Source organism: Nocardioides szechwanensis, from assembly GCF_900103935.1.
Taxonomy (GTDB): Bacteria; Actinomycetota; Actinomycetes; order Propionibacteriales; family Nocardioidaceae; genus Nocardioides; species Nocardioides szechwanensis.
Genome location: NZ_FNIC01000001.1, coordinates 271194 through 326058 on the forward strand (window position 1 = coordinate 271194; position 54865 = coordinate 326058).

General features: G+C 70.7%; 60 protein-coding genes and 1 riboswitch (2 of these 61 only partly in view). Of the genes, 31 read left to right on the forward strand and 29 right to left on the reverse strand.

Features of this window, described 5'->3' with window-relative positions; translation table 11 throughout:
* Positions 1–396 carry the start of a cysteine desulfurase family protein gene (locus BLR90_RS01320; protein WP_091021852.1) on the reverse strand. It extends 750 nt beyond the left edge of the window, so 396 of the gene's 1146 nt are visible here — the first part of the coding sequence; it begins with the start codon at positions 394–396; the stop codon falls past the left edge of the window.
* A 93-nt stretch (positions 397–489) separates the two neighbouring features.
* Here BLR90_RS01320 and ctaC point away from each other — a divergent pair, with 93 nt between their 5' ends.
* The 5 genes from ctaC to BLR90_RS01345 all read left to right on the forward strand — a co-directional run bounded on the left by ctaC (position 490) and on the right by BLR90_RS01345 (position 5895).
* Positions 490–1353, forward strand: a complete 864-nt coding sequence (gene ctaC / locus BLR90_RS01325; RefSeq protein WP_245715090.1) for an aa3-type cytochrome oxidase subunit II — start codon at positions 490–492, stop codon at positions 1351–1353.
* Entirely contained in the window at positions 1350–3116 is a 1767-nt protein-coding gene (ctaD, locus tag BLR90_RS01330) for an aa3-type cytochrome oxidase subunit I (RefSeq protein WP_091021856.1), read from the forward strand. The genes ctaC and ctaD overlap by 4 nt, the downstream gene beginning before the upstream one ends.
* Positions 3113–3529 (forward strand): cytochrome c oxidase subunit 4, encoded by a 417-nt coding sequence (locus BLR90_RS01335; RefSeq protein ID WP_091021858.1) that lies wholly within the window; start codon positions 3113–3115, stop codon positions 3527–3529. Before ctaD ends, BLR90_RS01335 begins: the two co-directional genes overlap by 4 nt.
* A 111-nt stretch (positions 3530–3640) precedes the next feature.
* Positions 3641–4837: a L,D-transpeptidase gene (locus BLR90_RS01340; protein WP_091021860.1), complete on the forward strand. Its 1197-nt coding sequence runs from the start codon at positions 3641–3643 to the stop codon at positions 4835–4837.
* 107 nt (positions 4838–4944) lie between these two features.
* Entirely contained in the window at positions 4945–5895 is a 951-nt protein-coding gene (locus BLR90_RS01345) for a type IV toxin-antitoxin system AbiEi family antitoxin domain-containing protein (RefSeq protein WP_091021861.1), read from the forward strand.
* Between the two features lie 73 nt (positions 5896–5968).
* Here BLR90_RS01345 and qcrB read toward each other — a convergent pair whose 3' ends face one another.
* The 4 genes from qcrB to ctaE are packed head-to-tail and all read right to left on the reverse strand — an operon-like array spanning position 5969 to position 10299.
* Positions 5969–7720: a cytochrome bc1 complex cytochrome b subunit gene (gene qcrB, locus BLR90_RS01350; protein WP_091021863.1), complete on the reverse strand. Its 1752-nt coding sequence runs from the start codon at positions 7718–7720 to the stop codon at positions 5969–5971.
* Positions 7721–7722: 2 nt separating this feature from the next.
* The gene (qcrA, locus tag BLR90_RS01355) at positions 7723–8763 is read right to left on the reverse strand and encodes a cytochrome bc1 complex Rieske iron-sulfur subunit (RefSeq protein ID WP_091021867.1); all 1041 of its coding nucleotides are present in this window, start codon (positions 8761–8763) and stop codon (positions 7723–7725) included.
* A complete protein-coding gene (qcrC, locus tag BLR90_RS01360; RefSeq protein WP_443093838.1) occupies positions 8760–9638 on the reverse strand; it encodes a cytochrome bc1 complex diheme cytochrome c subunit in 879 nt (292 codons plus the stop codon). Before qcrC ends, qcrA begins: the two co-directional genes overlap by 4 nt.
* Positions 9639–9654: 16 nt before the next feature.
* The gene (gene ctaE / locus BLR90_RS01365) at positions 9655–10299 is read right to left on the reverse strand and encodes an aa3-type cytochrome oxidase subunit III (protein WP_091021869.1); all 645 of its coding nucleotides are present in this window, start codon (positions 10297–10299) and stop codon (positions 9655–9657) included.
* Positions 10300–10373: 74 nt separating this feature from the next.
* Between ctaE and BLR90_RS01370 the strand changes: the two genes are divergently transcribed.
* Genes BLR90_RS01370 through trpD form a run of 3 tightly spaced genes read left to right on the forward strand, consistent with a single transcriptional unit; the run spans position 10374 to position 12782 of the window.
* A complete protein-coding gene (locus BLR90_RS01370) occupies positions 10374–11339 on the forward strand; it encodes a cytochrome c oxidase assembly protein (RefSeq protein ID WP_245715092.1) in 966 nt (321 codons plus the stop codon).
* Positions 11340–11349: 10 nt separating this feature from the next.
* On the forward strand, positions 11350–11763 hold the full coding sequence (locus BLR90_RS01375; RefSeq protein WP_174812353.1) for an Rv3143 family two-component system response regulator: 414 nt from the start codon (positions 11350–11352) through the stop codon (positions 11761–11763).
* Entirely contained in the window at positions 11760–12782 is a 1023-nt protein-coding gene (gene trpD / locus BLR90_RS01380; protein ID WP_091021871.1) for an anthranilate phosphoribosyltransferase, read from the forward strand. The genes BLR90_RS01375 and trpD overlap by 4 nt, the downstream gene beginning before the upstream one ends.
* Here trpD and BLR90_RS01385 read toward each other — a convergent pair.
* Genes BLR90_RS01385 through BLR90_RS01395 form a run of 3 tightly spaced genes read right to left on the reverse strand, consistent with a single transcriptional unit; the run spans position 12779 to position 14439 of the window.
* A complete protein-coding gene (locus tag BLR90_RS01385; RefSeq protein ID WP_091021873.1) occupies positions 12779–13402 on the reverse strand; it encodes a hypothetical protein in 624 nt (207 codons plus the stop codon). The two genes, trpD and BLR90_RS01385, sit on opposite strands and share 4 nt — an antisense overlap.
* Before the next feature lie 12 nt (positions 13403–13414).
* Complete coding sequence (locus BLR90_RS01390) at positions 13415–13786, reverse strand: DUF2304 domain-containing protein (protein WP_091021875.1); 372 nt, start codon at positions 13784–13786, stop codon at positions 13415–13417.
* A complete protein-coding gene (locus BLR90_RS01395; protein ID WP_091023149.1) occupies positions 13783–14439 on the reverse strand; it encodes a glycosyltransferase family 2 protein in 657 nt (218 codons plus the stop codon). Before BLR90_RS01395 ends, BLR90_RS01390 begins: the two co-directional genes overlap by 4 nt.
* Positions 14440–14673: 234 nt before the next feature.
* Here BLR90_RS01395 and BLR90_RS01400 point away from each other — a divergent pair, with 234 nt between their 5' ends.
* On the forward strand, positions 14674–16164 hold the full coding sequence (locus BLR90_RS01400) for a DUF2142 domain-containing protein (protein WP_091021877.1): 1491 nt from the start codon (positions 14674–14676) through the stop codon (positions 16162–16164).
* Here BLR90_RS01400 and BLR90_RS01405 read toward each other — a convergent pair.
* Genes BLR90_RS01405 through BLR90_RS01415 form a run of 3 tightly spaced genes read right to left on the reverse strand, consistent with a single transcriptional unit; the run spans position 16146 to position 19086 of the window.
* Positions 16146–17024, reverse strand: coding sequence for a glycosyltransferase family 2 protein (locus BLR90_RS01405; RefSeq protein WP_091021879.1), 879 nt, complete (start codon positions 17022–17024; stop codon positions 16146–16148). The genes BLR90_RS01400 and BLR90_RS01405 overlap by 19 nt on opposite strands.
* A 56-nt stretch (positions 17025–17080) precedes the next feature.
* Positions 17081–17359 (reverse strand): Lrp/AsnC family transcriptional regulator, encoded by a 279-nt coding sequence (locus BLR90_RS01410; protein ID WP_091021881.1) that lies wholly within the window; start codon positions 17357–17359, stop codon positions 17081–17083.
* The gene (locus BLR90_RS01415; RefSeq protein WP_091021882.1) at positions 17356–19086 is read right to left on the reverse strand and encodes a DEDD exonuclease domain-containing protein; all 1731 of its coding nucleotides are present in this window, start codon (positions 19084–19086) and stop codon (positions 17356–17358) included. Before BLR90_RS01415 ends, BLR90_RS01410 begins: the two co-directional genes overlap by 4 nt.
* 62 nt (positions 19087–19148) lie before the next feature.
* Here BLR90_RS01415 and BLR90_RS01420 point away from each other — a divergent pair, with 62 nt between their 5' ends.
* Positions 19149–19430 carry a hypothetical protein gene (locus tag BLR90_RS01420; RefSeq protein ID WP_091021884.1) on the forward strand — a complete coding sequence of 94 codons (282 nt, stop codon included), beginning with the start codon at positions 19149–19151 and terminating at the stop codon, positions 19428–19430.
* A 5-nt stretch (positions 19431–19435) separates the two neighbouring features.
* On the opposite strand, the gene BLR90_RS01425 is transcribed toward BLR90_RS01420, so the two are convergent.
* Positions 19436–20035 (reverse strand): class I SAM-dependent methyltransferase, encoded by a 600-nt coding sequence (locus tag BLR90_RS01425; protein WP_218029317.1) that lies wholly within the window; start codon positions 20033–20035, stop codon positions 19436–19438.
* Between the two features lie 89 nt (positions 20036–20124).
* Here BLR90_RS01425 and BLR90_RS01430 point away from each other — a divergent pair, with 89 nt between their 5' ends.
* From BLR90_RS01430 to BLR90_RS01445, 4 genes are all read left to right on the forward strand, one after another.
* Positions 20125–20331: a hypothetical protein gene (locus BLR90_RS01430; RefSeq protein WP_091021888.1), complete on the forward strand. Its 207-nt coding sequence runs from the start codon at positions 20125–20127 to the stop codon at positions 20329–20331.
* A 104-nt stretch (positions 20332–20435) separates the two neighbouring features.
* A riboswitch (cyclic di-AMP (ydaO/yuaA leader) is annotated at positions 20436–20593 on the forward strand.
* Between the two features lie 46 nt (positions 20594–20639).
* Positions 20640–21581, forward strand: a complete 942-nt coding sequence (locus BLR90_RS01435; protein ID WP_245715093.1) for a C40 family peptidase — start codon at positions 20640–20642, stop codon at positions 21579–21581.
* A 37-nt stretch (positions 21582–21618) separates the two neighbouring features.
* Complete coding sequence (locus BLR90_RS01440; RefSeq protein ID WP_143016069.1) at positions 21619–22845, forward strand: hypothetical protein; 1227 nt, start codon at positions 21619–21621, stop codon at positions 22843–22845.
* Positions 22842–24083, forward strand: coding sequence for a M48 family metallopeptidase (locus BLR90_RS01445; protein ID WP_091021894.1), 1242 nt, complete (start codon positions 22842–22844; stop codon positions 24081–24083). The genes BLR90_RS01440 and BLR90_RS01445 overlap by 4 nt, the downstream gene beginning before the upstream one ends.
* A gap of 56 nt (positions 24084–24139) precedes the next feature.
* Here the strand turns inward: BLR90_RS01445 and BLR90_RS01450 are convergent, their stop codons facing one another.
* The 9 genes from BLR90_RS01450 to BLR90_RS01490 all read right to left on the reverse strand — a co-directional run bounded on the left by BLR90_RS01450 (position 24140) and on the right by BLR90_RS01490 (position 35010).
* Complete coding sequence (locus tag BLR90_RS01450) at positions 24140–24343, reverse strand: Flp family type IVb pilin (protein WP_091021895.1); 204 nt, start codon at positions 24341–24343, stop codon at positions 24140–24142.
* 159 nt (positions 24344–24502) lie between these two features.
* Entirely contained in the window at positions 24503–25156 is a 654-nt protein-coding gene (locus BLR90_RS01455; RefSeq protein ID WP_091021897.1) for a response regulator transcription factor, read from the reverse strand.
* The gene (locus BLR90_RS01460) at positions 25153–26706 is read right to left on the reverse strand and encodes a sensor histidine kinase (protein WP_170254220.1); all 1554 of its coding nucleotides are present in this window, start codon (positions 26704–26706) and stop codon (positions 25153–25155) included. Before BLR90_RS01460 ends, BLR90_RS01455 begins: the two co-directional genes overlap by 4 nt.
* A gap of 5 nt (positions 26707–26711) precedes the next feature.
* Positions 26712–27632, reverse strand: coding sequence for a type II secretion system F family protein (locus tag BLR90_RS01465; RefSeq protein ID WP_091021901.1), 921 nt, complete (start codon positions 27630–27632; stop codon positions 26712–26714).
* A 1-nt stretch (position 27633) separates the two neighbouring features.
* Positions 27634–29523 carry a type II secretion system F family protein gene (locus tag BLR90_RS01470; RefSeq protein WP_091021903.1) on the reverse strand — a complete coding sequence of 630 codons (1890 nt, stop codon included), beginning with the start codon at positions 29521–29523 and terminating at the stop codon, positions 27634–27636.
* 4 nt (positions 29524–29527) lie between these two features.
* Positions 29528–31054 (reverse strand): TadA family conjugal transfer-associated ATPase, encoded by a 1527-nt coding sequence (locus BLR90_RS01475; RefSeq protein WP_091021905.1) that lies wholly within the window; start codon positions 31052–31054, stop codon positions 29528–29530.
* Between the two features lie 4 nt (positions 31055–31058).
* Positions 31059–32243, reverse strand: a complete 1185-nt coding sequence (locus tag BLR90_RS01480; RefSeq protein WP_091021906.1) for a CpaE/TadZ family protein — start codon at positions 32241–32243, stop codon at positions 31059–31061.
* 7 nt (positions 32244–32250) lie between these two features.
* The gene (gene cpaB / locus BLR90_RS01485) at positions 32251–32994 is read right to left on the reverse strand and encodes a Flp pilus assembly protein CpaB (protein ID WP_091021908.1); all 744 of its coding nucleotides are present in this window, start codon (positions 32992–32994) and stop codon (positions 32251–32253) included.
* A gap of 222 nt (positions 32995–33216) precedes the next feature.
* Entirely contained in the window at positions 33217–35010 is a 1794-nt protein-coding gene (locus BLR90_RS01490; protein WP_174812352.1) for an AMP-dependent synthetase/ligase, read from the reverse strand.
* Between the two features lie 127 nt (positions 35011–35137).
* On the opposite strand from BLR90_RS01490, the gene BLR90_RS01495 reads away from it, so the two are divergent.
* From BLR90_RS01495 to BLR90_RS21380, 5 genes are read left to right on the forward strand one after another with little or no spacing between them, the layout of a single operon-like run.
* Positions 35138–35584 carry an SRPBCC family protein gene (locus tag BLR90_RS01495; RefSeq protein ID WP_091021910.1) on the forward strand — a complete coding sequence of 149 codons (447 nt, stop codon included), beginning with the start codon at positions 35138–35140 and terminating at the stop codon, positions 35582–35584.
* A 3-nt stretch (positions 35585–35587) separates the two neighbouring features.
* Positions 35588–36781, forward strand: a complete 1194-nt coding sequence (locus BLR90_RS01500) for an ArsA family ATPase (RefSeq protein ID WP_091021912.1) — start codon at positions 35588–35590, stop codon at positions 36779–36781.
* Positions 36778–37206, forward strand: coding sequence for a hypothetical protein (locus tag BLR90_RS01505; RefSeq protein ID WP_091021914.1), 429 nt, complete (start codon positions 36778–36780; stop codon positions 37204–37206). Before BLR90_RS01500 ends, BLR90_RS01505 begins: the two co-directional genes overlap by 4 nt.
* On the forward strand, positions 37203–38144 hold the full coding sequence (locus tag BLR90_RS01510; RefSeq protein ID WP_091021916.1) for an ROK family glucokinase: 942 nt from the start codon (positions 37203–37205) through the stop codon (positions 38142–38144). The genes BLR90_RS01505 and BLR90_RS01510 overlap by 4 nt, the downstream gene beginning before the upstream one ends.
* Positions 38141–39043, forward strand: coding sequence for an ROK family protein (locus BLR90_RS21380; RefSeq protein ID WP_091021918.1), 903 nt, complete (start codon positions 38141–38143; stop codon positions 39041–39043). Before BLR90_RS01510 ends, BLR90_RS21380 begins: the two co-directional genes overlap by 4 nt.
* A gap of 1 nt (position 39044) precedes the next feature.
* Here BLR90_RS21380 and BLR90_RS21385 read toward each other — a convergent pair whose 3' ends face one another.
* Positions 39045–39482: a hypothetical protein gene (locus BLR90_RS21385; RefSeq protein WP_091021920.1), complete on the reverse strand. Its 438-nt coding sequence runs from the start codon at positions 39480–39482 to the stop codon at positions 39045–39047.
* A gap of 10 nt (positions 39483–39492) precedes the next feature.
* A complete protein-coding gene (locus tag BLR90_RS01525; RefSeq protein WP_091021922.1) occupies positions 39493–40263 on the reverse strand; it encodes an alpha/beta hydrolase in 771 nt (256 codons plus the stop codon).
* An 88-nt stretch (positions 40264–40351) separates the two neighbouring features.
* Between BLR90_RS01525 and BLR90_RS01530 the strand changes: the two genes are divergently transcribed.
* From BLR90_RS01530 to BLR90_RS01540, 3 genes are read left to right on the forward strand one after another with little or no spacing between them, the layout of a single operon-like run.
* Entirely contained in the window at positions 40352–41143 is a 792-nt protein-coding gene (locus BLR90_RS01530; RefSeq protein ID WP_218029316.1) for a lysophospholipid acyltransferase family protein, read from the forward strand.
* 11 nt (positions 41144–41154) lie between these two features.
* On the forward strand, positions 41155–42270 hold the full coding sequence (gene macS, locus BLR90_RS01535; RefSeq protein ID WP_281245372.1) for a MacS family sensor histidine kinase: 1116 nt from the start codon (positions 41155–41157) through the stop codon (positions 42268–42270).
* A 55-nt stretch (positions 42271–42325) separates the two neighbouring features.
* A complete protein-coding gene (locus BLR90_RS01540) occupies positions 42326–42832 on the forward strand; it encodes a flavin reductase family protein (protein ID WP_091021927.1) in 507 nt (168 codons plus the stop codon).
* A gap of 2 nt (positions 42833–42834) precedes the next feature.
* On the opposite strand, the gene BLR90_RS01545 is transcribed toward BLR90_RS01540, so the two are convergent.
* Genes BLR90_RS01545 through BLR90_RS01555 form a run of 3 tightly spaced genes read right to left on the reverse strand, consistent with a single transcriptional unit; the run spans position 42835 to position 44530 of the window.
* Positions 42835–43485, reverse strand: a complete 651-nt coding sequence (locus BLR90_RS01545; protein ID WP_091021928.1) for a hypothetical protein — start codon at positions 43483–43485, stop codon at positions 42835–42837.
* A gap of 8 nt (positions 43486–43493) precedes the next feature.
* Positions 43494–44024 (reverse strand): CsbD family protein, encoded by a 531-nt coding sequence (locus BLR90_RS01550; protein ID WP_143016070.1) that lies wholly within the window; start codon positions 44022–44024, stop codon positions 43494–43496.
* Entirely contained in the window at positions 44021–44530 is a 510-nt protein-coding gene (locus BLR90_RS01555) for a hypothetical protein (protein WP_091021931.1), read from the reverse strand. Before BLR90_RS01555 ends, BLR90_RS01550 begins: the two co-directional genes overlap by 4 nt.
* Between BLR90_RS01555 and BLR90_RS01560 the strand changes: the two genes are divergently transcribed.
* Positions 44529–44783, forward strand: coding sequence for a hypothetical protein (locus BLR90_RS01560; RefSeq protein ID WP_091021933.1), 255 nt, complete (start codon positions 44529–44531; stop codon positions 44781–44783). The two genes, BLR90_RS01555 and BLR90_RS01560, sit on opposite strands and share 2 nt — an antisense overlap.
* The gene (locus BLR90_RS01565; RefSeq protein ID WP_091021935.1) at positions 44780–45451 is read left to right on the forward strand and encodes a response regulator; all 672 of its coding nucleotides are present in this window, start codon (positions 44780–44782) and stop codon (positions 45449–45451) included. Before BLR90_RS01560 ends, BLR90_RS01565 begins: the two co-directional genes overlap by 4 nt.
* A gap of 21 nt (positions 45452–45472) precedes the next feature.
* On the opposite strand, the gene BLR90_RS01570 is transcribed toward BLR90_RS01565, so the two are convergent.
* Positions 45473–46684: an oxygenase MpaB family protein gene (locus BLR90_RS01570; protein ID WP_170254219.1), complete on the reverse strand. Its 1212-nt coding sequence runs from the start codon at positions 46682–46684 to the stop codon at positions 45473–45475.
* Between the two features lie 129 nt (positions 46685–46813).
* Between BLR90_RS01570 and BLR90_RS01575 the strand changes: the two genes are divergently transcribed.
* The 3 genes from BLR90_RS01575 to BLR90_RS01585 are packed head-to-tail and all read left to right on the forward strand — an operon-like array spanning position 46814 to position 49164.
* Complete coding sequence (locus tag BLR90_RS01575; RefSeq protein WP_091021939.1) at positions 46814–47374, forward strand: TetR/AcrR family transcriptional regulator; 561 nt, start codon at positions 46814–46816, stop codon at positions 47372–47374.
* Positions 47375–47394: 20 nt separating this feature from the next.
* A complete protein-coding gene (locus tag BLR90_RS01580) occupies positions 47395–48243 on the forward strand; it encodes an arylamine N-acetyltransferase family protein (RefSeq protein WP_091021941.1) in 849 nt (282 codons plus the stop codon).
* A gap of 33 nt (positions 48244–48276) precedes the next feature.
* Positions 48277–49164, forward strand: a complete 888-nt coding sequence (locus tag BLR90_RS01585) for a hypothetical protein (protein WP_091021943.1) — start codon at positions 48277–48279, stop codon at positions 49162–49164.
* 65 nt (positions 49165–49229) lie between these two features.
* Here BLR90_RS01585 and glpK read toward each other — a convergent pair whose 3' ends face one another.
* Positions 49230–50702: a glycerol kinase GlpK gene (glpK, locus tag BLR90_RS01590; protein ID WP_091021945.1), complete on the reverse strand. Its 1473-nt coding sequence runs from the start codon at positions 50700–50702 to the stop codon at positions 49230–49232.
* 10 nt (positions 50703–50712) lie between these two features.
* On the reverse strand, positions 50713–51531 hold the full coding sequence (locus BLR90_RS01595; RefSeq protein ID WP_091021947.1) for a DUF1028 domain-containing protein: 819 nt from the start codon (positions 51529–51531) through the stop codon (positions 50713–50715).
* Between the two features lie 96 nt (positions 51532–51627).
* On the opposite strand from BLR90_RS01595, the gene BLR90_RS01600 reads away from it, so the two are divergent.
* The 4 genes from BLR90_RS01600 to BLR90_RS01615 form a co-directional block, all read left to right on the forward strand.
* Positions 51628–52875: an MFS transporter gene (locus BLR90_RS01600; RefSeq protein WP_245715095.1), complete on the forward strand. Its 1248-nt coding sequence runs from the start codon at positions 51628–51630 to the stop codon at positions 52873–52875.
* 44 nt (positions 52876–52919) lie between these two features.
* A complete protein-coding gene (locus BLR90_RS01605; RefSeq protein ID WP_091021948.1) occupies positions 52920–53588 on the forward strand; it encodes a hypothetical protein in 669 nt (222 codons plus the stop codon).
* Between the two features lie 81 nt (positions 53589–53669).
* A complete protein-coding gene (locus tag BLR90_RS01610; protein WP_091021950.1) occupies positions 53670–54698 on the forward strand; it encodes a 6-phosphofructokinase in 1029 nt (342 codons plus the stop codon).
* Positions 54699–54734: 36 nt separating this feature from the next.
* On the forward strand, positions 54735–54865 hold the 5' portion of the coding sequence (locus BLR90_RS01615; RefSeq protein WP_245715097.1) for an APC family permease. It continues 1327 nt past the right edge of the window; only the first 131 of its 1458 coding nucleotides appear in the window; its start codon is at positions 54735–54737; its stop codon lies beyond the right edge, outside the window.

Sequence of the window (54865 nt, forward strand, 5' to 3'; positions counted from 1 at the left end):
CCCCGCCGCGTCGACCGGCACCGAGCGGTGCTCGCCGGGCGCCCACGCCGCGGCGTGGAGGACCGAGGAGTGCTCGACCGCGGTGTGGACGATCGCGTCGCCCACCCGGGCGCGAGCCCGGTGCAGCCCGAGCAGTCCGCGGTGGACCGCGTCGGTGCCGGAGGACGTGAACGTCACCTCGTCGGCACGCACGCCCAGGGCCTCGGCCACGACGGCGCGGGCGTTGTCGAGCAGCAGCCGCGCGCTGCGGCCGGGGCCGTGGAGCCGCCGCGGGTCGGCGTACCCCTGGTCGAGGGCGGCGAGCAGCGTGGCGCGGGCGGCCGGGTGGAGCGGCTCGGACGACGCGGAGTCGAGGTAGGTGGGGCCGGGCGTCGTGGCATCCGCGGCATTTGTCACACCTGGAGGCTACCGGCGACCCGGTCCCTCACCGGGGCCCCGATTCGGATAGTGTTCGGCTTTGTCGTGACCGTCTTAGAGGAAGGCTCGTTCGTGGGTCTGCAACTCCCCGAGCGCAGGGCAGGATCTGGTGCCGTACGGCGCCGGATGTCGCTCCTCGCCCTGTCTGGCATCAGCCTCGTGGCCCTCGCCGGCTGCTCGTCCGACGGCTCCAGTGACCTGGAGCGTCTGGCGATGCCGGATCCCGGCACCGTCGAGGGCGAGTCGATCCTCTCGCTGTGGCAGGGCGCCTGGATCGCGGCCCTGATCACCGGAGTGATCGTGTGGGGCCTGATCTTCTACTCCGTGTGGCGGTTCCGCCGCCGCAGCGACGACGAGATCCCGGTGCAGACGCGCTACAACCTGCCGCTGGAGATCTTCTACACGATCTTCCCGATCATCATGGTCGTGGTGTTCTTCTCCCACACCGTGCGGGTCCAGAACGAAGTCCTCGACGACGCCACGCCCGACAACACGATCACCGTGGTCGGCCAGCAGTGGACCTGGACGTTCAACCACCCCTACGACGGGGAGAACGTCTGGGAGGGCGGCGACGGCAACCGGATCCCCACCCTGGTCCTGCCGGTCGACGAGACCACCCGCTTCGAGCTGCGCACGCCCGACGTGATCCACAGCTTCGGCATCCCCGGCTTCGTCATGAAGATGGACGTGATGCCGGGCCAGCAGAACCACTTCCAGGTCACGCCCAAGGAGATCGGCGACTACCGCGGCAACTGCTACGAGCTCTGCGGCGTCTACCACTCACGGATGCTGTTCAACGTCGAGGTCGTGTCCCGCGCCGACTACGACGCCTACCTCCAGGGCCTCGAGGAGGCCGGACAGGTGAGCGACGAGCCGATCATCGGTGGTTCCTACGCTGACGAACAGGTCGGCATCGAAGAGGGAGAGGCCGAATGACCACCACCGCCGCGCGCGCCGACGTCACCGTCGGCCGCAAGCCGCTGGGCCAGCAGCTAGTCCGGATCATGACCACGACCGACCACAAGCTGATCGGCAAGATGTACCTCGTCACGTCGTTCGCGTGGTTCATGGTCGGCGGCCTGATGGCCATGCTGATCCGCTCCGAGCTCGCCTACCCGGGACAGCAGGTCGTCAACGAGGAGGTCTACAACCAGCTCTTCACGATGCACGGCACGATCATGCTGCTGCTGTTCGCGACGCCCCTGTTCTTCGGGTTCGCCAACGTGATCATGCCGATCCAGATCGGCTCGCCCGACGTGGCGTTCCCCAGGCTCAACATGTTCAGCTACTGGCTGTTCCTCTTCGGCGGCCTGATCGCCGCCTCCGGCTTCCTGACGCCCTCGGGCGCGGCCGACTTCGGCTGGTTCGCCTACACGCCGCTGTCCGACTCCGTCCGCTCACCGGGCGTCGGCGGTGACCTGTGGATCATGGGTCTGTGGATGGCCGGTCTCGGCACGATCCTGGGTGCCGTCAACTTCATCACCACGATCATCTGCATGCGCGCACCTGGCATGACGATGTTCCGGATGCCGATCTTCGTGTGGAACACGCTGGTCACCAGCCTGCTCGTGCTGATCGCGTTCCCCGTGCTCGCCGGTGCGCTGCTCTCGCTCGAGGCCGACCGGATGATCGGCGCCCACGTCTTCGACACCGCCCACGGCGGCGCGATCCTGTGGCAGCACCTGTTCTGGTTCTTCGGGCACCCCGAGGTCTACATCATCGCGTTGCCGTTCTTCGGCATCGTCAGCGAGATCCTGCCGGTCTTCAGCCGCAAGCCGCTCTTCGGCTACGTCGGCCTGGTCGGCGCCACGCTCGGCATCGCGATCCTCTCGGTCGCCGTGTGGGCCCACCACATGTTCGTCACGGGTGCGGTCAACCTGCCGTTCTTCTCCGGCATGACATTCCTGATCGCCGTACCAACGGGCGTGAAGTTCTTCAACTGGATCGGCACGATGTGGGGCGGGTCGGTGTCGCTCGACACCCCGATGCTCTGGTCGATCGGCTTCCTCACGACGTTCCTGTTCGGTGGCCTGACCGGCATCATCCTGGCCTCGCCGCCGCTGGACTTCCACGTCTCCGACTCCTACTTCGTGGTCGCGCACTTCCACTACGTCGTCTTCGGCACCGTGGTGTTCGCGATGTTCGCCGGCTTCTACTTCTGGTGGCCCAAGATGACCGGCCGGATGCTCGACGAGCGCCTCGGCAAGATCCACTTCTGGCTGCTTTTCGTCGGCTTCCACCTGACCTTCCTGGTCCAGCACTGGCTGGGTGTCGAGGGCATGCCGCGGCGCATCGCCGACTACCTCGGCACCGACGGGTTCACCACCCTCAACCAGGTCTCGACGATCGGTGCGTTCCTGCTGGGCGCCTCGACGCTCCCGTTCCTCTACAACGTCTACATCTCCCGGCGCTCGCCGCTGGTCGGCGTGGACGACCCGTGGGGCTGGGGCCGCTCGCTGGAGTGGGCCACGTCCAGTCCGCCGCCGCGCCACAACTTCACCAGCATCCCGCGCATCCGCTCGGAGTCGCCGGCCTTCGACCTGCACCACCCGGAGATCGCGGCGATCGAGCTCGACGACAACCCCGCGGCCCGCGACGGCGGCTTCGCCGACGCCCCCGACATGGAGGGTCGCGAGGAGCTGATCGAGGAGCGCCTCGACGAGCACACCGACGAGGCCCCGAAGGGTGATGAGCAGTGAAGGCAGAGACCTGGATTTTCGTGATCTGCACGGTCTTCTTCGTGCTGGTCACCCCGGCCTACTGGTTCGTCACCGACGGCACCGACAAGGGCGGTGACTGGACCGGTACGTCGGCCCTCACGATGACCGCCCTGCTCACCGCGATGGTCGCCCTCTACCTCGGCTTCCACGCCAAGAAGATGGACGCACGCCCCGAGGACCGCAAGGACGGCGAGATCGCCGACGGCGCGGGGGAGCTCGGCTTCTTCCCGCCCTACTCCTGGTGGCCCCTGTGGTGCGCGGCGACGCTCGGTGTGATCGTGTCCGGGATCGCGGCCGGCGCCTGGTGGCTGGCCATCATCGGCGCGGTCCTGGGGGCCGTCGCCCTGAGCGGTCTGGTGTTCGAGTACTACCGGGGTGAGCACGCTCACTAGGCCCCACCCCAACGGGTGTGCGACGCGATCCTCCTGGGTCGCGCGGGTTACCCTGGTGTCGGCCGAGCGGTCTTGCCGCTGAGTCCAGCGACAATCACGGGGAGTCCCACCATGTCCAGCCGCCGCCTGGTCGGCGCGTCCGCGCTCGTCCTAGCCAGCCTCGCCCTCGCCGCGTGCGACGCCGGCTCAGCGATGCCCGGAAGCTCCGACGAACCCTCCGCGTCCGCCTCGTCACCCGAGGCTGACGTCGCCGAGGCGTCGGTGAGGACCAACCTCCCGGGTGGCACCGCCCCGCTCCCGGTCGACAAGGTGGTCAAGGTCAGCGCCAGTGAGGCCCGACTGACCACGGTGGAGGTCACCTCGGCCGGCGGCCCCCTCGACGGCACTCTCAGCAACGACGGCTCCACCTGGACCGCCGGCGACCGGCTCGAGCCCGGCACCGACTACACCCTGCGCGCGGTCGCCGAGACCGCCGAGGGCGACCCTGTCCGCCGTACGGCCAAGTTCACGACGCAGGCCCTGACCCTCGACGAGCAGACCTACCCGTCCGTGGCGCCGCTCGCGGGCGAGACCGTCGGGGTCGGGATGCCCGTCATCGTCAGCTTCGACCTGCCGGTGACCGACCGGGCGGCGTTCGAGCGCCACATGACCGTCACCTCCAGCCCGCAGCAGCGCGGCAGCTGGCACTGGCTCAGCGACAACGAGGCCCACTGGCGCCCGGCGAAGTACTGGAAGCCCGGCACCGAGGTCTCCGTCGACGTCGACATCAACGGCGTCGCCGCCGGCAACGGCATCTACGGCCAGGAGGACCGCGTCGTCGACTTCGAGGTCGGTGACGCCCACGTCTACAAGGTCAACATGAAGACCTACCAGATGAAGGTGCTCAGCAACGGCAAACTCCTGCGGACCATCCCGATCACCACCGGCGAGCAGCCGGCGTTCACCACCCGCACCGGCACCAAGGTGATCATCGAGAAGTTCGACAGCAAGACCATGAACTCCGAGACCGTCGGCATCACCGGCGAGGACGCCTACAACATCGACAACGTGCAGTGGGCGATGCGGTTGACCTACTCCGGCGAGTTCATCCACGCCGCCCCCTGGTCGACCGGCTCCCAGGGCTACGCCAACGTCTCGCACGGCTGCACCGGCATGAGCACCGCCGACGCCGGCTGGCTTTACGACATGACCCGCCGCGGCGACGTGGTCGAGTACACCGGAAGCGACAAGCCGATGACCCTCGACAACGGGTACGGCGACTGGAACGCTTCCTTCGCCGACTACGCCAAGGGCTCCGCTCTCCGCTGACCCGCCCTTCACGTTGACCCGCCCGAAACTTTCGGGCGGGTCAACGTTTTCCACAGACGGAGAATGGCCAGGCGTGGGCAGGGACACACCTGGGGAGACCTCAGGGCATGTCACTCCCGCAGCTCCTCGTCGACCTCCTCGAAGCTCGCTCCAGGCTGCCTCACCATCGTCCCTTCCTCACGGCAGAGGCCCTCGGGACGGGACTGACCTACCGCCAGCTCAGGCAGCTCGTGGCGGAAGGCCTGCTCAGCCACCCGATCCGAGGCGTGTACGCGATGCCCCAGCTGACCGATGATCTCGAGCTGCGCCTGGCGATGCTGCGGCTCGTCGTACCGTCCGAGTGCGTGGTGACGGACCGGACGGCCGCCTGGCTCTGGGGCGCGGAGTACGCGCTGGCTCCTAACGACCACCTTCAGACACCGCAGGTCTCGGTCTTCTCGCCACCTGGCCACCGGCTGCGCAACGGCTTGGTCGACAGTGGCGAGCGCCGCTTCGCGCCCGGGGACGTGGTAGCCCTCGGTGGGCTGCTGGTGACCAGCCCGCTCCGCACGGCCTGCGACCTAGGCCGGCTGCTCCACCGCGACCAGGCTTTCGCCGCGATGGACGCGCTGGCGGCGTTGCGTCACTTCTCGCTCATGGAGCTCCAGCTGGAGGTGCGCAGATTCCGGCGCTACCGGGGAGTCGTCCAGCTCCGCTCGCTGGCGCCGAAGGTCCACTGGGGTGCTCAGTCAGGACCTGAGAGCATCGTGCGGCTGCGGTGGCACGACGAGGCGCTGCCCGCGCCCGAGTGTCAGGTCGAGGTCGAGGGGCCGGACTCGTCGTACTTCCTCGATATCGGCAACCGTGAGCATCGAGTGGCGGCCGAGTACGACGGCGTGGAGTTCCACGGGGCCGATCGCGCCGCGCACGATGCGAGGCGCCGAGCATGGATGACCGAGCAGCTTGGATGGGTCATCGTCGTGATCCGCAAGGAGAACCTGTTCGGGCGACGCCAAGACGTCCATCTGCTGCTCCGTGCCGGGTACGACGAGGCCCGGCGTCGGTCCCCTCGAGGTTGACCCGCCCGAAACTGACCGCAAATGCCGTTGACCCGCCCGAAAGTTTCGGGCGGGTCAACGTTAGAGCGGTGGGTCAGTGGTCTCCGCGCAGGGACTCGCCGTCGACAGCGTGATGACCGTCGAACTGGTGACCGTCGGCGGAATGACCCTCGAGGGGAGCCTGGAGCTCGTGCTCGTGGTCGGCGTGGTGGTGCGCCGCCTCGAGCTCCTCGGCGGTCGGCTTCTGCACGTTGTCGGCGTACATCAGGGCCGAGAGCTTGGAGCGGACGCCGTCGAGACGACCGCCCTTCGCGGGGATCCCGTTGCTGTCGGTCTCGGTGGTCGGGGTCCACACCTCGTCGCGGTCACGTGCGGTCAGCTTGTAGGCGGCCTCGTCGCTGATCGGCAGGTGTCGCTCGGAGTAGCCGCCCTCGGCGGAGCGCATGATGATCCCGGTCTCGTAGCCGTGGAGCAGCTTCTGCTCGTCGTGACGCTGCAACGAGATGCACCAACGCCTGGTGATGAAGAACGCGATCACCGGGCCGATGAACACCGCCGCACGCATGAAGTACGTGATCTGGTTGATGCTCAGGTGCAGCTTGATGGCGATGATGTCGTTGCCACCAGCCGCCCACATCAGACCGTAGAACGTCATCAGCGCGACCATGGTCGCCGTACGCGTGGGGGCGTTGCGCGGCCGCTGGAGCAGGTGGTGGTCGCGCTTGTCGCCGGTGATCCAGGCCTCGATGAACGGCAGCATCATCAAGATCGTGAACATCAGTCCAGGCAGGACGATGATCGGCAGGAAGACGTTCCACGACAGGGTCACGCCCAGGAAGTGCGACTCCCAGCCAGGCATGATCCGCAGCGCACCGTCGGGCCAACCCATGTACCAGTCGGGTTGAGAACCTGCGGTGACTTTGGTCGGGTCGTAGGGCCCGAACTTCCAGATGGGGTTGATGGACAACAGCCCACCCATGAGGGCCGCCACACCGAAGACGATGAAGAAGAAGCCGCCGGCCTTGGCCGCGTAGACAGGCAGCATCGGGAAACCGACGACGTTCTCCTCGGTGCGGCCGGGGCCTGGCCACTGGGTGTGCTTGTGGTAGACGAGCAGCAGCATGTGGGCTGCGATCAAGGCCAGCAGGATGCCGGGGATCAGCAGCACGTGGACGGTGTAGAGGCGCGGGATGATCGACTCGCCCGGGAACTCGCCACCGAACAGGAAGAAGGACATGTAGGTGCCGACGACCGGCATCGACTTCATGAAGCCGTCGGCTGCTCGGATGCCGGTGCCGGAGAGCAGGTCGTCGGGCAGCGAGTAGCCGGTGAAGCCCTCGAGGGTGCCGAGCAGCAGCAGCAGGCTGCCGATCACCCAGTTGAGCTCACGCGGCTTGCGGAACGCGCCGGTGAAGTAGACGCGGAGCAGATGGATCATCATCGAGGCGATGAAGATCAACGCGGCCCAGTGGTGCATCTGCCGCATGAGCAGGCCGCCACGGACGTCGAACGAGAGCTTGAGCGTCGAGGCCATCGCTTCGGACATCTCGACGCCGCGCAGCGGGCTGTAGGAGCCTTGGTACTCGACCTCGCCCATGCTCGGGGTGAACCACAGCGTCAGGAACACACCGCTGAGCAGCAGGACGACGAAGCTCCACAGCGCGATCTCGCCGAGCATGAAGGACCAGTGGTCCGGGAAGACCTTGCGCAGGTTCTTCTTCATCACCGTGCCGAGGCCGAGGCGCTCGTCGGCCCAGTTGGCTACGACTCCGGCCTTGCTCGGCTTCTTGGGGGTGGCGGCGGTCGTGGAGTTGGTGTCCGCGACCTTGCTGGTGTCGATACTCATCGTCAGCCACGCTCCCAAAAGCTAGGTCCCACGGGTTCGTTGAAGTCGTCCTGCGCCATGAGGAAGCCCTCGTCGTCGACCATCAGCGGCAGCTGGGGGAGTGCCCGCGCCGCGGGCCCGAACACGACCTTGCCCGAGTCGGCCAGGTCGAAGGTCGACTGGTGGCACGGGCACAGCAGATGGTGCGTCTTGCGCTCGTTGAGCGAGATCGGGCAACCGACGTGGGTGCAGATCTTGGAGTAGCAGACGATGCCGTCAACGGCCCAGTTGTCGCGGCCCTTGCCAGGAGTCAGGTCTTGGGGATCCATGCGCAGCAGGATGACCGCAGCCTTGGACTTGGCGGTCTGAAGCTCGGCGCCGCGGAGGACGTGCTCGCCGTCCTCGTCGACGGCGAAGATGATCTCCGGCTCCGCGTTGACCAGGTCGCCGATCTCGAGGTCGGCGATGTTGATGGGGGTGCCGACGACGTCGCGTACGACGCGCATCCGGGGCTTCCAGACCGTGTGGTAGAGCTTGTCGCCGGGGAGCGGGCCCAGGTCGCGCAGCATCACGATGGCCGGCAGCCCGAGCAGCGCCACGGATCCGAGCAGCGAGTTGCGCACGAGCGGGCGACGGCCGATGCCGGACTCCTCGAGGCCCAGCGCGAGCGCGTCCAGGGTGCCCTGGCGGTCCTCGTCGGAGGAGCGGGCCGGGTGGCGCATCTCGACGATCTCGTGGTCGCCCATGAGCTTGCGGGCCCACTGGATGATCCCGATGCCGATGAGGAGCAGCGCCGCGCCGAGGGTCGAGCCGAGGGCGATCGTGGAGGCGCCGAAGCCGGCGAACGTCGTGTGGTTGTCGCCGACCTTCAGCGTGAAGTAGGAGACCAGGAACAGGATCACGCAGATCGAGGACAGGCCGAACAGCCCGGCCACCTGGCGCTCGGCGCGCTTGGCGAGCCGTTCGTCGACGTCGGTCGGTCGCCAGGTGTGGGGCGGCAGCCCCGGGTTGGCGATCGGCTCCTCCTGCGTGGTGGCCGGGAGGTGGTCGTGGTTGTCGCTCACGCGTCCGTTCCCTTCATGGGCGCCTTGGTGGTGCGCGTGCTGTGGGCTGCGATCCAGATCGCGAAGCCGACCAGTCCGCCGATGCCCACGAGCCAGCCGAACAGACCCTCGCTCACGGGGCCGAGCCCGCCGAGGCCGAACCCGCCGTACTCGGGCTGGTCACGCATGGTCTCGATGTAGGCGATCACGTCGCGCTTCTCCTCCGGCGTCAGGTTGCCGTTGGAGAACACGTCCATGTTGCCGGGGCCGGTGAGCATGGCCTCGTAGATGTGCTCGGGCGAGGTGTTGAGGATGCTGGGGGCCTGGCCGCCACGGGGCATGGCGCCGCCGTTGCCGCTGAAGTTGTGGCAGGCCGTGCAGTTGGTGAGGAAGATCTGCCCGCCGCGGGAGATGGCCTCCTCGCGCTCCTCGTCGTCGAGGCTCTCGATGCTGTAGTCGCCCTCGTCGGGGATCGCCGGGCCGGGGCCGAGCGAACCGACGTACGCGGACAGCGCGGCGATCTCGTCCTCGTTGAAGACAGGGGCCTTCGCGGCGCCCTGCGCACCGGGCTGCACGAGAGGCATCCTGCCCGTGCCGAGCTGGAAGTCGGCGGCAGCCGCTCCCACGCCGGCCAGCGACGGGCCGTACTGGGTGCCACCCTCGGTGAGCACGCCCTCGCCGTTCTGGCCGTGGCAGAAGACGCAGCTGATCAGGAAGAGCTCGCGGCCCTCGGCGATCAGCTCGGTGTCGGACTCGGCCGACTCGGCCTGGGCAGGCGCGAAGGCGGCGTACAGGCTGCCGGTCATCACCAGGCCCAGCATCAGCATCGCGAGGCCGGCGAGTCGGCCACGGCGGTGCCGTGACAGGCGTCCGGCAGTTCGGTTCAGGAGGCGCACATTGAGTCCTTGCGGGTCACTGGATGAGGTAGATCGTGGCGAACAGCCCGATCCACACGACGTCGACGAAGTGCCAGTAGTAGGAGACGACGATCGCGCTGACCGCCTGCTCGTGGGTGAACTTGCGCGCGATGTAGGTGCGGCCGAGGACGAAGAGGAACGCGATGAGGCCGCCGGTCACGTGGATGCCGTGGAAGCCGGTGGTGAGGTAGAACATCGTGCCGTACGCCGAGTCGGGGATCGTGATCCCTTCCTGGATCAGCGTGGCGTACTCGATGGCCTGCCCGGCGATGAAGATCGCGCCCATGATGTAGGTGAGGATGAACCACTCACGCAGGCCCCAGCCCTTGACGCCCAGCACCGAGCCGGTGCGGCCCACCTGGCCGCGCTCGGCGGCGAACACGCCGAGCTGGCAGGTCAGCGAGGACAGCACCAGGATCGTGGTGTTGACCGCCGCGAACGGCACGTCGAGCATCGCGGTGTTCTGTGCCCAGAGGTCGGTGCTCACCGCCCGGATCGTGAAGTACGAGGCAAAGAGGGCGGCGAAGAACATCAGCTCACTGGAGAGCCAGATGATGGTCCCCACCGCCACCATGCTCGGACGGTCATGGTGCCCGTGCAGTCGGGATGCCGGAATCGCTGCTGGAGCTGTCGTCGCCACGCGGTCATTATGTCGGTGAACCGGTCCTGAGGGCGACCCGACCCCCTTTCTGAGTAAGTCATAAAGTTCACACCGTGCCCGGACCTTCCCTCATCAGCGCCTTCCCGGCGGTCCTCGACCTCCCGAGGCCGTCTTTCGGGGCGTTCCTCGGAGAGTGGTCGCTGGCGCCGCTGCCCCTGGTGCTCACGGTGTGGGCGGTCGGGCTCTACCTGCTCGGCGTGTGGACGCTCCGGCGGCGGGGTGACCGGTGGCCGGTCGGCCGCACGCTCGCCTTCGTGGTGCTCGGGATGGGCTCGTTCTACGTCGCCACCTCGTCGGGCCTCGCCGCCTACGACACCGTGCTGCTGAGCGTCCACATGGTCCAGCACATGGCGCTGTCGATGGTGGTGCCCCTCGCGCTCGCGCTCGGCGCGCCGGTCACCCTGGCCCTGCGCACGCTCCCCGCCGCCCCGCGGCGCTGGCTGCTCGTCGTACTGCACTCGCGGGTGGCGAAGGTGCTGTCCTTCCCGCCGTTGGCGTTCCTGCTCTACGTCATCTCGCCGTGGGCGCTCTACTTCTCCGGCTGGTACGACGCGTCGCTCAGCTCGGCGTACGTCCACGAGATGATGCACGTCCACCTGGTGCTGGTCGGCACGCTCTTCTTCTGGCCGCTGATGGGTGTTGACCCGCTGCCCGGACGGGTCGGCTACCCGTTCCGGGTGCTGCTGACGGTGCTCACGCTGCCGTTCCACGCCTTCCTCGGCGTCACGATCATGGGTCAGGACACGCTGCTGGGCGGCGACCACTACCCGGCCCTGTCCAACGGGCCGATGGGGTCCTGGCTGCCCGACCCGGCCGCGGACCAGGAGCTGGCCGGCGGGATCCTGTGGGGCGCGGGCGACCTGGTCGGGATCGTCTTCTTCGCCGTGCTGTTCACCCAGTGGGTGCGCTCGTCGATGAAGGAGGCCAAGCGCGAGGACCGGCGGCTGGACCTGGAGGAGGCGCGGGCGGCCCGTGCTGGTCGTCTGGGCCGCGACGCCGCCGCGACCCGCGAGCGGTAGCATCACGCCTGTGAGCGACTCCACCACGCGCAAGCTGAAGGTCCTCGTCTACAGCGACGACGTCAACACCCGCCAGCAGGTGATCCTCGCCCTCGGCCGCCGGCCGCACCCCGACCTGCCCGAGCTCGAGTACATCGAGGTGGCGACCGAGCCGGTCGTCATCCAGAACATGGACGCCGGCCACGTCGACCTGGCCATCCTCGACGGCGAGGCGGTGCCCGCGGGCGGCCTCGGGATCGCCAAGCAGCTCAAGGACGAGATCTACGAGTGCCCGCCGGTCCTGGTGCTCACGGGCCGGCCGCAGGACGCCTGGCTCGCGACCTGGTCGCGTGCCGAGGCCGCCGTACCCCACCCGATCGACCCGATCCAGCTGGCCGACTCCGTCGTGGCCCTGCTGCGGGCGCGGGTCCCCGCGCAGGCGTGACCTGGCCCGACGTCCTCAGCGCCCTCGTCGCGGGCTCCGACCTGTCGTCGGAGCAGGCCACCTGGGCGATGGGGGAGATCCTCTCCGGTGAGGCGACCCCGGCCCAGATCGCCGGTTTCGCGGTGGCGCTGCGCGCCAAGGGCGAGACCATCGACGAGGTCACCGGCCTGGTCGACGCGATGTACGCCCGCCGTACGCCGATCTCGGTGCCCGGCCGCCTGCTCGACGTGGTCGGCACCGGGGGTGACCGCTCGATGTCGGTCAACATCTCCACCATGGCCGCCATCGTCGCTGCCGGCGCCGGTGCGAAGGTCGTCAAGCACGGCAGCCGCTCGGCGTCCTCCCAGTCCGGCAGCGCCGACGTGCTCGAGGCTCTCGGCATCCGGCTCGACCTACCAGCCGCGCGCGTCGCCGAGGTGGCGGAGGCGGCGGGCATCACCTTCTGCTTCGCAGCGGCGTTCAACCCCGCCATGCGCCACACGGCGGCGCCCCGCCGGGAGCTGGGGATCGGCACCACGTTCAACATCCTCGGCCCGCTGGCCAACCCCGCGCGGCCGCAGGCCCAGGCGATCGGCTGCGCCGACGCCCGGATGGCGCCGGTGATGGCCGGAGTCTTCGCCCGCAGGGGCTCCGACGCGTGGGTGGTCCGTGGCGACGACGGCCTCGACGAGCTCACCACCACGACCACCTCCTCGGTGTGGCACGTCCACGACGGCCAGGTGACCACGGCGACCGTCGACCCCGCCGCGCACGGTCTGGCGCCGGCCACCACCGCGGACCTCCGCGGCGGCGACGCGGCCCACAACGCCGACGTCGTACGACGGGTGCTCGCCGCCGAGGCCGGCCCGGTTCTCGACGCCGTACTCCTCAACGCGGGAGCGGCGCTGGCCGTCTACGACGCCCCCGACGCCTCCGTGGACGAGGCGCTCACCGCCGGCATCGCGAAGGCGCGCGCAGCGGTCGAGTCGGGCGCAGCGCAGACGACACTGGACCGCTGGATCGCTGCTTCCGCAGGCTAGAGGTCGAGCACGAACTCCCGGCCGTTGTGGCGGAAGCCGACGTGCTCGTAGTAGGGGCTCACCATCTGCGGTGAGGTCATGACATGGTTGAAGCCGAGGTCCTTGAGCACGCCACTGCGGCGCCAGACGAACTCACCGACGGAGAAGTCGCGGTACTTCGGGGTGACGTAGTCGAGCTCCACCCGGGCCACGTCGCCGTCGTGACGCAGCAGGACCATCCCGACCGTCTCGTCCCGCTTGACGATCACGAACGCGACCTGGCCCTCGTCGGGGCGGGTGCCGTAGTCGGGCTGGAAGGCACGGATGTCCAGCTCGTGGGTCTTGAGGATGTGGCGGAAGTACTCGTCGTCGAGCTTGACCTCCACCACCTCGAAGACCTCGTCGTCGTGGCGCTCCCGGGACAGGGCGACGAGGAACCACACGTTGATGGCGGCCAGCACGGCGTTCATCCCGACCATCGGCCAGACCTCGATCAGGGCGTTGAACACCAGCAGGATCAGGCACGCCACCAGGTTGAGCGCGCGGAAGCGCAGCACCCGGCTCTGCAGCAGTGAGAGCACCAGCAAGGTGCTCCCGCCCCACCCGAGCACGTCCAGCCAGTAGTCCTCGATCCAGGTCATCCCAGGATGGTCTCAGCGGCGCTCGTGATCGCGCGAATCCAGGTGTGTGTCATGCGCCTGGGGGTCGGCCTCGTGCAGGGCGAGCTGCCTGGCGAGCTCGACGTAGCGGTCGTGCATCTCGTTGAGGCGCAGGTAGAGAGCGATGGTGACGAAGAGGAACGTGACGCAGAGGAGGTAGAGGACGAGGTCCGTGCCGCGACCGACACCGACCGCCTGGGCGACCTCGGTGACCGCGCCGGGGAAGAGGACCGCGACACCGCCGACGACGATGACGACCAGGGTCAGCGAACGGCGCAGCAGCAGGCTGAGTGCGGAGCGCTTGCCGCGGATCAGGACCAGGGCCGCCCCAGCCAGGCAGACCAGCAGGATCAGCTTGATGATCACGCGGCAGCCCTCAGTCGGTGCAGCGCGAGGTCGTAGAGGATGTTGAGCGCGTTGTAGCCGCGCTGGCCCTTGGCCTGGGAGTAGCTCGTGTAGGTCACCGTGACCGGGTGCTCGCCGTAGCTGAAGGACTCGCGTGCGATCACGTTGAGGATCTCGCTGGCATGCGACATCCCATGAAGCCGCAGCCGGATCCGCTCCGCCGCGTCCCGGCGCAGCACGCGCAGCCCGTTGTGGGCGTCAGTGACGTCCAGACCGGTCGTGGATCGGGTGAATCGGACGGCGGCTCGCAGCACGGCCCGCCGGTGGGCGGGGACTGTGCCGGTCGGCTCGAGGAACCGCGAGCCGAGGACCACCTGAAGGTCGAGGTCCTGGGCCATCCGTACCATCGACGCCGCGTCGCGCACGTCGTGCTGGCCGTCGGCGTCGAACGTCACGACGTACTCGATGTCGCGCAGGCGGAGCGCGTGACGAATGCCGGTCTCGAGGGCGGCCCCTTGGCCAAGGTTGGTCGGATGACGAACGACGATTGCGCCTGCCTCGCGCGCCAGCGCGGCGCAGTCGTCGGCGCTGCCGTCGTCAACGCAGATGATTGTCGCGAAGTGGGCGCGGGCGGCGGCGATCACACCGCTGATCACCGAGGCCTCGTTATGCATCGGGATCACCAGAGCGGTCGGGGCGGTAGGACGGTCGTGGCGCACGTAACCCCTCTCTTAGGTATGTCCACCGTAGGCGGGCGATGAGGTGTCAGATAGGTGTGCCCGTGAGTTGTGGCTAACCGACATTTCCCAGTAGTCCGAAATGACTAGACGTTCTTGCCGAGCGAGGAGGATGGGGTGTCGAGCCACCCTCATTTCTGGGCGGCCGACTACCGTACGCAGGTGCACGCAATGGGCCGGCGAGGTGTTGCCCTCGTGATCAGCGGGTTCCTGCTTCTACAGGTAGCGTGGATGATCACCATCCCGCCGTTCCGGGGGATCGACGAGATCGACCACGCCTACCGCGCGGCCGCCGTGGCCCACGGCGACTGGGTCGCGGGGGAGTGGGCGCCCGACGGGCGCGGCTGGCTCGTCGAGGTGCCAGCCTCCCTGGTCGCGGCCGCAGAGCCCCAGTGTCGGGAGCTGAAGTACTACGGACCCGACAACTGTGAGGCCGTCGCCACCTCGGCCGACGGAGACGTGCTGATCGCCTCCTCCGCGGCTGGCTACCACCCCGCCTTCTACTGGGTGATCGGGACGGCTGCCCGGCCGTTCGACGGCACCGCGGCCCTCTACGCCATGCGTATCGCGGCGGCCCTGATGTGCCTGCTCTTCCTGGGCCTCGCGGTGTGGGCCACCGGCCGGCTGTCCACCCGATGGCCGACGGCCGCGCTCCTGCTCGCGGCGTCGCCGGTGCTCGTCTACTCCACCACCGTGGCGGCTCCCAACGGGCTCGAGATGAGCGCCGGGCTGAGCCTGTGGTGCTCGCTCCTGGCGTTCGCGCAGGCACCGGACCGGGCCGACAGAGTGGCCGAGGACCAGGCGGCGGAACGCCGGCTGCTGGGGGTCGCCATCGCGTCGGCCGTAGTCCTGGGCACCTTGCGCCTGCTCGGCCCGCTCTTCATCGTCCTGATCGTTGCCTCGGTGGCGGCACTGCAGTGGCGCCCCTTCTGGGCGGCTATCCGCCAGACCCTCGGACTCTTCTGCGTCGGTGCCGCGCTCGTCGGTGCCTCCGTCGCCGCCTTCGCGTGGTGGACCTTCGGTCCCTACGTGCTGGACACCAGTGAGGCGGGACGCGAGGGGCCGGACACTTTCGACCTCGGCAACCTGGCCCTGTGGCCGCTCCAGTCGATCGCGGCCTTCCCCTACCGGGACCAGATGGGGTCACTCATCGTCTATCCGGTCGTGGGCGCCCTGGTGATCGCCCTGGTGATCGTCGCTTTGCGCGCCGGCACCCGCCACGAGGGCCTGGTCTTGCTCGCCTCGCTGCTGACCGCACTCGCTGTCCCGGTGGTGCTCAGCCTCCTGACGCTGAAGAGCACGGGAGTCATCTGGCAGGGCCGCTACGGCCTTCCGTACGCCGTCGGGTTCGTGCTGCTGGGCGGAGTGATCATGGGCAGGCGCCCCTCCCGGGCCACCCTCCCGTGGAGCCTGACCGTCCCCGCGCTGCTCGCCTACGCGGTGGCGATCGTGGCCTGCCTGCTCAAGGTGCTCGACGCGGAGATGCGTGACAACGCGGCCTCCGCGGCAGACCCGGTGTGGCAAGAGCCCGGGGCGGTCCTGCTGAGCGCACTGGTCGCGCTGGCAGTGGCATGCTTCGCGGCTGCGCTTTCGGGTCAGGCCCGTGACCGGGCGGACGGACCGGCCGAGACAGCTACCCACCCTCACCTCCGGAACGTGTGACGCGCCAGCACCCGTGACATCGCGCCGTCCCGTCGGCGCAGTGCTCGCGGGAGCAGGGTCATCGCGTGCAGGCGGGACGTCAGGTGCCGACGCGCCGCGCGGTCGGCGCGGTCCCAACCCATCGCCCGGCTGTTCCTCGCTAGCTCCTCGAAGAGCCGCCGCTCCTCGACGAACCGCTCGCTGTTCGCGGCGGTCACTGACGAGGCGCTCGCTGCGTGTCTCCGGTAGGAGAAGACCGGCCGGGGGTCCACGAGGAGCTCTCCGCCGCCGAGGATCACCTCGGCGAGCAGCGCGAGATCCAGGGTCGTGGGCAGGTCCTGACGGAACCCCGTTTCCGCGATGGTGCGGCGGCGCCACGCCATGGCCGGGAAGTAGGTCCAGTTGCCGCGCATCAGCCCGGCGAGCAGCGGCTCCCCGCTGAGCAGCACGGGGCTGGTGCCGACCGGGTTGAGGAGACGCTTCACGCGGTCGGTGGTGGGCAGGTGAGGTGCGCCCGCACCATCGATGATCTCGACACCCGGCAGGATCACCGTGGCCTGGGGGAAGGACTCGATCAGGCTGTGCATCCTGGCCACGTAGTCGGCGTGGAGCAGGTCGTCGCACCCAAGGAAGACCACCCACTCACAGGAGGCGTGAGCCAGGCAGCGCTGGAGGTTCCCTGCGACCCCCAGACGAATGGGGTTGGCCTCGTAGACGACCTGCTCGGCGGGCAGCCCCGACGCCCAGGAGCCGACGGACTCCGTAGGCGAGTCGTCCACGATGCGCAGGCGCCACCGAGGGTCGCTCTGGGTGAGCACACTCGTCACTGCCTCGTGAAGCTGACCCTCGTCGCCGTAGTGCGCAATCAGGATCTCAATCATGGAACCGCTTTCGACCGAGCCTGGTGGTGACGTGGTAGCGATCCCGCGCCTGGCGGTCAGTCGAGACCGAGCGAGAAGGCGGACTCGAGGTCGTGACGTGAGTAGGACCGGAAAGCGATATGGGTCTCGGTTTCGTTGACCCCGGGCACCTTGTTGAGGCGGTCGGCGATCACCGCGGCGACGTCGTCGTGGTTGCGCACGCGCACGAGCGCGATCAGGTCGATCTGGCCGGTCACGGAGTAGACCTCGCTGACCCCGTCGAGGGCGGCGATCGCCTCGGCCACCTCGGGGATCCGGGCGACGTCGGCCTTCACGAAGACGATGGCGGTGATCATGGGCGCGAGCCTAACGCTCCGTCGAGGTGACGACTCGCCCCCTGCACGGGACAGGTCCACTCGCCCTCGACGTCGATCAGCCTGACCGTCGGGGACTCGAGCCACCGGAGCAGCCGCTCGGTCTCCTCGGCGGTCGCCGCGGGGACCGGACCGGGCGCGGGGACCACGGTCTCGGCCGAGGCTCGGAGCGCGGCCACGTAGGCCAGGGCGTCGGCGCCGGGAGGGATCACCCCGGCCGCGGCGAGCCGGCCGTGACGCACGACGTGCACCGCCCACCGGCCGTCGTCCTCCCGGCGGGCGGCGACCACCTCGGAGCATCGCGTCAGCGAGCTGAGGCGTTGGGTGCGAGCGGCGGCTCGGACGAACGCGGCCAGCCGGTCGCGGTGGACGCCGGCCTCCTCGTAGCGCTCGTCGGCCGCGAGGGCGGCCATGCGCTGGTTGACGATCTCGACCACGTCGTCGGGGCGGCGCAGCAGGGTCTCCCGGAGCTGGCGTACGACGGCGGCATAGGTGTCGCTGTCGACGCTGCCGTCGCACGGAGAGAGACACCGGCCGAGCTCGGCGAGCACACAGGCGGAGCGTGCCGGGTGGAGGCCGAACTTGTCGGAGCACTGGCGCACCGGGAACGTGTCGTGGAGGGCGGCCAGGCACTTCTCGGCCAGCTTGCGCGAGCCGAACGGCCCGAGGTAGTCGGCGTCGTCGTCGAGGACCCGCTTGACCAGCGACAGGCGCGGCCAGGGCTCGCGGGTGAGCTTGACGAAGGTGACCTTCTCGGGGAACCGGGAGCGCCGGTTGTAGCTCGGCTTGTGCTCCGCGATGAGGCGCAGCTCGCGGACCTCGGCCTCGAGCGGGGTGGCGCACTCGATGGCCTGCACGCTCGAGGCGAGCCCGACCATCTCACCCATCCGGGAGCGGGTCTCGGAGGCGGTGAAGTAGGAGCGGACACGCGTGCGGACGTCGCGGGACGTGCCGATGTAGAGCACCCGGGAGCGGTCGTCCTTGAAGAGGTAGACACCGGGGGAGTGGGGAAGCCCGTCGGCGAGGTGTCGCTTGCGGCGCTGGGCCGTCGACACCCGCGACGAGAAGGTCTGGAGCTCCTCGAGGGTGTGGACCCCCAGGGCGCCGAGCCGCTCCATGAGCCCGTGGAGCACGTCGACGGTCGCCCGGGCGTCGGCCAGCGCGCGGTGGTTGGGCGTGGTGGCGGAGTGGAACACCCGGGCCAAGGAGGACAGCTTGTGGTTGGGGGCCTCGTCCCGGGTGACGACGCGGCGGGCGAGGCGCACCGTGTCGACCACTTCGAAGGCCGGCCAGGGTCGACCCTGCACCTCGGCGAAGTGGCGCAGGAAGCCCACGTCGAACGGGGCGTTGTGGGCGACCAGGACGGTCCCGGCGGCGAACTCGAGGAAGGCGGGCAGCGCCGACTCGATCGGCGGGGCGTCGGCGACCATGGAGTTGCTGATGCCGGTGAGCACGGCGATGAAGGCAGGGATCTGTGTCTGCGGGTTGACCAGCGTCTGGAACTCGCCGAGCACCTCACCGCCGCGCACCTTGACCGCGCCGATCTCGGTGATCATCGACCCGGCCGCTGCCGAGCCGCCCGTCGTCTCGAGGTCGACCACGCAGAAGGTCACGTCACGCAGCGGCCGCCCCAGCTCGTCGAAGCTTCGCTGGGACTCCCACCGTGACGTCGGTGCCCCGGGGGAGGCGGTGGGTGCTGCCTGGCTCATGTGACCGACGGTAGGACCGGGCACCGACAATCTCTGGAAGCCGCGCCCCATAGGGTGTCCCGGTGAGCTCGACACGACCGACCGTCCCTGACACCGCCCACCGCTGGCGGTGCGCCGGTTGCGGCAACCTGACCCGCTTCGACGTCACGCGCACCCGTCGTACCAAGGAGTTCTGGCACTTCGACCTGGCAGGGGACCACCAGGTCGAGCAGGTCGACCTGCTCGGTGAGGACGTCGAGACCGTGTCCTGCCGCTGGTGCGGCCGTGATGATGTTATCGAACTGGTGCAACGTTCTGCCTGGGCTGAGGGTTCAGTCGAGGACCCGACGAGCCCCACGAGCTAGGTCTCTCAGACGTCAGAGGACTTCGTGGCCAAGACCGTGAACTCGTTGTAGGTGAAGATCCTCCCGAACGCGCGCGGAGCTGGGAAGCTCCTCCATCTTCCGGCCGTCAGACCACACAGCTGAGCGAGCGCTTCGAGATCCTCGCCCGATGTCCACTCGACGTGCGTCGGGTCAGAGTCATACCCGCGTTCTTGAGGACAGATGAAGAACGCGCGACCACCGGGTCGGAGGGCGGGCAGGTAGTCCTGGATGATCGCCACGGCCTCGTCTCGGGACATGTGCTCGATGACGTGGGCGAACAGGAGACCGTCGAACGCCCCGATGAAGGTGTCTGAGCGTTCGCGCCACTCGGGTGTTGTGAATGCTTCGAATCCGTGCGAGCGCGCCCGGGCGACCGACGTGGGGTTGTGGTCAACCCCGACGGAACCGGTGTCGAGTGACCACAAGTTCCGGCCAACGCCGCATCCAACGTCGAGTGTCCTGCCAAGGGACTGGCGACGCAGATTCCATTGGTAGGGAGCCTGGACGTTAAGCAGGCGCTTCCACATTCTCGAGCCCTTGTGCTCGAGTCTTTTCGTGTAGTCACTGCCACTCGTATCAGTCACTGGAGAAGAATAGGGGCGACACCGTGTGCGCGGGGGCCGGCTGGGATTGCTTCCATGGGGATGTCGGCGGCGCCTGTCAGCCTGAGGGCATGACGACGAGAATCGACTGCGACACCTGCGTGGTGCGCGGCCTGGCGTGCCACGACTGCGTGGTGACCGTGCTGCTCGGGCCGCCGCCGGAGCTCACCTTCGACGATGACGAGCGGCGCGCCTTCGAGGCGCTCGCCGCCGGTGGCCTGGTGCCGCCGCTGCGACTGGTCCAGCCCATGGCCGGACCGGAGGTCGAGTCCGCCTGAGAAGTGTCGACCCTGAGTTGGCCAGGCCCCGGTCGGGCGACTAACCTGAGGCGTTCAGGCGTCTGTGGAAGTGGGCCACCAGGGTCCGCGCAGGTGCCGCGTCGAGTTCTGGGTCGCCTTCGGGGGCGTCCCGGGAGCCGGGGAACCAACTCACCTGGGGTGAATCCCTCGCAAGGCGCCGCGCAAGCGGCGAGGAGCGAAGGTAGGGCTAAGTCGTGCCCGAACCCGTCAGCTCACCCGGTAGGCGTACGACACGCAAGGGAGACCGCCCGCTCGTGCGGAAGCGACTCATCACTGCCCTGTCGGGTTTGGCTCTGGCCACCGCGATCGGGCTCGTTCCCTCGACCTCGGCCCAGGCCGAGCCCGACATCGACACCGTCCAGGCCCGCGTCGACCGGCTCTACCACGAGGCCGAGCAGGCTTCCGAGCGCTACAACGACGCGAAGATCGAGCTTGACGCCCTCCAGCGTGACCTCGAGTCGCTGCGCGCCGACCAGGAACGACAGGACGCCGACCTGGGAGCGGTTCGCGAGCAGGTCAAGGACACGATGCTGCGCCAGTTCGAGGGCCAGGGCATCTCGGCGGTCGGTGAGGTCTTCGTCTCCGACGACCCCAGCGCCTTCCTCTCCCAGCTCTCGACCATGTCGAGCTACACCAGCTACCAGGACGCGCTCCTCGACGACTACGCGACCGAGGTCCAGGCCCTCGACATCCGCCGTACGGCCACCGCCACGCGCCTCGAGCAGGTCGAGAAGACCGAGGAGCGCCTCGCCGCCGAGAAGGCGACCATCGAGGCGAAGCACTCCGAGGCCGAGTCGCTGCTCGACCGCCTCAAGGAGGAGGAGCGGACCCAGATCCTCTCCCGCGGCAGCACCACCGTGCCCTCCGTCGTCCCCGCCTCCGGCCGAGCGGCCGCTGCGGTCGCCTACGCCATGGCGCAGGTCGGCGACGCCTACGTCTACGGCGCGGCCGGCCCGAGCGCGTGGGACTGCTCTGGGCTGACGATGGTGGCCTGGGCCCAGGCGGGCGTGGCTCTGCCGCACTCCTCCAGCGCCCAGTACTCCTCCGGCGCCCGGGTGTCCTCCAGCGACCTGCAGCCCGGTGACCTGGTCTTCTACTACAGCCCGATCAGCCACGTCGGCATGTACATCGGCAACGGCCTGATCGTGCACGCGGCGAACCCCAGCTCAGGGACGCGGGTGGCCGAGCTCTACTCCATGCCGTACGTCGGTGCGGTCCGCCCTGGCTGACCCGCCGACCTCGAAGGCCGGCCGTCCACGTCTGTGGGTGGCCGGCCTTTCGCTGTTGCTGCTGGTGGCCGTCGGGCTGATTTCGTGGTCCGTGCTCGTACCCGAGTCCTACGTGGCGACCCCGCCCAGTGAGCAGCCGGTTGAGACGGTGCGCCCGGGCGAGGCGGCCCAGGCCCTGAGCGCGCTCGAGGACGCCGTCGAGTCCGGTGACGCAGCCGCCGCTCGGGCGCTTGCTCCAGCCGGCGACACAGTGGCCGGCGACCTCCTGGCGGCAGTGGTCGGCAACGCGGAGGCACTCCGCGTCACCGACCTCTCCATGCGCTACGTCGACGTCACCGGAGCCCCCGCCGATGACGGCCGCTGGAGCGCCGCGGTCGACGTCACCTGGCGTTTCGCGGGCTACGACGACAACGCCGCGCGGGCCGAGGTGGTCGTGACGTTCGCCTCCGACGATGCCCGCGTGGCGATCGCCGGTGTCGGCGGCGGCGACCGGGTGGCCCCGCTCTGGATGGCCGGGCCCGTGACCGTGCGGCGTACCCGCGACGTGCTGGTGCTCGTCTCGGACAGTGGCGCCGCGGCCGAGCGGGTCGCGGAGCGCTACCTGAGGCTGGGCCGCGCGGCCCGGCCGGTCGTGCGCCGGGTGCTGCCGAGCTGGACCGGCGGGCTGGTCCTGGAGGTGCCGTCGACGCAGGCCGAGCTCGACCGCACCCTGGCTGCCGAGCCCGGCGAGTACGGCGGCGTCGCCGCGGTCACCGCGGCACCCGACCTCTCCAACGCGCCGGGAGCACCGGTCCACGTCTTCCTCAACCCCGCCGAGCTCGACCGGTTGCGCAGCCTCGGGGCACAGGTCGTGGTCAGCCACGAGGCGACCCACGTCGCCACCGATGCAACCAGCAGCGTGTCGGTCCCGCAGTGGCTCCTGGAGGGCTTCGCCGACTACGTGTCACTGCGCGACGTCGACCTGCCCGAGACGCGTGCGGCCGCCCAGGTCATCGCGCAGGTTCGTGAGAGCGGGCCACCGCGCGCGCTGCCCGGGGCGACGGAGTTCGACGCCTCCACGGGCCACGCGGGGGCGGCCTACGAGGCCGCCTGGCTGGCCTGCCGGGTGCTGGCCGACCGTGGTGGCGAGGACGCACTCGTGCGCTTCTACGACGACCTCGGCGAGGGTGTGCCTCTCGCCCAGGCGCTGCGCGACTCATTCGACTGGACCGAGGCCGAGCTGCTCCGCGCGTGGCGGACCCGGCTGTCAGACTTGGCGGCGTGACCACCCCCGACCGCAGGGCCGCCCTGTGGACCACCGCCGTCGGGGCGACCGTCTTCGTCGTCGTCGCGATCTGGCTGGTGCCGTGGGACCCGGTCCCGGGCGGCGACCTCCAGTCGCTGGACCCGCGGACGGTGTTCACAGACGCCCAGATCGACCGGGCCGAGGCCTACGCCCGCCAGGCTCGCACCTGGAGCTGGAGCTCGCTGGCGGTGTCGCTGGCGATGGTGTGCTGGCTGGCGTTCGGGCGCCGCGGTCGTGCCCTCTTCCAGCGGCTCCCGGGACCGTGGTGGGTGCAGGTGCCGCTGGCCGTCGCCGTCGTCGAGCTGGTGCTCCGGGTCGTGACCCTGCCGTTCGCGGTCCTGCTCCGGCAGGGCCGGCTCGACGAGGGGCTCACGAACCAGTCCTGGGGCGCGTTCGCCGTCGACCTCGTGAAGAGCGAGGTCGTCGGCATCGTCGTCACGTCGTTGGCACTGGTCGCCGTCGTCGCCTGCGCCCGGCGCTGGCGGCGGGCCTGGCCTGCCGTGGCCGCGGGCGCGCTCGGGGTGCTCGTGCTGGCCGGCTCGTTCGTCTACCCCCTGGTCGTCGAGCCGCTCTTCAACGACTTCGAGCCGTTGCCGGACGGCCCGCTGCGGACGCAGATCATGGCTTTGGCCGACGCGGAGGGGGTGCAGGTCGACGACGTGCTGGTCGCCGACGCGTCACGACGTACGACGACACTCAACGCCTACGTCTCCGGCTTCGGCGGGACCCGCCGTGTCGTCGTCTACGACAACCTCGTGGACGACCTGCCGCAGGACCAGGCGCTCTCGGTCGTGGCGCACGAGCTCGCCCATGCGCGCCACGGCGACGTGGTCACGGGGTCGGTGCTCGGCGCCGCTGGCGCGGTCACCGGCGTCGGGCTGCTGGCGCTGCTGCTGGCCGGCCTGGGACGACGGAGACGAGGCGGACACCTGGCCCAGGGCGGGGTCGCGGTCCCGGTGGTCCTGGCGTTGGTGTCGCTGGCCACCGTGGCCACGTCACCGGTGGAGAACGCCGTCAGCCGCCAGATCGAGATCCGCGCCGACGTCGACGCCCTGCGGGCCACCGACGACCCCGAGGCGTTCAAGGCCATGCAGACCCAGCTCGCGCTGCGCTCGCTGGCCGACCCCACCCCGCCGGCGTGGAGCCAGTTCTGGTTCGGCAGCCACCCGACCGGGCTGACGCGAATGGCCCTCGCCGACCGGATGCCGAGCGACTGAGTCGCTGGCGGTCCGGCCGACGAGGGCCAGTGCGCTCCCGTTCAGGGAGACTCGGTCTAGCAGCTGCCGGCGCCAGTCCCGCCCACGCTCTTGCAGGTCTTGTCGAAGAGGTCCTGGATCGTGCCGCTGAAGGCGAAGATCACGACGGCGACGAGGGCGGCGATGCCGGCGATGAGGAGGCCGTACTCGACTGCCGAGGCGCCGCGCTCCTCCATCGACGCAAAGCGGGCGTTGAGCAGGATGCGGAGGTACTCGATCATGGGGGTCTCCCTTTGGGTTGGAACCGGCGTTTCGGGTGCGAGGCGAGGAACCTCGCGTCCGATCAGCATCGCCGCTCCGTCCCCCGCGGGGGATCGGGCGATGAGTCCGACCTGGCTAGTCATTTATGACTAGGTGATACCCAGGGACTCAGGCAACCGTCAGCGGGCGGTGGAGGAGATGCTCGACAGCAGGCCGATCCGCATGGCGGTGACCAGCGCCTGGGCGCGGTTGGAGGCCCCGAGCTTCTGGTAGATCCGCGCGATGTGGGACTTGGCGGTCGACTCGCTGAGGTAGAGCTTGTCGCCGATCGCGGCCGCACCGAGCCCGTCCGCGAGCAGGAGGAGCACCTCGTGCTCGCGGTCGGTCAGCTTGGTCGACTCGGAGCTCTGGCGGCGCAGCATCGCGCCCACCAGGCCGCTGCACACGAAGGACCGGGGGGACACGGCGGCGTGGCGGGCGGCGCGCACGACCTCGCCGGCGGGCGCGTCCTTGCCGACGAAGCCCGAGGCGCCGGCCTGCATGGCGGCGAAGATCTGGTCGTCGCCGGAGTGCATCGTGAGCACGATGAGGCCGGTGGTGTCGCTCTTCCCGCGGATCGTGCGCACGATGTCCAGCCCGGTGCCGTCCTGGAGCTGAAGGTCGGCGACGACCACGTCCGGCCCGAGCTCGTCGTACGCCGTCATCGCCTCGGCCACGCTCGAGGCCAGGCCGACGATGGTCATGTCGTCCTCGAGGTCGATCACGGCGGCGAGGCCGTTGCGGATCAGCTCGTGGTCGTCGACGAGGAGGATGCGGATCGGGGCGTCGCTCATGCGGTCACGCTTTCGGGGTCGGGTCGCGCTGGTTCGGAGGAGGTCGCCGCCGGACCGATCTGGACTGTCACGGTGAGACCCCCGGTCTCGTTCTCGCTGACCGACAGGTCGGCCTTGATGAGCTGGGCGCGCTCGCGCATGATCTTGAGCCCGTAGGAGTCGGTGCGCCCCTGCTGGAGGCCGCGGCCGTTGTCGCAGACGCTGATCCTCGCCCGGGGGGCATAGACCTGGCACTCGACCTCGATCGCCGTCGCCCGGGCGTGCTTGACCGCGTTGTTCATGGCCTCCTGGGCGATGCGGAAGAGCTCGGCCTCCACCTCCGCGCGGAGCCGGGTCGTGTGCTCGTCGAGCGTGACGGTGATGGGTACGCCGGACACCTCGCTCAGGTTCCTGGCCACGGAACCCACGGCCGCGCCCAGGCTCTCGCTCTCGCCGACACTGGTGCGCAGCGTGAGCACCGAGCTGCGCACCTCGGACACGATCGCCGTGACCTGGGCCCGCAGCGCCGCCAGCTGCTTGGCCTGCTCGGGAGACGCCGGCCGCGCGGCCAGCGCGTCCACGGCGTAGCCGAGCGACGCGATGTCCTGGGCCACGCCGTCGTGCATCTCGCGGGACAGGCGGCGCCGCTCGTCGGCGGTCGCGGTGTCGCGGAAGTGGGAGAAGAGCAGGGCGGTGTCGAACTGGACCAGACCGGCCTGCAGGTCGGCGACGAGCTCGGTGAGCCGCGCCCCCAGGTCGAGGTCGACCCTGTCCGAGAGGGTGCCGGCGATGATGGCGGTCTCGCCCAGGGCGAAGGCGAACGTGCGGTGCTCGACCGCGGTGCGCCCGGAGCCCCACACCTCGGTCGCGAGCTGCTCGATGCGGGCCAGCGCGTCGGGGTCGGGGGACTCGGTGATCAGTGGCGCCAGGGTCTCCCCACGGGGGACGTAGAGCGCGAGCGACACGGCCGGCAGCCGGTCGCGGACCTGGCTGAGGAGCGCCCCACCGAGGGCGTTGACGTCAAGACCGGAGCTCAGGCCCTCGGACAGCCCGATCAGCTCCCTGATCAGGCCCTGCGCGTAGCGGTAGGACGAGACGGTGTCCGGCTCCAGCACGCTCGTCGAGCGGACGAACGTGGCGATGAACCCCACCCCGATGCCGGTGACGGTCCAGGTGAAGATCCCCAGGCTCGCCTCCGTGGTGAGGCCCCCGAACACCAGCAACGAGATCGACACGAGGGCGGTCAGCTGGGCCGAGACACTCTGGGCGACCCCGCTCAACCCCCGGTGGAGCCCTGCGACGAACGGCGAGATCGCCAGTGCGGCCAGCACGCTGAGCGTCGATTCGATCGTGAATGCGCAGACCGCGCCGACGAGGGCGGCCTCGAGTGTCCAGGGCATCGACCGCGTCGCACGCCAGCTGGCTGCCTGGGCGAGCACCCAGATCGCGGCGATGACCGCGAGCGCGGCCACGGCCACGACGTCGCGCTCCCACAGCACAGGCGCTGCTATTGCGACCAGGACGAAGATCCGGGCCGCCGCTGTGATGCGGAAGAGCTGCTGGCGGGGCACGGGAGTCATCCGAAGCTGTCCATGATGGCGATGGCAGCGGGACCCATCACCGCGATGAACAGGCAGGGAAGGATGCAGAAGATCAGCGGGACCGTCATCTTGACGGGGACCTGCTGAGCCTTGGTCTCGGCGCGCTGGCGGCGCTTGACCCGCATCTCGGACGACTGCACGCGGAGCACCTGGGCGACCGGGATGCCGAAGGCGTCGGCCTGCACCATCGCACTGACGAAGGACCGGAGCTCGGGCACGGTGGAGCGCTCGGATAGTGCCCGCAAGGCCGCCGAGCGGCCCTGGCCGATCTGCATCTCGCGCAGGACCCGCGCGAACTCCTCCGCCAGCGGCCCTTCGGTCTTGCGTGACACGTGCTGCAGGGCGGCGTCGAAGCCGAGGCCGGCCTCGACGCTGATCGTGAGCAGGTCGATCGCGTCGGGCAGGTCACGCTGGATGACCTGTGAGCGCTCGTAGGTCTTCTGGTAGAGATAGAGGTTTGGGACGAAGAAGCCGAGCGTCACTCCCCCGACTACCATTAGGATCTGGACACCGACACCGACGCCGAAGGCCAGGGACAGTGCGAGACCGACGACGGCCAGGGTGACGGAGCCGATCACCTTGCCGGAGACGACCCGGTCGACGCTCCAGTCGCGCGGGTTGCCCGCGAAGTCCAGTTTGCGGCGCACGCGCTCGGCGGAGTCGGCACCGGAGAGCCGGCGGCCGAGGTTCAGCGCTCGCGCCTGGAGTGGCTCGAGCACCCGCTCCCCGAACGGACGGTCCAGCTCGGCGGTCAGCTCCTTTGGAGCGTTGTCCATCGCCTCCAGCACGGCGAGGGACCGGGTGACACCGACCTCGCTCGGCGGCCCGACGGCCATGCCTACGAGCACGATCGCGGCCACGAAGAGGATCACCCCCATTACTAGCAGGAGCGTCATCTCACACCTCGACCTTGATCAACTTGCTCATCCAGAAGATCCCCACGGCCAACCACACAGCCCCGCCGATGAGCATGAGGAGCCCGCGTGGATCGGTGAACAATGGCATGACGTAGTCGCGCTGCACGGCGAGGAGGTAGAGAAGGAACAGCGGCGGCAGAGCCCCGAGAACGCCGGCCGACAGCCTTCCCTCAGCCGACAGGGCCGCGACCTGCCGCCGCATGTACTCGCGCTCGCGCATAGTGGCCGCGACGGTGTCGAGCAGCTCGGCGAGGTTTCCGCCGACCTGGCGCTGGATCCGGATCGCCATCACGACCCAGGCGAAGTCCTTGCTCTCGAAGCGCTCGGCGACGCCGTCGAGGGCGTCTTCCAGTGACACGCCCAGCCTCGTTTCGACCAGGACCCGCTTGAACTCCGTGGAGACGGGGTCGGTGCCCTCGCGCACGATGGTGTCCACCGACTGACCCAGCGAAAGGCCCGCCGACAGGGAGCCGGACATCAGCTGGAGGGTCTCGGGTAACCCGGAGTTGAAGGCTTTGCGCCGGCGGCTGCGCCGGAGCCCGAGGTACAGCCACGGGCCGACCGCGCCCATAGCCAGGAAGAGGAGGCCGACCACCAGACTGCCCTTTCCCAGCAGGACTCCCACCAGACCGGCGCCGAGGAAGAACGCGAGGTGCACCAGCAACCACTCGGACGACTTGAGGTCGCTGCCGGCGCCGTCGAGGCGATGGGCGATCCGTGCCTCGAGGCCCTTGTTGCGACGGAGGACCTTGGACGCGGCCTCCTTCGCCTGTGTCAGGGCCGCCTCGGCCTCGGGTCGTGGCGCCGCAGGTCCGGCTGCCGGCGAGGTGTAGCGGGACACGCGGTCGACGACGGTCATCGGCCGGCTGCGCTGGGGGACGAGCAGAGCGAGGGCGATGACGAGCCCGGCGCCGAACGCGCCGATCCCGGCGTACTTCGTCCAGCCCGGGAGGCTCCGGCCGTCGCTGCCCGAGGGGCCAAACGCCTCGGGCACGTTGTCTTGCACGGTCGTGAAAGCCTCGGCGGTGACTGGCCCGCCGTCGGTCTCCAACGTGACCTCGACGGACGCCTCCGTGACGGCCAGCCCGGCGGGTACCTGGGCGGTCACCAGCACCTGACGCGCGAGTACGTCTGCCTCCCTCGAGAAGGCGTCGGCCAGCGCGCTCGGCGTGGCGGGGATGACCTGGCCGCCGCCAGCGCCGGCCAACGCGGTGAGCGCCTCGACCGCTAGGCCCTGCTGCTGGAGCGCGACGACGTCGACCAGGATCTCGGCCTCGCCGATCGCTTGGGTGACGACCTCGAGGTCGGTGTCACTGGTGTCGGCTCCGTCGGACAGGACGAGCAGCGAGCGCTGACCCTCCACTCCGGCCATCGTGACGGCCGCGAGCACCCCGTCGTACAGTCGGGTCTCCTTGGTCAGGGTGAGGCCCTCGACGACTGCGGCCGCGGCGGCGCGGTCCTTGGTGGGCACGAGGCTCGGCGTCACGTCGGCGGCGAAGCTGACGATCCCGACGTAGACGTCATCTGGCACAGCCTTAAGGAAGGCGAGAGCCGCGGCCTTCGCCGCCGCGAAGCGAGGGCCTTCCATCGAGTTGCTGGTGTCGACGGCGAGTACGGCGGTCCGCCGGACCTGGGAGGTGGTCGCCGCCGGGACGGCGACGGCCGAGGCGATCTGGCCGTCGATGGTCACCGAAACCTGCTCGAGGTCGACCTCGACGTCCGGCGGCACCGACACCAGGATCTGCAGCCCCTCGGCCGTCGGCTCGACGTGCGCGATCGTGCCCTCGGCCGCGTAGGCCCCGGGCGCGGGGACGAGCGCCAGCACCACCGCCGCGAGCGCGGTCGAGAGCAGGGTGCGGAGGCGAGCCATCGGGCTACATCCGGTCCGTGTGGAACAGCAAGGGGTCCACAGTCACGTTGGAGTAGGCCATCTTGTCCAGGAACTTGGGGCGCAGGCCCGTGGAGCGCAGCCGGCCGAGGGTGCGTCCTTCGGCGTCGAAACCGGCGCTGTTGTCGAAGACGAAGATGTCCTGGAGCGTGATGACGTCGCCCTCCATCCGCTCCACCTCGGTGATGTGGGTGATCCGGCGCGACCCGTCCTTGAAGCGGGTCTGGTGCACGATCAGGTCGACCGCCGACGCGATCTGCTCGCGGATGGCGCGCACCGGCAGGTCCATGCCGGCCATCAGCACCATCGTCTCCATGCGGGAGAGCGTGTCGCGGGGGCCGTTGGAGTGCAAGGTGCAGATCGAGCCGTCATGGCCGGTGTTCATGGCCTGGAGCATGTCGAGCGCCGAGGCGTCGCGGACCTCCCCGACGATGATCCGGTCGGGCCGCATCCGCAGGCTGTTCTTGACGAGGTCGCGGATCGTGACCGCCCCCTTGCCCTCGATGTTGGACGGCCGCGACTCGAGCCGCACGACGTGGTCCTGCTTGAGCTGGAGCTCGGCGGCGTCCTCGATGGTGACGATCCGCTCGTCGTCGGGGATGAACGACGAGAGCACGTTGAGGGTGGTCGTCTTCCCGGCGCCGGTGCTGCCCGAGACGAAGATGTTGAGGCGACCGCGCACACAGGCCTCGAGGAAGTCGGCGGTCTGCGGTGACAGCGAGCCGAACGTGATCAGGTCGTTGACGGTCAGCGGGTCGGTGGCGAACTTCCGGATGGTCAGAGCGGAGCCGTCGACCGCCAGCGGGGGTACGACGGCGTTGACGCGGCTGCCGTCGGGCAGCCGGGCGTCGACCATGGGGCTCGACTCGTCGACGCGGCGGCCGATGCGGGAGACGATCTTGTCGATGGTCCGGCGCAGGTGCGCTTCGTCCGCGAAGGTCGCGTCAGCCGCGACCAGGCGCCCCGACTTCTCGAGCCAGATGCTGTCGGCGCCGTTGACCATCACCTCGGACACGTCGGGGTCGCGCAGGTAGGGCTCGATCGGGCCGTAGCCGAGGATGTCGTCGCTGATCTCCTGCGTGACGCGGGCGCGGTCGCTGTTGCTGAGCGGCCGGTCCTGCGAGCCCATCACGTCGGCGAGGACCGCGCGCACTCGCCGGTCCAGCTCGTTCTGGTCCATGTCGGCGTCGTAGAGCTGGGGGCCGAGCTGCTTGAGCAGCTCGACGTGGACGCTGGACTTGAGCTCCTCGATCCGGTCGTGCTGCGACGCGGCGAGCGACCGGCGCTGATTGGGCGTCGGTTCGACGGCCTTGGCCGGCGCCCGACGGGCGGCGGCGGCGACCGCGGCGGCCGCGCCGGCGGGGTCCAGGCTCGTCAGCTGGGTAGCCGCAGGGGAGGGGCCTTCACCCGGGGTCGGCTGCCCCTCGCCGTCCGTCGCGTCGCTGCCCTCGGGCCGGGACGCCGCCTCGCTCGCGCGCCGGGCGGCCGCGAGGCGATCGGAAAGACTGCTCATGCCGTCACCGCTTCTTCCGGAAGAGCCCGCGCTTCGCCGTCGAGCCCGGCTCCGCCTGCGCGGGGGACCCATACGGCGACGCGACCGGCTCGCCGGCGAGCGTGCTCGCGAGTGCCGTGATCGCGGTGCTGAACGGGTGCTGCGGCCGCTCGCTGACGATCGGGTTACCGGCGTTTGTGGACGCCCCGATGTCCAGGGACGAGGCGACCCGCGCCGCGATGCTCATGCCGAGGATAGCCTCGACCTTGTCGGGGCTGATACCGACCTCGTCGTCGGCCCGGTTGAGCAGCAGGTGTCGGTGACCCCGGGCGATGTCGAGCATCTGCAGGGTCTCGAGTGCGACCTTGACGTTCTTGAGAGTGGGGACGTCGAGGGTGGCCACGATGACGCACTCGTCGGTCTCGTCCAGCGCGGTCAGCGTCACGTCGTCGAAGGACGGGGCTGTGTCGACGACGACGAAATCGAAGTGCTCCTTGAGCGTGCGCAGGATGCGGGAGACGAGCGCGGCCGTGACCCGTTCGCGGACGTCGGGGTGGGCGGGCGCAGCGAGCACCATCAGCGATCCGTGGTGGCGCGTCAGCAGCCCGTCGAGCATGGCGAAGTCGATGGCGTCCTCGGAGCCCACCGCCTGCTCGATGGAGTGGGTGGGGAAGAGCTGCATGGTGATGGCGACGTCGCCGAATGCGAGGTCGAGGTCGACCAGGCACACCCGGCGTGCCCCTCCCTCGGTGAGGGCGAGGGCCAGGTTGACCGACATCGTGGTCTTGCCGACCCCGCCCTTCGGCGAGAACACGGTGACGACCTTGCCGTGGTGCGCTGCCCCTGCGGGCCCCCGCAGGGCAGTGAAGAGCTGGTGCGCGCGGGCCACCGCGGCCGAGATAGCGTCAAGGTCGGAGGCCGGGACGACGTCGCGGGCGCCGGCCTTCATGGCCTGCGTGAGGACTGCCGTGTCGAGCGTCTCGCGGACCAAGACAACGCTGATGGTCGGCCGGGTGGTGCGCAGCTCCTCGCACACGCGCACTGCCTCGTCCATCGGGAGGGCAGGGCCGAGAACGACGACGTACTCCTCCGGGTGCTGGTCGAGCCACGCGGTCATCCGTTCGGGCGTGGCGAGGCACTGCGAGCCAGTGGGCAGCGCCTTGAGGAGGTCCGCGACGGACGGGCCGTGGGGTTCGACGAGGACGGGCATCAGCAGCTCACCGGAAGAGGTTCTGCAGGCCCACGCCGCGACCGGCCTCGACCTGGCTCTTGTCGTTGACGAGTCCGAGGACCAGCTCGCCGTTGCGCTGGGCGAAGATCGTCCGCTCGACGTCCTTCTGGCTGAACGCGAAGGTCAGCAGGGTGCGTGGCAGCTGCTCGACCGTCTCGGCGCCGGTCGGGTCGGTGGTTGTCGTGGTGGCGACCTGCGTGGTGGAGCCGGTGCCCAGCACGAGGGCCCGCGGGTGCAGGATCCGGGCGACGTTCTGGCCGGTCTGGGGATCCACGCCGTACCAGTAGACGGCCACCTCGGCCCCGGGGTTGACGAAGCCGGCGACGCGCTGGGGGTCGCCCAGGTCCACGCTGATCGCCTGGAGCCCGTCGGGGATGGGGAGCGTGGACGAGGCTTCGACCTCGGTCGCGGCCCCGAACTTGGCAGGCAACAGCTGCTCCCCCGGGTAGAGCGTCGTCAGTGCCACCTGGCCCTTGAATACCGCGCCCTGGTCGGTAGCGCCCGGGAGCACGCTGCCGACCGTGACGGTCTGCAGGTTGATCTTGCCCGCGGTGAGCGCGACGTCGACCGCCTCTCCCGCCTCGATCTGCTGGGTGGCCACGAGCACCTCGACGGTCTCGAACCGCTCCTCCGCCCGGCTCTCGGCGTTCTGGGCGTAGACGAAGACGAGCGCGGCCCCGAGTGCGGCTACGACCACGGCCGCGACCATGAGAATTCTGCGACGGTCCATCGAACAGCGCCTTCCCTCGGCGCGAGCCGGTCGGCGGCTCGTCGCGTCCCTCGAAGACGTGATGTCCCACCCCAGAGAGGATCACGGCTCCGGCGCCACCACTCTCGGTGCGGTGCGCCAGTCGGAGGTTATCTGAGAATCGAGGTAACACGGGCAAAGGGGCGGAAAAACGCTCGTGTCGCACCTGCCACATGCGCCACGCAGGCAACGCGTGCGGGCGCGTCAGGGGAGATAGAGCTCCGCGATCTCGTCCTTGCACTCCCGCATGACGACGTTGCGCTTCAGCTTGAGGCTGGGGGTCAGCTGACCGTCCTCCTCGGTCCAGTCGCGGGGGAGGATCGTGAACTTGCGGATCGACTCCGCCCGGGAGACGGTCCGGTTGGCCTCCTCGACCGCGGCGTCGATCTCGGCCCTCAGGTCGGGGTCGTCCACGAGCTCCGCGATCGTCCCGCGCTTCTGGTTCGCCTCGGCCCACGCGGGGAACGACTCGGGGTCGATCGTGACCAGCGCGGCGATGAAGGGTTGCCGGTCGCCGACGACGATGCACTGGCTGACCAGCGGGTGGGCCCGGATCCGGTCCTCGAGTGGCGCAGGTGCGACGTTCTTGCCGCCTGCCGTCACCAGGATCTCCTTCTTGCGGCCGGTGATCCGGACGAACCCCTCGTCGTCGACCTCGCCGACGTCGCCGGTGTGGAACCAGCCGTCGCGCTCGAGGGCCTCGGCGGTGGCCCCCTCGTTGGCCCAGTAGCCCGCGAAGACCTGGCCGCCGCGGAAGAGCAGCTCGCCGTCGTCGGCCACGCGGACCGACGTACCGGGGATCGGGCGGCCGACGGTGCCGATCTTGGTGGCCTCGATGACGTTGACCGTCAGCGCGCCGGTCGTCTCGGTGAGGCCGTATCCCTCGAGCACTGTCAGGCCGATGCCGCGGTAGAAGTGACCGAGCCGGTCGCCGAGGGGCGCCCCGCCCGAGACGGCGTGGACGCAGCGCCCGCCGAGGGCGGCGCGGAGCTTGCCGTAGACGAGGCGGTCGAACACCGCGTGCTGCGCGCGTACGGCGAGCGAGGCCCGGCCCCGCGGCCCGTCCAGGCCACGCGAGTAGGCGATCGCGCACTCGGCGGCGCGGGCGAAGATCGCGCCCTTGCCGTCGGCGGTGGCCTTCTGGGCGGCGGTGTTGAACACCTTCTCGAACACCCGGGGCACGGCGAGGATGAACGTCGGCTGGAAGTCCTGGAGGTCGGCGAGGAGGTTCTTGATGTCGGCGCTGTGGCCGAGCCGGGTGCCCGCCTGGACGGCTCCCACCTGGATGATCCGCGCGAAGACGTGCGCCAGGGGCAGGAACAGGAGCGTGGCGGAGCCGTCGCCGAAGAGCTCCTCCAGCTCGTCGACGGCCACGCCGAGCTCGAACATGAAGTTGCCGTGCGTGAGCATGCAGCCCTTGGGCTGACCGGTGGTGCCCGACGTGTAGATCAGCGTGGCCAGGTCGAGCGGGGTCGCCGTCGTACGGCGCTTCTCCAGGTCGTCGTCGGAGACGTCCTCACCGAGCCGCATCAGCACGGTGACCGCGTTGTCGGTGATCGACCACACGTGGTTGAGCTGGTCCAGGCCGTCGCGCACCTCGGCGATCCGGGCCAGGTGGGCCGGGCTCTCGGCGACGACCGCCCGGGCGCCGGAGTCCTTGAGGATCCAGGAGATCTGGTCGGCGGCCGAGGTCTCGTAGATCGGCACCGTGACGGCGCCCGCGAACCAGATCGCGTAGTCGAACAACGTCCACTCGTAGCGCGTCTTGGAGATCAGCGCCACCCGGTCGCCGGGCTCGATCCCGGCCGCGATCAGCCCCTTCGCCACGGCCGAGACCTCGCTCAGGAACTGCGCGGCGGTGACGTCCTCCCAGCCGGTGTCGCCGGGCCGGCTGAACATGACGTCGTCGGCCGCGTTGCGAGCGTGAGCCACCACGACGTCGGTGAGGTTGCCCGTCGCCGGGATCTCCATGGACAGGGGCGTCGAGAACTCGCGCACGCTTCCTCCTGGGCTCGCCGTCGGGCCGGTTCGTGGGCAGGTTACCGCCGTCGGCGCGACCCGGCCCATCCGGTAGGCTCGCCCCTCCGATCTGCCCACGCACACGGGATCCAGCAAGGGGTTCGCGATGGCCGAACAGACCACCTCATCGATCGTCATCGACGCCGCTCCAGCCGAGGTGATGAGCGTGATCGCCGACTTCCCTGCCTACCCCGAGTGGGCGAAGGGCGTGACCGTCTCCGACGTCGTCTCGTCGTTCGGTCCGGAGCAGGACGGGCGCGCCGAGCAGGTGTTCTTCAAGCTCGACGTCTCGCCGATCAAGGACGAGTACACCCTCGAGTACGTCTGGCACGGTGACCGCGAGGTCACCTGGAAGCTCGTGCAGGGCAAGATGCTGCGCCACCTCGACGGGGCCTACATCCTGGATGACCTCGGCAACGGCTCGACCGAGGTGACCTACCGCCTCGCCCTGGACGTCTCGATCCCGCTGATCGGGATGCTGAAGCGCAAGGGCGAGAAGATCCTGATCGACACCGCGCTGAAGGGTCTGAAGAAGCGCGTCGAGTCGCTCTGACTCGTGCGCATCCTCCTGTTCACCGGTAAGGGTGGCGTCGGCAAGTCGACGGTCGCCGCCGGTACTGCCGCGCTCGCGGCGTCCCAGGGGCTGAAGACGCTGGTGCTGTCCACGGACGCCGCGCACTCGCTGGCCGACGCCTTCGGTGCGGTCGTGGGCTCCGACCCGACCGAGGTGGCCGACGGGCTCTTCGTGCAGCAGGTCGACGCGCAGCTGCGCTTCGAGCAGTCGTGGGCCGAGATCCAGGGCTACCTGCTGTCGGTGCTCGACGTCGCCGGGGTGGACCGCGTGGCCGCCGAGGAGCTCACGGTGATCCCCGGCGCGGAAGAGGTCTTGGCGCTCCTCGAGCTCCGGCTGCACGCGGTGTCGGGCACCTGGGACGTGATCGTGGTCGACTGCGCCCCGACCGCCGAGACGCTCCGGCTGCTGGCGCTGCCGGAGGCACTCGGCTGGTACATGGAGCGGGTGCTGCCCATGGAGCGACGCGTGATCAAGGCGCTCAAGCCGGTGCTCACCCGTGCGGCCGGCGTGCCGATGCCGGGTGACAGCGTGTTCGACGCGATCGAGCGGCTGCACGCCGAGCTCGACCAGGTCCACGCCCTGCTCGCCGGCCCCGACGCGAGCGTCCGGCTCGTGCTGACGCCTGAGACGGTCGTGCTGGCCGAGGCCCGCCGCTCCTACACGAGCCTGTCGCTGTTCGGTTACCGGGTCGACGGCGTCGTGGCCAACCGGATCTTCCCCGCCGACGACGCCGACGACTGGCGCGCCGGGTGGGTGATGGCCCAGGACGCCGTCCTGGCCCAGGTCGACCAGTCCTTCGCGGGCCTGCCCATCTGGCGCTCGGAGTACCGCGCCCACGAACCGGTCGGTGTCGCCGCCCTGACCACGCTCGCCGCGGAGGTGTACGCCGGGTCCGACCCGCTTGCCGCACCCACCGGGCACGGTCCCTACGGCGTCGACCGCACCACCGACGGCGCCGTGCTGCGCCTGTCCCTGCCGTTCGTCACCCGCGCCGAGGTCGGGCTCGCGCGCAACGGCGACGAGCTGGTCGTGACCGTGGGGTCGTATCGTCGCCTTCTGACCCTGCCCGCCGGGCTCGCGCGGCTGCGCGTCGCCGGAGCCCGCGTGGAGGCAGGTGAGCTCCGAGTCCGCTTCACGGACCCGGCGGAGGAGAAGGCACGGGAGAAGGTGACATGAGCGAGCCCGACGACACCCACGGGCCTACTGGCGACGGCACCGGTGCCCACGAGCCGGTCGGCAGCGTGGGTGAGGAGGCGGCCAAGCTGCTCGGCGCTTTCTCCGACTGGGCCAAGGACCACGGCAGCGACGTGGGCCAGGGCCTCAGCGGCCTGGCGGGACAGGCGGCCAGCGCCCTGCAGGACGTCAACGACCACGTCGCGACCGGCAGCGCCGAGTGCACCTACTGCCCGATCTGCCGCACCGTTCACGCCGTACGCCAGACCAGCCCGGAGGTCCGCGCCCACCTGGCGACCGCGGCCGCGGCACTGGTGCAGGCGGCGGCGGGCATCCTGGCCACCCAGGTTCCGGCCGACGCCTCCGGGCGTGGGGCCGGGGTGGAGCGCATCGACCTGGACGACGACGGACCGGAGACGACCCCATGACGCTTGCCTGCGGCATCGATGTCGGTGGCACCAAGATCGCGGGTGCTGTGGTCGACGTCGACGGCACCATTCTCGAGGAGTCACGGGTCGAGTCGCCGGCCACCGACGTCGAGGCGATCGAGAAGGCCATCGCCGGCCTGGTCGCCGACCTGCGCACCCGCCACGCCGTCGAGCGGGTGGGCATCGGGGCCGCGGGCTACGTCGACGCCGGGCGGGCGCGGGTGCTGTTCGCCCCCAACCTGGCCTGGCGCAACCTCGACCTGAAGGCCGAGCTCGAGGAACACATCGACCTGCCCGTGGTGATCGAGAACGACGCCAACTCCGCGGCCTGGGGCGAGTTCGCGTTCGGCGCCGGTGCCGACGTCGACGACCTCCTCATGGTGACCGTCGGCACGGGCGTGGGCGGCGGGCTGGTGCTCGACGGCGAGCTCTACCGCGGTGCCTACGGCGTCGCCGCCGAGATCGGGCACCTCCGGGTCGTGCCTGACGGGCACCTCTGCGGCTGCGGCAACCGAGGCTGCCTCGAGCAGTACGGCAGCGGGTCGGCACTCGTGCGCGAGGCACGCACGGCCGCCGCCGGCAGCTCCCAACGTGCGGCCTCGCTCCTGGAGCGCGCGGGTGGAGACCCGGCCAGCATCACCGGCCCCCTGATCACGGCCGCGGCCCAGGACGGCGACCCGTTCGCGATCGAGCTGCTGGCGTCGCTGGCGCGCTGGCTGGGCGCCGGCATCGCCTCCCTCGTGGCGGTGCTCGACCCCGCTGCGGTGGTGATCGGCGGTGGCGTCAGCGAGGCCGGTGACCTGCTGCTCGACCCGATGCGGACGGCCTTCGAGTCCCACCTCAGCGTCCACGGCTACCGCCCGGCCGCCGAGATCCGCGCGGCCACCCTCGGCAACAAGGCGGGCGTCATCGGCGCGGCCGACCTGGCGAGACGTTGACTGGCCTCCACGTCGGGATCGACATCGGTGGCACCAAGGTGCTCGCCGGCGAGGTGTCGGACGAGGGGAAGGTCGTCCGCACCGCTCTGCGCCGTACGCCGGGTCGGCACGCCGACCCGCAGGCGCTCGACGACGCGGTGACGTCGGCGCTCGACGAGATCGCCGGCGGCCGGGCGGTTGCGGGCGTGGGCCTGTCGGTCGCCGGGCTGGTCGACCGCAGCGGTCAGCGGGTGCGCTTCTCCACCCACCTGCCGTGGCAGGAGGACGACACCTCGGACCGGCTGTCCCTGCGCTGGGGCGTGCCCGTGGTGATGGCCAACGACGTCACCTGCGCGGCGCTCGCGGAGCTGCGGTTCGGTGCCGGGCGTGCCCACGAGGACTTTCTGCTGATCACCGTCGGGACAGGTCTCGGCGGCGCCCTGGTCCAGGGGGGCCGGCTGATGCTGGGCGCCAACGGGATGGCCGGCGAGTTCGGCCACACCCGCGTGGTGCCCGACGGGCGTGACTGCGAGTGCGGCCTGCGCGGCTGCCTCGAGGAGTACGCCAGCGGCAACGCGCTCGTCCGGCTCGCCGGGCCGAGCTACGACGACGGCCAGTCCGTGACCGCCGCGGCGTCCGACGGTGACCCGCTGGCCCTCCAGGCCCTCGCGTCCGTGGGGGAGTGGCTCGGCGTCGGGCTGGCCGGCCTGGTGGGGGCGTTCGACCCGGCCGTCGTCCTCGTCGGGGGCGGCGTCGCCGACGCCGGGGAGCTGCTCCTCAAGCCCACCCGGCGTGCGCTGGCCCGCTCGGTAGTCGGAGCCGGTCACCGTGAGCTGCCCGAGCTGCTGCTCGCCGAGTGCGGACCACCCGCCGGGATGATCGGCGCGGCTCACCTCTCGCTGAGCCGCACGCGACACTAGGTCAGATCCTGGCCCCGTCGTCCCCGGGGTCGCGCGGCCCGCGCGGCATCTGCACCACGAGGTAGAGGAACCCGCCGACGAACCCGGCGACCAGTGCGTAGGCCACGAGGGACGGCAGGTCGATGCCGAGCACCAGGCAGACGAGCAGCACGGCCGGCGAGCCGAACACGCCGAGCCAGGCCACGAGCCGGTCGGTCGTGGTCGTGGGGATCGGCGGTGGCGGGGGCGGGACGAACCGGTCGCTGTCCCATTCGGAGTCCGGGTAGGGGTCGTCCCAGCTCAGCTGCGGCTCGGGCGTGGGCTCGGGCTCCGGCTCCGGCGCCGGCGCCGGCGCCGGCGCCGGCGGCGGTTCGGGCTCGGGTCTCGGGTCGAGGTCGGCCCGGTCGCCGAAGTTCTCCACGATCGCGCGCCAGGCCTCGTCCTCGTTGTCGCGCTGCACATGGACGAGGTTACGCCGCGGTTGTTCGGGCCACGAAGGCAGCGGACTCGTCGAAGATCTTCGGGGCGTCGTTGTCCAGCGTCGCGACGTGATAGCTCTCCGTCAGGGGTGAGACGGTCACGTCGCGCGAGGAGACGCGGCCGGTGATCAGCGGCTGCGACGCCTCGTCGACCACGTGGTCCTCGGTCGAGCGGAAGTAGAGGATCGGCGCGGTGACCTTGGGCAGGTCGGCGACCAGCGGCGGCCAGGCCTTCATGAGCGTGTGGATCGCCTTGAGCGGGGTGCGGGTGTAACCGTGCTCGTCGCCGCCCGGCTTCTTGATGTCGTTGGCGATGCCGGGGAACGACGGCACCACGTGCTTGAGCACCGGCAGCAGCTTGACGTCGAGACGCTTGGTGGCCACGGCCGGGTTGACCAGGACCACGCCCGAGACGCGCTCGGGGTGGTCGGCGGCCAGCCGCAGCGCGAGCGCCCCACCCATCGACAGCCCGCCGATGACCACTGCGTCGTTCTCGAGGCACAGCGCGTCGAACGCGCGGGTGAGCTCGCCGTACCAGTCGGCCCAGGTGGTGGTGTTGCACTCCTGCCAGGTGGTGCCGTGGCCGGGGAGGCGCGGCACGGAGACGCCGTACCCGAGCGCCGCGAGGTGCTCTCCCCAGGGCTTCATCGACGCCGGCTGGCCGGTGAAGCCGTGGCTGAGCAGCACGCCGACACGACGCCCACCGGTCAGCTCGGGGCGCGCGGCGACGGTGAGGGGCGAGGCGAGGAGGTCGATCGTCATGGCGCTGATTGTGCACCACCGGAGGCGGTAGGTGAGTGGGCTCCCAGGGACTACGCTTCGAGAAGTCAGGACTGCCGACGGGTCGGCGATGAGGAAGGGTGCTTCGTTGTTCTACTGGTTCCTCAAGTGGGTCGCCCTTGGTCCGTTGCTACGTGTGGTGTTCCGACCCCAGGTCGAAGGCAGCCAGCACGTCCCCGAGGAGGGCGCGGCGATCCTCGCCAGCAACCACCTCTCCTACGCCGACTGGCTGTTCATGCCCCTGACGTTGGCGCGCCGGGTCACCTTCGTGGCCAAGGCGGAGTACTTCACCACCCCGGGCATCAAGGGGTGGTTCCAGAAGCAGTTCTTCTCCGGCGCCGGGCAGGTGCCCATCGACCGCACCAGCGGCTCGGCGGCCGAGGGCGCACTCTCGTCGGCCAAGCGGATCCTGGGCGAGGGCGACCTGTTCGGGATCTACCCCGAGGGCACCCGCTCCCACGACGGCCGCCTCTACCGCGGCAAGACCGGCGTCGCCCGGCTCGCTCTCGAGACCGGCGTCCCGGTGATCCCGGTGGCCGTCGTCGGCACCGACGTGGTGGCGCCCCCGGGCAAGACGTTCGGCTCGTTCACCCGCCCGGTCGTGCGCTTCGGCAAGCCGCTGGACTTCTCGCGCTACGCCGGCCTGGAGAACGACCGCTTCATCCTGCGCGCCATCACCGACGAGATCATGTACGAGATCATGCGGCTCTCCGGTCAGGAGTACGTCGACATGTACGCCGGTCGCGCCAAGGACGAGACCAAGCGGCTCGAGGCGGAGGCCAAGGCCAAGGCCGAGTCGATCGCCCCCAAGAGTGACCCGGCCCCGTCCACGGACGACGGCGAGCAGAAGAAGGCGTCCTGACCCACCTGCGGCTGTGGAAGCGGCCCGCGCTCGCCGTCGAGGACCGGCTGTTCCGGGCGCTCGGCATCCTGCGCGTGGTGCTGCTGGCCAACACGGTCGGGCTCAACGTCTACCGCGCCGAGAACTTCGACCGACCGATCGCCGGCCTGGTCTGCGTCCTCGTCATGATCGTCTGGACCGCGGTCGCGCTGTCGGCGTACGCCGATCCCGCGCGGCGCCGGCCGTGGTTGTTCGGGGCGGACCTGGTGGTGACCGTCGCCCTGCTGGCGGTGTCGCCGGTGGTCAAGGGCGCCGACTTCAACGCGTCGGTGCCGGGCTTCTGGTCGGTCTGCGTGATCCTCGCGTGGGCGATCCAGTACCACTGGCGCGGCGGGCTTGTCGCGTCCGCCTGCGTCGCGGTCGCCGACCTCGTCGTACGCGACCACATCACGCAGACCAACTACGGCAACGTCTTCCTGCTGCTGGTCGCCGGGCCCATCGTCGGGTTCATGTGCGAGTCGCTGCAGCTGATGGCCCGGGAGCGCGACGAGGCGCAGCGCGCGTCGGTGGCCGCCGCCGAACGGGCGCGGCTCGCGCGCACGGTCCACGACGGGGTCCTCCAGGTGCTGGCCATGGTGCAGCGCCGGGGCGCCGAGCTCGGTGGTGAGGCCGCCGACCTGGGCCGGCTCGCGGGGGAGCAGGAGCAGGTGCTGCGCACGCTGATCCGCTCTCAGGACGCGGTCTCGTCGACCTCGCCCGACGCGACCGCCGACCTGGCCGCCTCGCTCGCGGGGCTCGGCGGGCGTGGCCACGTCACCGTCGCCACCCCAGGTACGCCGGTCGAGCTGCCCGCCGCGGTGGTCACCGAGCTGCTGGCCGTCGTGTCGGCCTGCCTCGACAACGTGGTCGCCCATGTCGGCGCGGACGCCCCGGCGTGGGTGCTGCTCGAGTCGTTCCCCGACCGGGTCGTGGTGACCGTGCGTGACGAGGGCGCGGGCATCCCGCCCGGGCGCCTGGAGACCGCGGCGGCCGAGGGCCGGCTCGGCGTCAGCGAGTCGATCCGCGGACGGATCGCCGATCTCGGCGGCTCCGCCGAGCTCACCACCGGTGCCACGGGCTCCGAGTGGGAGCTCGTCGTACCGACCTGAGCCGGCACCGCAGCGCGCCACGCGGGACCTGGGCAGTCGGACCTAGGCTCAGTGGGTGACCATCCACAGCACGCACCCGTTCGCGGACCCGGACCCCGACCCGGTACGCCGGCTGCGCGGCCGCGTGGGTGGCGCGGTGTCGCTCTGGACGGCCGGCGACGCGGGCGAGCGTTCCGGCCTGACTGTCACGTCGCTGATGCTGGCCAACGGTGAGCCGGCCCACGTGCTCGGCCTCCTCGACCCCGACTCCGACCTCGCCGAGCGACTCCTCGAGACCCAGCGCTGCGTGGTGCAGCTGCTGTCGTGGCCAGACCGCGACCTGGCCGAGGCCTTCGCCGGGACCGCTCCGGCACCGGGCGGGCCGTTCCGGATGGCGGCCTTCGAGCAGACGCCGTGGGGACCACGGCTGTCGTCGGCGTCGACCTGGGTGGGGGTGACCCTGGTGGACCAGCGCGACGTCGGCTGGTCGCTGGAGGTGACCTGTCGCCTCGACGAGGTGGCGGTCGACGACGAGGCCGCGCCGCTGCTGCACCGGCGCGGCCGCTACGTCCGGCCCGACTGAGGTCAGCTGTCCTGCTTGCGTTCCTGCTTCTTGGCCTCGGTGAGGTCGCTCAGACGCTCGGCGTCGGCGCGCGCCTCGGCCGCCGACTGCTTCGTCTCGCGGGCTTCGGCGAGCTCGTCCTTGGCCTCGCGCTCTGCGGCCTGCAACTTGGCTTCAGCGGCGGCCTCGACGCGCTGCTTGCGCTGCTCGGCGGTCGCGGTGCGCTGAGCCGCCCGCTTGTCGGCGGCCGCCTTCTTCGCGGCCGCGGTCTTCTCGGCCCTGGCCTTGGCTTCCTGCTTGCCACGTACCTCGGCGATGTCGGCCTCGTCCAGGCCGGAGGTGGCGCGCTCCTGGGCGGCCTTGCGCTTGCGCGCGGCCTCCTGGCGGCCGGCGGCCGCCGTGTCCCGGGCCTGCTCGCGGCGCGCTTCCGCCTCCTGCTCAAGACGGGCCGCCGTGGCGAGCTTGTCGGAGCGCTCGATGCGGTTGACGCCGCGGCGGGCGAGGTCGCCGTTGCGCAGAACGGCGCCGGCGAGCTTGTCGGCCGAGCCGATGGTGCGGTCGAGTGTGGCGCGCGCCGGGGAGTCCTCCGCCAGCCGGCGGGAGAGACTCCGGTCGACGAGCACGAGGGGGAGCCGGGCGAGCTCGTAGGGAAGGGCGACAAGGGTGCTGATCATGGTGGTCCTCACTTCTCGGTCTGGGCGCGCAGCTGCGCGGCCTGCTGTTCGGCGGCGGCGGCCTCGCGCTCGAGGCGAAGCTTCTCCGCGGCCGCCTGGCGCTCGGTGTCGTCGGCGTCGGCCGCTACGGCCTCCGCCTCACGGAGCCGGGTCTCGGCGAGCTCGTCGGCCTTCCGCTCGGCCGCCTCGAGGCCGGCGGCCTCCTGCGCCTGGGCGGCGCGCTCGGCGACGGCGTGCTCACCCTCGCGCTGGCGGTCTGCCACCGTCTCCTCGCGGTCGGCCTGCGCCTGCGCCACGCGCTTCTGGAGTCCGGCCTCGCGGTCGGCGTCGCGCATCTCCTGCGCGGCCTCCTCGCGCTTGGCGTCAGCGACTGCGTCGTCGGCCAGGGCCTCCTTGCGGTTGCGTGCCGCGGCCTGCTGGAGCTGTCCCTCCTCCACCAGGTCGTCCTTGCCGGTCACCGCGCCGGCGACCTCCTTGGCCTTGCCGGCGAGGTTGTCGAACATCCCCTCGCGGGCTTCTGCTGCTTTGTCGTTGCTCATGGGCGACCGGTGCCCGGTCGCGGCGGCTTGACCCGGTTCGCACCGTGTGACCTTGGCCTCACACGCTGTCCTAGGCTCCGGTGATGGCCTTTCCGAGGGAGTGCGTGCGCGTCCGGTCCGGCGCGTCGAGCCGCCTGGTCGACCCCGCGGTCGAGCGCCTGGTCGACGAGGTCTGGTCGGCTCAGCTGGCCGAGGCCGCGGCCCGAGGGCTGGCGCTGGGCGACGCGCCGGCGTACCGCCTGGAGCGCGCGGTCGAGCGCGGGGACCTGCTCGAGCTGACGCTGGCGCTGGAGCCCTATCGCGTGCACTCCGCCCTGAAGACGCTGCACCGCGACCCCCGGGTGCGCCCCGAGCACCACGACCGGATGCTCGTCGCCGACGGGCTGGTGCGCGCGGCCGACGGCCAGTACCTGCTGCTGAGCACGCCCAAGGTCACCGGGGTGGAGCTCCAGCTGGTCGCCGGCCCAGCGGGAGCTCCACACGGCCGACGACCTGTTCGGCTTCATGCGGCAGCGGGTCGTCCGGGCGCTGGACGTCACCGAGGCGGAGGTCGACGTGCGCGGCGTCGTCGGCCTGGTCGAGCAGGAGATCGGCTGCGTCAACGCGGTGTTCGACGTCAGGCTGGGAGTGGCGGCGGACCGCGTGTCGGCCCGGGACGGGTCCGGGCTCGTCGTGGTCCCGGCGGCCGACCTGCCGGGCTTCCTCGCGGACGGGCCCGGCTACCTGCCGCTGGTCGGGGCACTAGGGTCGCGCCCATGACCTCGGAGACCGACCAGCCGCCGACCCGGGTGATGGTCGTCGACGACCACCCGATGTGGCGCGACGCCGTCGAGCGCGACCTGCGGGACGCCGGCTTCGACGTGGTCGGCGTCGCCGGCTCCGGCGCCGAGGCGCTCGCGCGGTTCCCGGCCTGCCGGCCGCAGGTGGTCGTCCTCGACCTCCAGATCCCGGCGCCCAACGGGGTCGAGGTGACCGCCGAGGTGCTGCGCCAGGACCGGTCGGCGCGGGTGCTGATCCTGTCCGCCTCCGGCGAGCAGGGCGACGTACTCGAGGCGGTGAAGGCGGGCGCGACCGGCTACCTCGTCAAGTCGGCCTCCCGCCCCGAGCTGATCGAGGCCGTACGCCGGGTCGCGCGCGGCGACACCGTCTTCACGCCCGGGCTGGCCGGGCTCGTGCTGGGGGAGTTCCGGCGGCTCGCGGACCCGTCGGTCGACGAGGACGGGCGACCGCGGCTGACCGAGCGCGAGACCGAGGTGCTCAAGATGGTCGCCAAGGGCATGTCCTACAAGCAGATCGCCGAGCGGCTCGTGCTCTCGCACCGCACCGTGCAGAACCACGTCCAGAACACCCTGCGCAAGCTCCAGATGCACAACCGGGTCGAGCTGACCCGCTGGGCGATCGAGAAGGGCCTCGACGACGACGAGTGAGCCGGCGCCCCCGGGTGCTGCCTAGGCCCGCGCGGGGTGCGGCAAGCCGTCGCCGGGTGACTCGTCGACGAGGTCGTGCTGGACGGCGTACTTGGTGCGCAGACGGTGGTCCTGCTTGACCCGGTAGCGCTCGCCCAGGGTGGTGCGCGGCCCGAGGGTGCGGGGGTAGCGGTCGAGGGCGGCGTTGACTCTCGCGATCGCCGGGCCGACCCGCTCGATGATCCGCTTGGTGCGCGGGGCCTGTGGGATGCCCAGCTCGTCGGCGATCTGGTCGCCGAGGAAGACGCGCTCGAGGCCGTGGACGACGGGCTTGGCGGCCCGCCGCAGCCGGGCCGGGCGGGCCGGCAGGAGGCACTCGATCTCGGGCACCAGGAACTCCGAGTTGATGCTGGCCACGAGGTCGCGGCAGTAGCTGTCGACCGGCGGCCGGGTGAGCAGGTAGATGTCCTCGAGCCGCTCCTGCTCCTCGCGGTCGCGGGGGAGCAGCGTCTCGTCGATGCCGAGCAGGTGGCCGAGGTAGCGCCACCGGGCGTAGGCGGCGGCCTCCTCCTCCGGGAGGTACGGCGCCCCGATCGCCCGCATGCCGCGGATCGGGATCAGGCAGAACTCGATGAGCGTGTAGCCGAGGAAGGCCTGGCAGATCGGCACGCCCCACGCGCCGAGGTCCCACTCGGGGTCCTCGCGCAGGGCGGCGCGCACCAGCGCATGGATGATCCGCACCCGCACGGTGAGCTCGAAGCCGCTGGAGAAGCGCTCGAGCCCGCCGGTCTTGCTGACCTCGACCAGCCAGGAGCCGACCTCGATCGTGCGCGCGCCGGCGTTCTCGATGTAGCGCCCGGTCATCTCCAGCGGCCGCGATGCCGCGGAGTTGGCGTAGCCGCTGACCAGCGACGCGGCGCCGAGCACGATCCCGGACTGCCGGGTGTAGCGGCCGATGTGGGCGCTGTCCCGGTCGATGACCTCCAGGTCGAGCCACTCGGGTACGTCGTCCAGCTGCGCGAACAGCGCCCGCAGCGAGGCCGGGGCATCGGGCACCGAGTCGACGCCGGCCTGGCACGCCTTCTTCAGCATCCGCATCGCCTTGCCGTGGCCGAGCGCGGGGAAGTCGGCGACGAACGCGTCGGCCAGCGGGTCGCCGGCCCACATCGCCTCGAAGTACGTCGTGGCGAAGTCGCCGAAGCGGCGCTCGGCCTCAGCTTTGTGGCGCACGGTGGTAGGGACCTCGGCTAGCATGCGTCGAGCATAAAAGTGACGGTGCCTCATGTTCCATTCACTTCTTGGCGACCGGTCGCCGCGATCTCCAGGAGCGTGGAAGTGGCTCAGAAACAGCGGATCCGCCCCAGTCAGGGCCGCGCGGTCCAGATGCGCCGGGACCTCCTCGACTCAACCCTTCACCTTTTGTCGGTCTCCGGAGCCGAGTCGCTCACGACGACCGCCATCGTGGAGCGCGCTCACGTCAGCAGCGGGACCTTCTACCGCTACTTCAACGACAAGGCCGAGATCCTCGGGGTCCTGCGTGACGAGGCGGTCGAGGCGATCACCTCCGACCTGATGGCCGGCGTCGTGCGCGCGATCGACCTGGGCCCGGACGAGGCGGTGCGCGAGGTCGTGCTCACGCTGGTGGACGCGTTCGAGCGGCACCGCGCGGTGATCCTGGCGATGGTCAACGCGATGCCGGCGGGCAGCAACGCCAACGTGCTGCCCGAGATCGAGGCGCGGCTCTTCCAGCTGGCGGCGGTGCTGCCGCGCCGCCACCGTCCCGAGCTCACCGCAGCGCAGCTCGACGCGGTCGTCTTCATGACTATGGGCGTGCTCGTGTCGACGTGCCTGCGGATCGCCCTCCAAAGACCTCCCGACACCTCACGCGACGACCTCGTCGACCTCGCTGTCGCGATGATCGCCGCCGGGCTCCAGGCGGCCTGAGCCCGGCTTATGCTCGGCAGATGCTGACCAGCGGCTACCTCCGGCACCTGGGCATCGACCACGCCCTGGCGCCGACCCTGGGCTCGCTGCGGCTGCTGCAGCGCCGGCACCTGGAGCGAGTGCCCTACGAGAACCTCGGCATCATGCTCGGCCAGATCCCGTCGGTCGACCCCGAGTCCAGCCTGGTGCGCGTCGGTGACCTGGGCCGGGCGGGCTACTGCTTCCACCAGAACGCCGTGCTCGAGCTGGTCCTGCGCGACCTCGGCTTCCAGGTCGAGCGCCGCCACGGTCACGTGTGGACCCGCGAGGAGCACCGGGACGACCCGTCGCTCAACCACCTGGTGCTGGTGGTCGGCGGGCTGCCGACCGCCGGCCACCCCGATGGCCAGTGGTGGCCCGACGTCGGCCTCGGCGAGGGGTTCTGGGAGCCGCTGCCGCTGGTCGCCGGCGCCTACGTCGACGGGCCGTTCACGTTCGAGATCACCGAGGTCCGCCCCGACGGCTGGTCGTTCCGGGGCGACCCGACCGGCTCGTTCGCCGGGCTCGAGGTGACCAGCCGCCCGACCGACCCGATCTCGGTGCTCGACGCCCACGCCACGCTCTCGACCCCGCCCGACGGGATCTTCACGCGGCTGCTCGTGGTCCAGCGCCGCGACGAGGCGGGCCTCGACACCGTGCGCGGGCTGGTCGCTTCGCGCATCGACGCCGTCGGCCGGCGCGAGCGCGACCTGACGTCGTACGACGAGTGGCGCGCGGCTCTGGTCGCCATCGGCTTGTCCCTCCACGGGTTCGTGGACGCCGACCTGCGCTCGCTCTTCGAGCGTTGCAGCACCGCCCACGAGAACTGGGACCTGGCGGGGCGTCCGTGACCTTCCGGCCGGAGGTGCTGCAAGGATCGCCGGATGGCTGACGAGCTGCTCGCGATCGCCGACGAGCTCTATGCGCTGAGCCTGCCGGACTTCACCCCCGCCCGCGACGCGCGGGCCAAGGAGCTCAAGGGCTCCGACCTCACCGCTCCGGTCAAGGCGCTGAAGAAGCCCTCACTGGCGGCGTGGGTGATCAACCTGCTCGTGCGGCGCGAGGGGGAGCAGGTCGACCGGATCCTCGAGGTCGGGGCCTCGCTGCGCGAGGCGCAGGCGGCCATGTCGGGCGACGACCTCCGGGCGCTCACCCGGCAGCGCCGCCAGGTCACGGCCGCGATCACCCAGCAGGCCCGCTCGCTCGCGTCCGAGGCCGGGGTGAAGGTCACCTCCGCCGTCGCCGACCAGGTCGAGGCCACGCTCACCGCGGCGATGCTCGACGAGCGCTGCGCGCAGGCGGTGCGCAGCGGGCTCCTCGTGACCGCCCTGTCGACCACGGGCGTCGGCGAGACCGACCTCAGCGGCGCGGTCGCGCTGCCCGGGGCGCTGGGCTTCGCGGCCCGACCCGTCGAGGCCGCACCCGAGGTCCGCCCCGACCTGCGCGTCGTACCCGACCCCGCCGCGGACCGGAAGGCGCGCACCGCTGCGGAAGCGGCCCTGGCCGAGGCCGAGGACGAGCTGTCCGACGCCCAGGCGGCGTACGACGAAGCGGCCGGCGACGTCGCCGAGCTCGAGGCCCGCTCGCTCCAGGTCCAGTCCGAGATCGAGGAGCTCAAGCGCCGGCTGGCCGAGCTGGAGGCGACCTACGACGAGGTGGACGAGGAGCTCGGTGACGCCGAGGACGTCCGCGCCGACGCCCAGCAGGCCCTCGACGAAGCCTCGTCGGCCCGGGAGTCCGCCGCCGCTGCTCTCGCCCGTTTGTCGGGATAGTCCCTAACAGGAGAGCGAATAGGAGCCCTCTTAGTCGCTCCCCGGTTGGGGACTATCCCGGCGACTCAGTCCTGGGCCCAACCCTTGGAGCGCTCGACGGCGTCGATCCAGCGGGTGTGGGCGGCATCGGCGGAGGAGCGGTCGAGGGAGGGCTCGAAGCGACGGTCGAGCTGCCAGGTGTCGCGGAGGTCGTCGGTGGAGTCCCAGACGCCGGTGCCGAGTCCGGCGAGGAAGGCGGCCCCGAGGGCGGTGGTCTCGACCAGGCGCGGGCGTTCGACGGGTACGCCGATCTGGTCGGCCTGCACCTGGCACAGCAGGTCGTTGGCGGACGCCCCGCCGTCGACCCGCAGCGAGGCCCGCGCGGGCATCGTGTCGAGCACGTCGCGCACCTCGAAGGCGATCGCCTCCAGGGTGGCCCGCACCAGGTGGGCCCGGGTGGTGCCGCGGGTGATGCCGATGATCAGCCCGCGCGCGTGCGGGTCCCAGTGGGGTGCGCCGAGCCCGGTCAGCGCGGGCACGAAGACCACGCCCTCGGTGTCGGCGACCGTGGCGGCGATGGCCGCGGTCTCGGCCGCCGAGCCCACGATCTGGAGGCCGTCGCGCAGCCACTGGACGGCGGCACCGGTCACGAAGATCGCGCCCTCGAGCGCATAGGTGAGCTCGCCGTCGGGCGAGCGCCAGGCGGCGGTGGACAGCAGGCCCGCGTCGGAGCGCTCCAGCGTGGTGCCGGTGTTGGTGAGGATGAACGAGCCGGTGCCGTAGGTGCACTTCGAGTCGCCCACGTCGAAGCAGGTCTGGCCGAAGAGCGCCGCCTGCTGGTCGCCGGCGATGCCCGCGATCGGCAGCGCCAGGTCGAGGAACGACGTGGGGTCGCTGGTGGCGAGGTCGCCCCAGTTGGGCACCAGCTCGGGCAGCGCGTCGCGGGGTACGCCGAACAGCGAGCACAGCTCGTCGGACCAGTCACCGGTGTTGAGGTCGAACAGCAGCGTGCGGCACGCGTTGGAGACGTCGGTGAGGTGCTCGAGGCCACGGGTCATCCGCGCGACGAGGTAGGAGTCGACGGTGCCGATCGCGTAGCGACCGGACTCGACCAGCGCCCATGTGCGCGGCTCGTGCTCGGCCAGCCACGCCAGCTTGGTGCCGGAGAAGTAGGGGTCGAGCCGCAGTCCGGTCAGCTCGGTGACGCGCTCCTCGTGGCCCGCGTCGCGCAGCCGCGTGCAGATGTCCGCCGTACGTCGGTCCTGCCAGACGATCGCACGGCGCGGGGAGCCCAGGGTCTCGCGGTCCCAGAGCAGGATCGTCTCGCGCTGGTTGGTGATGCCGATGCCCTTGAGCTCGGACGCGTCGACCTGGGCCAGCGCGTCGCGGGTCGCCTCCAGCGTCGACTGCCAGATCTCCTCGGGCGCGTGCTCGACCCAGCCCGGTCGCGGGAAGTGCTGCGCGAACTCCTGGTAGCCCTTGGCCGCGATCCGTCCCTCGGACGTGACGACGACCGCGGTGACCCCGGTGGTGCCGGCGTCGATCGCGAGGATGCTCACTGCCGGCTCCTCACCGGTCGCCGCGGACGATGTCGAGGACCCGCTGGTCGATCCACGCGAGGTCGGGGGCGACCCGCATCTCGTAGTTCTCGGTGCCGACCCACGTGTTGAAGTCGGGGAAGCCGGCGTCCCGTGCGAAGGCCTGAAGCTCGGCGTCGAGCTCGGGCGTCACCGGCACCCGCTCCTCCTCGGTCGAGGCGGTCAGGTAGAGCTCGTTGAGCTCCAGCAGCCGGGTGAGCTCGTCGATCGGCGCGGGGTGGTCGTCGACGCGCAGGTCGACGGCGATGTCGTCGCCACCGCCGTAGCCGGCGCCCTCGCTGACGACCAGCAGCGCGGCCGACTGCCGGCCGCGTTTGTCGCCACCCGCGACGTCACCGGCGGCGAGGGCGAGCAGCAGCCGGTCGGCCAGCGGGGAGCCGTCCGACGAGGCGTGCCAGGCCAGCTCCATCGCCTCGACGACCTCGGCCCCGGCCAGGCAGTTGCCCTGGATCGCGTAGCCCTCGCCGATCATGCCGCCGGCCCACTCGATGCACGCGTGGCCGGTGTGGGAGGCGGCGTTGCCGTCGACGTCGACGATGCCGACCTGCCGGTCGTCGCGCCCCTCGTCCTCCTCGAGCAGCCGTTGCAGCGCCACCGGCGCGGTCGCGCCCTCGTCGAGGTGGGCGAGCGCGATGCCCTTGTAGGCGACGTTGGCGTCGGCCTGGGTGGCGATGGCGCCGACCTCCGCCACGGCGGCGGGTACGACGGCGCCCACGGCCAGGAACTTCGAGGCCACCGCGACCCCCCAGGACTCGCCGTCGGAGGAGCGGGCCACGATCGAGAACGTCATGCGCGCGAGGTTAGCCTGGATCGCTGGACCCAGGCTCAGCGAACTCGTCCGATATCCGCTTGCCCTCAAGTGCGGTTGAAGTACCAGGATGGGTGCGTGCTCGAACGCCTCGGCTTCCCTCCGCTCGGTGACCATCGCCGTTTCGTGACCGCGCTCGCCATCGACGCGATGGGCAGCGGTGTGTTCATGCCGGTCTCGATGCTCTACTTCCTGGTCACGACCGACCTGAGCCTGGTCCAGGTGGGCGGCGCGATCTCGCTGGCGAGCCTGGTGGCGCTGCCGGCGGGCCCGCTGATCGGCTCGGTGGTCGACCGGATCGGCGCCAAGCACGTCCTGCTGGCCGGCAACGTGCTCCAGGCGGTCGGCTTCGCCGCTTACCTGTTCGCCGAGTCGTTCGTGTCGCTGACCGTCTGGACGATCGTGGTCACCGTCGGCCGCACCGCGTTCTGGGGCTCCTTCGGCAACATCGTGGCGGCGATCTCACAGCCGGGGGAGCGGGAGAAGTGGTTCGGCTTCCTCGGCGCGCTGCGCAACGTCGGCTTCGCGGTCGGTGGCCTCGCCGCGGGTGCCGCGATCACCATCGGTACCCAGTCGGCGTACGCGACCGTGGTCGTCGTCAACGCCGTCTCGTACGCCGTGGCGTTCGTGCTGCTGGTGTCGGTCCCGGCCACCACCCGGGGTGCCGGGACGCGGAGCGAGCCGGGCTCGTGGGCGGTGGTGCTGGCCGACCGCCCCTACCGGGTGCTGTTCCTCGGCCAGCTCGCGTACTCGACCTCGATGATGGCGCTCAACTTCGCGATGCCGGTCTACGCGACCGAGGTGCTGGGGCTCGCGGGCTGGGTGACCGGGGCGATCTTCACCATCAACACGGTGATGGTGGGCTTCGGTCAGGGGCTGGTGGTGCGCGGGCTCACCGGACGGGTCCGCTGGCGGGTGCTGATGGCCGCCAACGCGACGTTCGCGGCGTCGTTCGTCGTACTGCTCGGCGCGAGCCGGCTGTCGGTGGGGCTGGCGACCGCAGTCATGCTCGTGGGGTCGGTGATCTACACGCTGGGTGAGCTGCTCGGCGGGCCCGTGCACGGCGCGCTGTCGGCCGAGGCGGCGCCGGAGCACCTGCGCGGCCGCTACCTGTCGCTGATCCAGCTCGCCTGGAACGGGTCGGGCGCCCTCGCGCCGGTCGGGGTGGCGTGGCTGCTCTCGCGCGGGCCCGAGCCGGTGTGGCTGGCGTTCGTGGCGGTGTCGCTGCTGGGCATGCTGCTGGCCGCCCGGGTGGGTGTGGTCATGCCGCGGGCCGCGGAGCGGGTCACCAACCGGGCCGAGGAGGAGCCGGTCCCCACCTCCTGAGCCCGGTGGGGTTGGCGCCGTGGCGGGTGGGGCAGTCTCCTGCCGTGCTCAACGACCTCTCGCGCCAGACCCGGACCATGCTCTTCTTCCAGATGCTCGGGAGCGGGCTGATGTTCGGCGCGCTGTTCGCCATCCTCGACGAGCACCTGCGGCTCGCCCTGGCTCTGGCGGTGACCGGCCTGGTCGTCACCCTCGGCTGGGCCATCGGGGTCACCGTCTGGAACCGCCGGGTCGACCGGGCCTTCAAGACGATGCTGGTCCGCGCCGCCGAGGAGGTCGTCACGGGGAAGGTGGCCGGGATCCCCGCGGTCGGCCGGGTGCACCGGCGCCGGATCGCGCGCCGCGAGCCGGCGTTCCTCGCCGACACGTCGTCGGCGTTGCCGGGCCCCTCGGTGGTCCTGGTGGTCACGGCGCTCGCCGAGGGCGGTGCCCGGCGGGTCGGTGCGCTGGTCCCGGCCCTGGTCGGGCTCGAGGCCCGCAAGGCGCCCGTCGCGCTGTTGCTGCACCCCCACGAACGGGAGGCGGCCGTCCTGGACAACCGGGTGACGCTTGAGCAGGTGGCCGCGATCGGGGACGACCCACGCTGGGACACGGAGTGGCTCCCCACCGATCGCACGGTCGTCGGCGGCTACCTGCCGGTGGTCGGGTTCGCGGTGCTCGGGCTCGTGGTCGGCGTGGGGCTCGACCTCGCGCTAGTCCGCCTCGCCACCTGAGGCCCGAGGTGGCTAGTGTGGGGAGCGTTCGATATGAACGATCCAACAGGTTCCCAGACAGTTTCCTAACAGGGAGGTCCCATGCGCGTCGGAGTGCTCACCGGAGGTGGCGATTGCCCCGGACTGAATGCCGTGATCCGGGCTGTCGTCCGCAAGGGCGTCCGCACCCACGGCTTCGAGTTCGTCGGCTACCGCGACGGCTGGAAGGGACCGCTCGAGGGACTGACCATGGAGCTCGGGATCCAGGAGTGCCGCGGCATCCTGCCCCGCGGCGGCACCATCCTCGGCTCGTCGCGCACCAACCCGTTCAAGATCGACGGCGGGGTCGAGAAGATCAAGGAGAACCTCGCGGCTGACGGCGTCGACGCCCTCGTGGCGATCGGCGGCGAGGACACCCTCGGCGTCGCGACCAAGCTGGCCGACCTCGGCGTGCACGTGGTCGGCGTACCCAAGACGATCGACAACGACCTGTCCGGCACCGACTTCACGTTCGGCTTCGACACCGCGGTCAACATCGCGACCGAGGCCATCGACCGGCTGCACACCACCGCGGAGTCCCACCACCGCGTGCTCGTGGTCGAGGTCATGGGCCGCCACGCCGGCTGGATCGCCCTGCACGCCGGCATCGCTGGCGGTGCCAGCGCGGTCCTGATCCCCGAGCAGCCGTTCGACATCGAGGCGCTCTGCCAGCAGGTCGAGGACCGCTTCAAGACCAGGTACGCCCCGATCATCGTGGTCTCCGAGGGCGCGGTCCCGGCCGAGGGTGGCGACATGACCGTCGCCTCTGGCGAGAAGGACGCGTTCGGCCACGTGCGGCTCGGCGGCATCGGCGACCGGATCGCCAACGAGATCGAGCAGCGCACCGGCAAGGAGGCGCGCGCGGTCGTGCTCGGCCACATCCAGCGCGGCGGCACGCCCACGGCGTTCGACCGCTGGCTGGCCACACGCTTCGGGCTCCAGGCCGCCGACGCCGTCGCCGACGGTGACTGGGGCACGATGATGGCGCTGCGCGGGACCAAGATCATCCGCGTGCCGCTGAGCGAGGGCACCGCCGAGCTCAAGGTCGTCAGCCCCGAGGAGTACGCCGAGGCGCAGGTCTTCTTCGGGTGAGGTTTCGGGGTGCCCGGGAACGGGCACCCTGGCGCGGTGACCACCCAGGCGAACCCCGACGTCGACGTCAACGGCCCGACCCCCGACCTCAAGCGGGTGATGGGGCCCAAGCTGCTGCTGCTGTTCATCGTCGGCGACATCCTGGGTGCGGGCATCTACGCCGTCAC

Bases quoted from the DNA above. Each gene is read 5' to 3' on its own strand.
- ctaD (WP_091021856.1), top strand. From the start codon at position 1,350: ATGACCACCACCGCCGCGCGCGCCGACGTCACCGTCGGCCGCAAGCCG.
- BLR90_RS01340 (WP_091021860.1), top strand. From the start codon at position 3,641: ATGTCCAGCCGCCGCCTGGTCGGCGCGTCCGCGCTCGTCCTAGCCAGC.
- BLR90_RS01345 (WP_091021861.1), top strand. From the start codon at position 4,945: ATGTCACTCCCGCAGCTCCTCGTCGACCTCCTCGAAGCTCGCTCCAGG.
- qcrB (WP_091021863.1), bottom strand. From the start codon at position 7,720: ATGAGTATCGACACCAGCAAGGTCGCGGACACCAACTCCACGACCGCC.
- BLR90_RS01385 (WP_091021873.1), bottom strand. From the start codon at position 13,402: ATGACCTGGATCGAGGACTACTGGCTGGACGTGCTCGGGTGGGGCGGG.
- BLR90_RS01395 (WP_091023149.1), bottom strand. From the start codon at position 14,439: ATGCATAACGAGGCCTCGGTGATCAGCGGTGTGATCGCCGCCGCCCGC.
- BLR90_RS01400 (WP_091021877.1), top strand. From the start codon at position 14,674: ATGGGCCGGCGAGGTGTTGCCCTCGTGATCAGCGGGTTCCTGCTTCTA.
- BLR90_RS01405 (WP_091021879.1), bottom strand. From the start codon at position 17,024: ATGATTGAGATCCTGATTGCGCACTACGGCGACGAGGGTCAGCTTCAC.
- BLR90_RS01410 (WP_091021881.1), bottom strand. From the start codon at position 17,359: ATGATCACCGCCATCGTCTTCGTGAAGGCCGACGTCGCCCGGATCCCC.
- BLR90_RS01415 (WP_091021882.1), bottom strand. From the start codon at position 19,086: ATGAGCCAGGCAGCACCCACCGCCTCCCCCGGGGCACCGACGTCACGG.
- BLR90_RS01430 (WP_091021888.1), top strand. From the start codon at position 20,125: ATGACGACGAGAATCGACTGCGACACCTGCGTGGTGCGCGGCCTGGCG.
- BLR90_RS01450 (WP_091021895.1), bottom strand. From the start codon at position 24,343: ATGATCGAGTACCTCCGCATCCTGCTCAACGCCCGCTTTGCGTCGATG.
- BLR90_RS01455 (WP_091021897.1), bottom strand. From the start codon at position 25,156: ATGAGCGACGCCCCGATCCGCATCCTCCTCGTCGACGACCACGAGCTG.
- BLR90_RS01465 (WP_091021901.1), bottom strand. From the start codon at position 27,632: ATGACGCTCCTGCTAGTAATGGGGGTGATCCTCTTCGTGGCCGCGATC.
- BLR90_RS01470 (WP_091021903.1), bottom strand. From the start codon at position 29,523: ATGGCTCGCCTCCGCACCCTGCTCTCGACCGCGCTCGCGGCGGTGGTG.
- BLR90_RS01475 (WP_091021905.1), bottom strand. From the start codon at position 31,054: ATGAGCAGTCTTTCCGATCGCCTCGCGGCCGCCCGGCGCGCGAGCGAG.
- BLR90_RS01480 (WP_091021906.1), bottom strand. From the start codon at position 32,243: ATGCCCGTCCTCGTCGAACCCCACGGCCCGTCCGTCGCGGACCTCCTC.
- cpaB (WP_091021908.1), bottom strand. From the start codon at position 32,994: ATGGACCGTCGCAGAATTCTCATGGTCGCGGCCGTGGTCGTAGCCGCA.
- BLR90_RS01495 (WP_091021910.1), top strand. From the start codon at position 35,138: ATGGCCGAACAGACCACCTCATCGATCGTCATCGACGCCGCTCCAGCC.
- BLR90_RS01505 (WP_091021914.1), top strand. From the start codon at position 36,778: ATGAGCGAGCCCGACGACACCCACGGGCCTACTGGCGACGGCACCGGT.
- BLR90_RS01510 (WP_091021916.1), top strand. From the start codon at position 37,203: ATGACGCTTGCCTGCGGCATCGATGTCGGTGGCACCAAGATCGCGGGT.
- BLR90_RS01525 (WP_091021922.1), bottom strand. From the start codon at position 40,263: ATGACGATCGACCTCCTCGCCTCGCCCCTCACCGTCGCCGCGCGCCCC.
- BLR90_RS01530 (WP_218029316.1), top strand. From the start codon at position 40,352: ATGAGGAAGGGTGCTTCGTTGTTCTACTGGTTCCTCAAGTGGGTCGCC.
- BLR90_RS01545 (WP_091021928.1), bottom strand. From the start codon at position 43,485: ATGATCAGCACCCTTGTCGCCCTTCCCTACGAGCTCGCCCGGCTCCCC.
- BLR90_RS01550 (WP_143016070.1), bottom strand. From the start codon at position 44,024: ATGAGCAACGACAAAGCAGCAGAAGCCCGCGAGGGGATGTTCGACAAC.
- BLR90_RS01560 (WP_091021933.1), top strand. From the start codon at position 44,529: ATGCGGCAGCGGGTCGTCCGGGCGCTGGACGTCACCGAGGCGGAGGTC.
- BLR90_RS01555 (WP_091021931.1), bottom strand. From the start codon at position 44,530: ATGAAGCCGAACAGGTCGTCGGCCGTGTGGAGCTCCCGCTGGGCCGGC.
- BLR90_RS01565 (WP_091021935.1), top strand. From the start codon at position 44,780: ATGACCTCGGAGACCGACCAGCCGCCGACCCGGGTGATGGTCGTCGAC.
- BLR90_RS01570 (WP_170254219.1), bottom strand. From the start codon at position 46,684: ATGCTAGCCGAGGTCCCTACCACCGTGCGCCACAAAGCTGAGGCCGAG.
- BLR90_RS01575 (WP_091021939.1), top strand. From the start codon at position 46,814: ATGCGCCGGGACCTCCTCGACTCAACCCTTCACCTTTTGTCGGTCTCC.
- BLR90_RS01580 (WP_091021941.1), top strand. From the start codon at position 47,395: ATGCTGACCAGCGGCTACCTCCGGCACCTGGGCATCGACCACGCCCTG.
- BLR90_RS01585 (WP_091021943.1), top strand. From the start codon at position 48,277: ATGGCTGACGAGCTGCTCGCGATCGCCGACGAGCTCTATGCGCTGAGC.
- BLR90_RS01595 (WP_091021947.1), bottom strand. From the start codon at position 51,531: ATGACGTTCTCGATCGTGGCCCGCTCCTCCGACGGCGAGTCCTGGGGG.
- BLR90_RS01610 (WP_091021950.1), top strand. From the start codon at position 53,670: ATGCGCGTCGGAGTGCTCACCGGAGGTGGCGATTGCCCCGGACTGAAT.